Source organism: Streptomyces doebereineriae (assembly GCF_031845645.1).
GTDB lineage: Bacteria > Actinomycetota > Actinomycetes > Streptomycetales > Streptomycetaceae > Streptomyces > Streptomyces canus.
Window position 1 is genome coordinate 112511 of record NZ_JAVREZ010000023.1, and the last position, 41713, is coordinate 154223.

Annotated in this window: 41 protein-coding genes (1 of these 41 only partly in view); 19 read left to right on the top strand and 22 right to left on the bottom strand. The window is 71.1% G+C overall.

Annotation, left to right across the window (positions count from 1 at the left end; genetic code table 11):
• Window positions 1–127, top strand: the end of a protein-coding gene (locus RNB18_RS43005; RefSeq protein ID WP_394817766.1) for a bifunctional glycosyltransferase 87/phosphatase PAP2 family protein. Its footprint begins 1922 nt before the window's first position; only the last 127 of its 2049 coding nucleotides appear in the window; the start codon falls outside the window, past its left edge; it ends in the stop codon at window positions 125–127.
• Here the strand turns inward: RNB18_RS43005 and RNB18_RS43010 are convergent.
• Window positions 114–1352 carry a cytochrome P450 gene (locus RNB18_RS43010; RefSeq protein WP_311719572.1) on the bottom strand — a complete coding sequence of 413 codons (1239 nt, stop codon included), beginning with the start codon at window positions 1350–1352 and terminating at the stop codon, window positions 114–116. The two genes, RNB18_RS43005 and RNB18_RS43010, sit on opposite strands and share 14 nt — an antisense overlap.
• Before the next feature lie 241 nt (window positions 1353–1593).
• Between RNB18_RS43010 and RNB18_RS43015 the strand changes: the two genes are divergently transcribed.
• On the top strand, window positions 1594–2763 hold the full coding sequence (locus RNB18_RS43015; protein ID WP_280857282.1) for a steroid 3-ketoacyl-CoA thiolase: 1170 nt from the start codon (window positions 1594–1596) through the stop codon (window positions 2761–2763).
• Window positions 2764–2796: 33 nt separating this feature from the next.
• Here the strand turns inward: RNB18_RS43015 and RNB18_RS43020 are convergent, their stop codons facing one another.
• Window positions 2797–3318, bottom strand: coding sequence for a hypothetical protein (locus tag RNB18_RS43020; protein ID WP_311719573.1), 522 nt, complete (start codon window positions 3316–3318; stop codon window positions 2797–2799).
• Between the two features lie 98 nt (window positions 3319–3416).
• Between RNB18_RS43020 and RNB18_RS43025 the strand changes: the two genes are divergently transcribed.
• Both RNB18_RS43025 and RNB18_RS43030 read left to right on the top strand, forming a co-directional pair.
• A complete protein-coding gene (locus RNB18_RS43025) occupies window positions 3417–3920 on the top strand; it encodes a hypothetical protein (protein WP_311719574.1) in 504 nt (167 codons plus the stop codon).
• 1 nt (window position 3921) lies between these two features.
• Entirely contained in the window at window positions 3922–4386 is a 465-nt protein-coding gene (locus RNB18_RS43030; protein ID WP_311719575.1) for a pyridoxamine 5'-phosphate oxidase family protein, read from the top strand.
• Between the two features lie 259 nt (window positions 4387–4645).
• Here RNB18_RS43030 and RNB18_RS43035 read toward each other — a convergent pair whose 3' ends face one another.
• Together RNB18_RS43035 and RNB18_RS43040 are read right to left on the bottom strand one after the other, a co-directional pair.
• Window positions 4646–5005, bottom strand: coding sequence for a hypothetical protein (locus RNB18_RS43035; RefSeq protein ID WP_311719576.1), 360 nt, complete (start codon window positions 5003–5005; stop codon window positions 4646–4648).
• Between the two features lie 403 nt (window positions 5006–5408).
• Window positions 5409–7652 carry a helix-turn-helix domain-containing protein gene (locus tag RNB18_RS43040; RefSeq protein WP_311719577.1) on the bottom strand — a complete coding sequence of 748 codons (2244 nt, stop codon included), beginning with the start codon at window positions 7650–7652 and terminating at the stop codon, window positions 5409–5411.
• Between the two features lie 106 nt (window positions 7653–7758).
• Between RNB18_RS43040 and RNB18_RS43045 the strand changes: the two genes are divergently transcribed.
• Entirely contained in the window at window positions 7759–8592 is an 834-nt protein-coding gene (locus RNB18_RS43045) for an alpha/beta fold hydrolase (RefSeq protein WP_280857277.1), read from the top strand.
• A gap of 18 nt (window positions 8593–8610) precedes the next feature.
• Here RNB18_RS43045 and RNB18_RS43050 read toward each other — a convergent pair whose 3' ends face one another.
• Entirely contained in the window at window positions 8611–9309 is a 699-nt protein-coding gene (locus tag RNB18_RS43050; protein WP_311719578.1) for a YoaK family protein, read from the bottom strand.
• A 103-nt stretch (window positions 9310–9412) separates the two neighbouring features.
• Here RNB18_RS43050 and RNB18_RS43055 point away from each other — a divergent pair, with 103 nt between their 5' ends.
• A complete protein-coding gene (locus RNB18_RS43055) occupies window positions 9413–10663 on the top strand; it encodes an alpha/beta hydrolase family protein (protein WP_311719579.1) in 1251 nt (416 codons plus the stop codon).
• 13 nt (window positions 10664–10676) lie between these two features.
• On the opposite strand, the gene RNB18_RS43060 is transcribed toward RNB18_RS43055, so the two are convergent.
• The 7 genes from RNB18_RS43060 to RNB18_RS43090 form a co-directional block, all read right to left on the bottom strand.
• Window positions 10677–11096, bottom strand: a complete 420-nt coding sequence (locus RNB18_RS43060) for an aggregation-promoting factor C-terminal-like domain-containing protein (protein WP_311719580.1) — start codon at window positions 11094–11096, stop codon at window positions 10677–10679.
• A 285-nt stretch (window positions 11097–11381) separates the two neighbouring features.
• Window positions 11382–12191: an ECF transporter S component gene (locus RNB18_RS43065; protein ID WP_311719581.1), complete on the bottom strand. Its 810-nt coding sequence runs from the start codon at window positions 12189–12191 to the stop codon at window positions 11382–11384.
• Complete coding sequence (locus RNB18_RS43070; protein WP_311719582.1) at window positions 12188–13924, bottom strand: ABC transporter ATP-binding protein; 1737 nt, start codon at window positions 13922–13924, stop codon at window positions 12188–12190. Before RNB18_RS43070 ends, RNB18_RS43065 begins: the two co-directional genes overlap by 4 nt.
• Window positions 13921–15012, bottom strand: coding sequence for an energy-coupling factor transporter transmembrane component T (locus RNB18_RS43075; protein WP_311719583.1), 1092 nt, complete (start codon window positions 15010–15012; stop codon window positions 13921–13923). The genes RNB18_RS43070 and RNB18_RS43075 overlap by 4 nt, the downstream gene beginning before the upstream one ends.
• Complete coding sequence (locus RNB18_RS43080) at window positions 15002–15631, bottom strand: SCO2322 family protein (RefSeq protein WP_311719584.1); 630 nt, start codon at window positions 15629–15631, stop codon at window positions 15002–15004. The genes RNB18_RS43075 and RNB18_RS43080 overlap by 11 nt, the downstream gene beginning before the upstream one ends.
• Window positions 15628–16803 carry a prenyltransferase/squalene oxidase repeat-containing protein gene (locus tag RNB18_RS43085; RefSeq protein ID WP_311719585.1) on the bottom strand — a complete coding sequence of 392 codons (1176 nt, stop codon included), beginning with the start codon at window positions 16801–16803 and terminating at the stop codon, window positions 15628–15630. The genes RNB18_RS43080 and RNB18_RS43085 overlap by 4 nt, the downstream gene beginning before the upstream one ends.
• Before the next feature lie 242 nt (window positions 16804–17045).
• Window positions 17046–18071, bottom strand: coding sequence for an MBL fold metallo-hydrolase (locus RNB18_RS43090; RefSeq protein ID WP_311719586.1), 1026 nt, complete (start codon window positions 18069–18071; stop codon window positions 17046–17048).
• Between the two features lie 168 nt (window positions 18072–18239).
• Between RNB18_RS43090 and RNB18_RS43095 the strand changes: the two genes are divergently transcribed.
• From RNB18_RS43095 to RNB18_RS43105, 3 genes are all read left to right on the top strand, one after another.
• Window positions 18240–19697, top strand: a complete 1458-nt coding sequence (locus tag RNB18_RS43095) for an aldehyde dehydrogenase (RefSeq protein WP_311719587.1) — start codon at window positions 18240–18242, stop codon at window positions 19695–19697.
• Between the two features lie 6 nt (window positions 19698–19703).
• On the top strand, window positions 19704–19937 hold the full coding sequence (locus RNB18_RS43100; RefSeq protein WP_280857266.1) for a ferredoxin: 234 nt from the start codon (window positions 19704–19706) through the stop codon (window positions 19935–19937).
• A 294-nt stretch (window positions 19938–20231) separates the two neighbouring features.
• On the top strand, window positions 20232–21095 hold the full coding sequence (locus RNB18_RS43105) for a tetratricopeptide repeat protein (protein ID WP_311719589.1): 864 nt from the start codon (window positions 20232–20234) through the stop codon (window positions 21093–21095).
• Window positions 21096–21119: 24 nt separating this feature from the next.
• Here RNB18_RS43105 and RNB18_RS43110 read toward each other — a convergent pair whose 3' ends face one another.
• Complete coding sequence (locus tag RNB18_RS43110) at window positions 21120–21800, bottom strand: TetR family transcriptional regulator (protein ID WP_057615144.1); 681 nt, start codon at window positions 21798–21800, stop codon at window positions 21120–21122.
• A gap of 161 nt (window positions 21801–21961) precedes the next feature.
• On the opposite strand from RNB18_RS43110, the gene RNB18_RS43115 reads away from it, so the two are divergent.
• From RNB18_RS43115 to RNB18_RS43125, 3 genes are read left to right on the top strand one after another with little or no spacing between them, the layout of a single operon-like run.
• Complete coding sequence (locus tag RNB18_RS43115) at window positions 21962–23362, top strand: glycosyltransferase family 4 protein (protein ID WP_311719590.1); 1401 nt, start codon at window positions 21962–21964, stop codon at window positions 23360–23362.
• Complete coding sequence (locus RNB18_RS43120) at window positions 23356–24090, top strand: class I SAM-dependent methyltransferase (protein WP_311719591.1); 735 nt, start codon at window positions 23356–23358, stop codon at window positions 24088–24090. Before RNB18_RS43115 ends, RNB18_RS43120 begins: the two co-directional genes overlap by 7 nt.
• Window positions 24087–25157, top strand: a complete 1071-nt coding sequence (locus tag RNB18_RS43125) for a prenyltransferase/squalene oxidase repeat-containing protein (RefSeq protein WP_311719592.1) — start codon at window positions 24087–24089, stop codon at window positions 25155–25157. Before RNB18_RS43120 ends, RNB18_RS43125 begins: the two co-directional genes overlap by 4 nt.
• Before the next feature lie 15 nt (window positions 25158–25172).
• Here RNB18_RS43125 and RNB18_RS43130 read toward each other — a convergent pair whose 3' ends face one another.
• The 6 genes from RNB18_RS43130 to RNB18_RS43155 all read right to left on the bottom strand — a co-directional run bounded on the left by RNB18_RS43130 (window position 25173) and on the right by RNB18_RS43155 (window position 31332).
• On the bottom strand, window positions 25173–25466 hold the full coding sequence (locus RNB18_RS43130; protein ID WP_057615136.1) for a hypothetical protein: 294 nt from the start codon (window positions 25464–25466) through the stop codon (window positions 25173–25175).
• A 40-nt stretch (window positions 25467–25506) separates the two neighbouring features.
• Window positions 25507–26517, bottom strand: coding sequence for an LLM class F420-dependent oxidoreductase (locus RNB18_RS43135; RefSeq protein WP_311719594.1), 1011 nt, complete (start codon window positions 26515–26517; stop codon window positions 25507–25509).
• Window positions 26518–26621: 104 nt separating this feature from the next.
• Window positions 26622–27461 (bottom strand): DUF5336 domain-containing protein, encoded by an 840-nt coding sequence (locus tag RNB18_RS43140; RefSeq protein ID WP_311719595.1) that lies wholly within the window; start codon window positions 27459–27461, stop codon window positions 26622–26624.
• Window positions 27462–27532: 71 nt separating this feature from the next.
• Window positions 27533–28450, bottom strand: coding sequence for an N-acetylmuramoyl-L-alanine amidase (locus RNB18_RS43145; protein ID WP_311719596.1), 918 nt, complete (start codon window positions 28448–28450; stop codon window positions 27533–27535).
• 22 nt (window positions 28451–28472) lie between these two features.
• Entirely contained in the window at window positions 28473–29126 is a 654-nt protein-coding gene (locus tag RNB18_RS43150; RefSeq protein WP_311719606.1) for a class I SAM-dependent methyltransferase, read from the bottom strand.
• 472 nt (window positions 29127–29598) lie between these two features.
• A complete protein-coding gene (locus tag RNB18_RS43155) occupies window positions 29599–31332 on the bottom strand; it encodes an MFS transporter (RefSeq protein ID WP_057615126.1) in 1734 nt (577 codons plus the stop codon).
• 136 nt (window positions 31333–31468) lie between these two features.
• Between RNB18_RS43155 and RNB18_RS43160 the strand changes: the two genes are divergently transcribed.
• The 4 genes from RNB18_RS43160 (at window position 31469) to RNB18_RS43175 (ending at window position 35800) form a co-directional block, all read left to right on the top strand.
• Window positions 31469–32902, top strand: coding sequence for an MFS transporter (locus RNB18_RS43160; RefSeq protein ID WP_311719597.1), 1434 nt, complete (start codon window positions 31469–31471; stop codon window positions 32900–32902).
• Window positions 32903–32953: 51 nt separating this feature from the next.
• Window positions 32954–33493: a SigE family RNA polymerase sigma factor gene (locus RNB18_RS43165; protein ID WP_059205766.1), complete on the top strand. Its 540-nt coding sequence runs from the start codon at window positions 32954–32956 to the stop codon at window positions 33491–33493.
• The gene (locus RNB18_RS43170) at window positions 33493–34293 is read left to right on the top strand and encodes a hypothetical protein (RefSeq protein ID WP_311719598.1); all 801 of its coding nucleotides are present in this window, start codon (window positions 33493–33495) and stop codon (window positions 34291–34293) included. Before RNB18_RS43165 ends, RNB18_RS43170 begins: the two co-directional genes overlap by 1 nt.
• 277 nt (window positions 34294–34570) lie before the next feature.
• Window positions 34571–35800, top strand: coding sequence for an RNA-guided endonuclease InsQ/TnpB family protein (locus RNB18_RS43175; protein WP_311719599.1), 1230 nt, complete (start codon window positions 34571–34573; stop codon window positions 35798–35800).
• Window positions 35801–35834: 34 nt separating this feature from the next.
• On the opposite strand, the gene RNB18_RS43180 is transcribed toward RNB18_RS43175, so the two are convergent.
• Window positions 35835–36467: a response regulator transcription factor gene (locus RNB18_RS43180; RefSeq protein ID WP_311719607.1), complete on the bottom strand. Its 633-nt coding sequence runs from the start codon at window positions 36465–36467 to the stop codon at window positions 35835–35837.
• A 205-nt stretch (window positions 36468–36672) separates the two neighbouring features.
• Entirely contained in the window at window positions 36673–38028 is a 1356-nt protein-coding gene (locus RNB18_RS43185; RefSeq protein ID WP_311719600.1) for a sensor histidine kinase, read from the bottom strand.
• A gap of 285 nt (window positions 38029–38313) precedes the next feature.
• Here RNB18_RS43185 and RNB18_RS43190 point away from each other — a divergent pair, with 285 nt between their 5' ends.
• Genes RNB18_RS43190 through RNB18_RS43200 form a run of 3 tightly spaced genes read left to right on the top strand, consistent with a single transcriptional unit; the run spans window position 38314 to window position 41250 of the window.
• A complete protein-coding gene (locus RNB18_RS43190; RefSeq protein WP_311719601.1) occupies window positions 38314–39189 on the top strand; it encodes a MaoC/PaaZ C-terminal domain-containing protein in 876 nt (291 codons plus the stop codon).
• Window positions 39190–39220: 31 nt separating this feature from the next.
• Window positions 39221–40297 (top strand): Zn-dependent alcohol dehydrogenase, encoded by a 1077-nt coding sequence (locus RNB18_RS43195; RefSeq protein WP_311719602.1) that lies wholly within the window; start codon window positions 39221–39223, stop codon window positions 40295–40297.
• A gap of 8 nt (window positions 40298–40305) precedes the next feature.
• Window positions 40306–41250 (top strand): 3-oxoacyl-ACP reductase, encoded by a 945-nt coding sequence (locus tag RNB18_RS43200; RefSeq protein WP_311719603.1) that lies wholly within the window; start codon window positions 40306–40308, stop codon window positions 41248–41250.
• A gap of 73 nt (window positions 41251–41323) precedes the next feature.
• On the opposite strand, the gene RNB18_RS43205 is transcribed toward RNB18_RS43200, so the two are convergent.
• The gene (locus RNB18_RS43205) at window positions 41324–41476 is read right to left on the bottom strand and encodes a hypothetical protein (protein WP_086724430.1); all 153 of its coding nucleotides are present in this window, start codon (window positions 41474–41476) and stop codon (window positions 41324–41326) included.
• Window positions 41477–41713: the final 237 nt, after the last annotated feature.

Sequence of the window (41713 nt, forward strand, 5' to 3'; positions counted from 1 at the left end):
GTCGTATGTGTTCCAGGGGCCGCGGGCTCGGGTGCTGGCCGTGGCGGCGCGGCGTGATGAAGAACGGGCCGACGGCCTCGTGGAGCCGTCGGCCCGGGGCGCCGGGACAAGGGTCAACCCAGGGTGACCTGAAGCTCCTTGACGCCGTTGATCCATGCCGAGCGCAGGCGGCGTGGGTCGCCGGCCGCGCGGAGGTTCGGCATGGCGTCGGCGATGGCGTTGAAGATCAGGTCGATCTCCAGGACCGCCAGGGACTTGCCGAGGCAGTAGTGCGGGCCTCCGCCGCCGAAGCCGAGGTGGGGGTTGGGGTCGCGGGTGATGTCGAAGACGTCCGGGTTCTCGAAGACCTCGGGGTCGTGGTTGGCGGCGGCGTAGAAGATGCCCACGCGGTCGCCCTTCTTGATCTGCTTGCCGCCCAGCTCCGTGTCCTGGGTGGCCGTGCGCTGGAAGGAGTTGACCGGCGTGGCCCAGCGGACGATCTCCTCCGCCGTCGTCGAGGGGCGCTCGGCCTTGTAGAGCTCCCACTGGTCGGGGTGGGTGAGGAAGGCGTGCATACCGTGGGTGATGGCGTTGCGGGTCGTCTCGTTGCCCGCGACCGCCAGCATCAGCACGAAGAAGCCGAACTCGTCGGAGTTCAGGTTGCCTTCGTCCTCCGCCGCCACCAGGGTCGTGACGATGTCCTTCGCCGGGCACTGCTTTCGGTCGGCCGCCATGTTCATCGCGTAGGCGATGACCTCCATGGCCGACTCCTGGCCGACCTCCTCGCTGATCGCGTACTCCGGATCGTCGTACGAGATCATCTTGTTGGACCAGTCGAAGATCTTCGCCCGGTCGTCCTGCGGGATGCCGATGAGCTCGGCGATGGCCTGGAGGGGCAGTTCGCAGGCGACCTGGGTGACGAAGTCGAAGGAGGCGCCGGGCAGGGCGCGCGCGGTGTCGACGATCGACTGGGCGCGGTTGCGGAGGCGTTCCTCCAGGGCGCGGATGGCCCTCGGGGTGAAGACGCGCTGGACGATTCCGCGGACGCGGGTGTGCTCGGGCGGGTCCATGTTGAGCAGGATCAGCCGTTGTGCGTCTATCGCGTCGCGATCGATGCGTTCGTTGAAGCGGATGATCGCCGTGTTGAGGTACGACGAGAAGATCTCCGGGTGGGTGGAGACGTACTTGACGTCCGCGTGCCGGGTGACCGCCCAGTACCCCTCGTCCTGGAAGCCGGCGACGTTCCCCGGCTGGGGGATCCAGCGCACCGGTTCGGCCCGGCGCAGTTCGGCGAACTCCGGCAGCGGTACGCGACTTTGCAGCAGGTCGGGGTCGGTGAAGTCGAACCCGTCGGGAAGCGCTGGACACGACATCGGCAACTCACTCCAGCCGTTCGACAGCTTTCTGACGGCCCATCAGGAACAGAGCTGCCGTGAAGGTAATAACGGGTTCTACAAGTGGCAAGGGGCATGGAGCCCTCAATTGTGTGCACGACCCTTGCGGTGGTGGGCGGCTCGTCAGCAGACTGCAAAGCAGCGCGAAGTAGAACACGTACTAGTTATGCGTGTTCTACGGAAGTTCCATGGATCCGTTCGGAGGAGAGGACCCGCACCCATGGCCGCCGAACCCGTGATCGTCGAAGCCGTCCGCACTCCCATCGGCAGGCGCGGCGGCGCGCTCGCCAATCTGCATCCCGCCTACCTGCTGGGCGAGACCTACCGTGAACTCCTCGGCCGCACCGGCATCCCCGCCGACGCGGTGGAACAGATCGTCGGCGGCACGGTCACCCACGCCGGCGAACAGTCCATGAACCCCGCGCGCACCGCCTGGCTGACCGTCGGGCTGCCGTACGAGACGGCGGCGACGACGGTCGACTGCCAGTGCGGCTCGTCCCAGCAGGCCTCCCACATGGTCGCCAACATGGTCGCGGCCGGGGTCATCGACGTCGGCATCAGCTGCGGTGTCGAGGCGATGTCCCGGGTGCCGCTGGGGTCGGGGTCGAAGCACGGGCCCGGGAAGCCGTTCCCGGACGAGTGGAACGTCGACCTGCCGAACCAGTTCGAGGCGGCCGAACGCATCGCACGCCACCGGGGGTTGACCCGCGAGAACGTCGACTCGCTCGGTCTGGTCTCGCAGGAGCGGGCGGCCGTCGCCTGGTCCGAGGAGCGCTTCAAGCGGGAGACGTTCGCGGTCCAGGTGCCGACCACCGAGGACGAACAGCGCGCCGGGCAGGGCATGTGGCGTCTGGTCGACCGGGACGAAGGGCTGCGCGACACGTCCATGGAGGCGCTGGCGGGCCTCAAGCCGGTCATGCCGACGGCGATCCACACGGCGGGCAACTCCTCCCAGATCAGCGACGGCGCGGCGGCGATCATGTGGGCGTCGAAGCGGATGGCGCGGGCGCTGAAGCTGAAGCCGCGGGCCCGGATCGTGGCACAGGCGCTGGTCGGGGCCGACCCGCACTTCCACCTCGACGGACCGATCGACGCGACCCGTGCGGTGCTCGGCAAGGCGGGCATGTCCCTGAAGGACATCGACCTCGTCGAGATCAACGAGGCCTTCGCGTCCGTGGTGCTCAGCTGGGCCCAGGTCTTCGAGCAGGACCTGGAGAAGGTCAACGTCAACGGCGGCGCGATAGCGCTCGGGCACCCGGTGGGAGCCACCGGGGCCCGGCTCATCACGACGGCGCTTCACGAACTGGAGCGCGCGGACAAGGAGTTCGCGCTGATCACGATGTGTGCGGGGGGCGGACTGGCCACCGGCACGATCATTCAGCGGTTGTAAATGACGAGGTGACGAAGGTTGCGGGCGGGGACCCTAACGCGGGGAGGGACTCGGCGGCTTGGTGCATGTCGACATGGCGCTCAGCGCGAGGGCGCCGGCGGCCGAAGAGTGCTGATCCGCCGTCTCGCCCAGAAGGGGGCCGACACCTGTGATGGCCTCCCAGGCGCCCGACTCCAGGAAGGTGGCGCCGTCGGTATCCACCTCGCCGCGCAGGCGCCATCCGCGCTCCTTGAGGCGGTTGACCACGCGCAGCAGGTCCTTCTCGCCGGGCTCGGTCCGGGAGAAGGCGGTGGAATCCGCCACGCACTCACGGTTCATGGGGTCTTTGACCACGGTCAACCCCAGGTCGAAGGACTTGGTGGCATAGCGGAAATCGCTGATCACCTCGTCCCGGGTCTTTGCTCCCGGGGACGGCGAGGCCGCGAGTCCGGCGGTGGCGGAGGCCTCGGATCGCGACCGCGGTGCGGCAGCCGGGTCCGAGCTCTCCTGACAGGCCGTGGCGAGCAGTGCGGCCGTCACGACCACCGCGGTCCGGGCATGCCGGAATACGTTCAAGGCTTCCCCCCAAGGAATGACCCGGCGCCGGGAGCCAGGCAGCACCACATCCTGCCATGGACATGATTCTGTGTTCGGGGAGTCGGTGGCCCGCGCCGATGAGTTCGTACCGCTGGCGCCGTCCTTACTCGCAGGAGGTGTTCGCGATGGGCGCGACGGTACGGCAGGAAGCTCTGGAGCGGCTGCGGGTTCTGGTCGGGGAGTGGGTGGTGGAGGCGGAGTTTCCCGGGCAGGCGGTGGGGGCCGGGCGGAGTGTGTTCGAGTGGGCGCTGGACGGGCAGTTCCTGGTGCAGCGGACCGAGGCGCCGAACCCCGCGCCGGACAGTACGTCGATCGTGTCGATCGAGCCGGAGACGGGGGCGTACACGCAGCACTACTTCGACGCGCGGGGGGTCGTACGCCTATACGCGATGAGCTTCGACGGCGAGGTGTGGCAGCTGCTGCGTGAGGAGGAGGACTTCTCCCCGCTGTCCTTCCGGCAGCGTTTCACCGGGCGGCTGAGCGCGGACGGCGACAGCATCCACGGCGTGTGGGAGCAGTCGAAGGACGGGTCGGCGCAGTGGGAGACGGACTTCGCACTGACGTACCGGAGGAGCCGCTGACATGAGGCCTACGGCGGAGAACGCGCGCGGGATCGTCGACGCGAGCCGGTACCTGGTGCTGGCCACGGCGGACGCGGAGGGGCGGCCCTGGTGTACGCCGGTCTACTTCGCGCATGTGGGGTGCCGGGAGTTCTTCTGGGTGTCCTCGCCGGAGGCGGTTCATTCGCGGAACATCGCGGTGCGGCCCGAGGTGGGGATCGCGGTCTTCGACTCGTCGGTGGAGATCGGCACCGGACAGGGTGTGTACATGTCCGCCGTCGCGGCCGAACTCGTGGACGGGGCGGCTTCGACGAGCGCGCTGGAGGTCTTCTCCCGGCGGTCGCTGGGGCACGGCGGTCGGGTCTGGACCCTCGACGACGTACGGGGCGACTCCGGGCTGCGGCTCTACCGGGCGGTGGCCGAGGCGCACTCGATGCTGGCGAAGGACGGGCGCCCGGATCACCGGGTGGCGGTGGATCCGGGCTGAGGGTGTCGCGGGCTGCACGCGGGGTTCGGGAGCGCGGTCCATCGTGGCGGCGGACGCGGGACGGGATCGCGCGAGGAGGGGTAGGGGTTTCGACACTGAGCGGATGGATATCAAGCCGAATCCGCTGGATTGAAACGACGTCACGTGAAGAGGCGAGCGATTAGCGTCGCTGCACAGACACCCAAAGGGCCCGCAACCATGTAGGTCGCGGGCCCTGGTTGAAGGGCATCCGGCACGAGGACGGAACGGCGCCTTGTGATCAGGCCGCGTCCGCGTCTGTGTCCGGCGATTCTTCCTGCGCCGGTTCCCCGCGCCCAACCGTCAAGGACCAGTGAACAGCGGTCGGTGCCGTAACTGACACAGTGCCGCTGCGCTCCACGCCAGTCACCATCACCTGGTTGTACGTGGTGCTCACCTCATTCGCCACACATTCCAGCGGGAAAGAGACGTGGACGGAAGGAGCTTCCACCTTCAACTTCCCGCCACCCTGGCAGCGCACGGCGACGATCAGCGCCTGCCCCTTCTTTCCTGCACGGAATTCCATACTGGCATTTCCGCTGATCGCCTGCTGACGCCCGGCAAGAACTTCATCCGGGTCGAGCTCAGGCGGCTTCTGCACCGAGGGTTGTCCGTTGCTGGGAGTGCCAGCACCGGTCTCCGGAATCGCGTCGGCAGACCTGGTGGACTTGGCTGAGCCTTCGGAATCGGGCTGGCCCGATGCGCAGGAGGCGACCGGGAGTAGTGCCACAGCGCAGGCAAGACTCAAGCCTGCGAGGGTCCGGCGAGACATTCTCATTCCTCCCAGAGGTACCAGCCCACGCGGCGGGGCGTGTAGATCGTATGAAGATCCTGAGGTAGATCTGAGCTTCCTCCGTGAAGGCGAAGGAAGTGCATGCCTGGCAACGGCCGAGCAGACATTGACGTGCCGGAAAGATCGGCTACGAACGGGCGCGAGCGAATCCACCCTTCAGCTCGCCGCCGGCGGCTCGCCATTCGGCGGAGGCCGGCGCGGGGTCGCCGATCTACCCGAGGGCCTCGATCGTCTCCGCCGTCTCCGCCGCGGACGCCGTGTCGCCGGCCGCTGTGAACAGTTCGTGGGCCCGGGTGAGGTGTGCGCGGGCCTCGGGGAGTTCGCCGCAGTGGCGCAGGGCTGTGGCGAGGCCGGTGAGGGCCTGGGCCTGGAAGCGGTCGAGGTCGCCGCGGGCCAGGGGTGTGGTGACGGTGCGGTAGGCCGCCACCGCCTCGGGCCATCGTTCGAGGGCCAGCAGGTCATTCGCGATCTCGTGGCGGAGCAGGGCCTGGACGAACTCGGTCAGGCCGGGGACATCCCCGGCGGAGGTGTCGAGCAGGGCCCGGTGGAGGGCCAGCGCCTCCTCGGCACGGCCGGATTCGCGCAGCGCCTTGCCGAGGACCCGCTGGGAGACCGCCTTCCCGGTGTTGTCGCCGACGGCCTCGAAGAGCCGGATGGCCTTCGCGGCGGCCTCCGCGGCCTCCGCGGGCCGCCCCAGGCTCAGACGGGCCCCGGTGATGTACGACCACGCCCAGGCCTGCTGGCCCTCGTCGCCGGTCTCGATCGCCAACTCCAGTGCCCTGCGGGCGAGTTGTTCGGCCTGTTCGTACTGGTACGCCCCGACCCCGTGGGCCCAGGCGAGGCAGTTGAGCTGGTGGGCCTCGGCCGCCCGGTCCCCAAGGGCGGCCGCGGACCGGGCACCGTACGAGAAGAGGGTCCGCCACTCGGGCCACTGGGTCCAGCGGTCGGAGAACCAGTACAGGGTGCGTGAGGTGTGCAGGATCTCCGCGTGCCGGCCCGCCTCGGACATCAGGGGCAGGGCACCCGCCCAGTTGGAGCGTTCGGCGGTGAGCCACTCCTCCGCAGCCGCGGCGGACTCCGAGATGGAGGCGGCGGGTTCGCCCGCCCACGGCTCCGGCGCACCCGGCGCCTCGAACAGACGGCCCGCCGCCGAGGCCGACCTCAACAACCAGTCCGCCATGCGCAGTTGGACCTCCCGGGCCACCGACTCGGGCTCCTCGCCGTCGAGTCGCTCGCGCGCGAAGAGCCGTACGAGATCATGGAGGGCGTACCGGCCGGGTGCGGTCTCCTCCAGCAGGCCCCGGTCGACCAGGAGGTCGAGAACGTCCCCGGTGGTGAGCGGGTCCTCACCGGTCAGGACGGCGGCGAGGTCGGGGCCGGTGTCATGGCCGGGGATGAGCGAGAGCCGGCGCAGCAGCAGCCGGTGCGGTTCGGTGAGTTGGCCGTAGGAGAGGGCGAGAGCGCCGCGTACGGCGAGGTCGCCCGCCACCAGGCCGCTCAACCGGCGTTCCTCGTCCGCGAGTTGGCTCACCAGGCGGGCCGGGGTCCAGCTCGGGCGGCTGGAGAGGCGGTTGCCGACGATGCGCAGGGCCAGCGGCAGGTGTCCGCACAGCTCGGTCAGCCGGGTGATCGCCTCGGACTGTCCGTCGGTGCGCGGGGCGCCGAGGATCCGCTCCAGGAGGGTCGCCGACTCCCCGCCGCTGAGCCCGCCGAGCCTGATCCGCCGTACGCCTTCGAGACCGGCCAGCGGCCGTCTGCTGGTGACCAGCACGAAACTCCCCTCGGCGTCCGGCAGCAGCGGCCTGGTCTGGGTCTCGTCTGCCGCGTCGTCGAGGACGACCAGGGCACGGCGGGTGGCGAGAGCGGCCCGGTAGGCGGCCTCGCGGGCGGCGGGGTCGACCGGGATCCGCTCCGGCGGAAGACCGAGCGCCGTCAGCAGGAGGACCAGCGCCTCGTCGGCCGGCAGCGGGGAGTCGCTCATGCCGTGCAGCTGGACGCAGACACAGCCGTCCGGGAAGGAGCCGGACAGGCGTCGTAGCGCTTCCGCGGCGAGCGTGGTCTTGCCCTGTCCGCCCGGCGCGAAGAGCACCACGGCACGCGTATGCGTGCCGGTGGCCAGGGACTCCAGCTCCGCCAGCTCCGGCTCCCGGCCGGTGAAGTCCGGGACGGTCCGGAGAAGATACGGCGGTGTCGGCGCCCCGCCGCGCTCCCGGCCGGCGTCGGCCAGCCGCTGCAAGCGCTCGCGCTGCTCGTCGTCGAGCCCGAGCGCCGCGGCGAGGGCGTCGACGGTACGGCGCTGCGGCCCGCGGCTGCGACCGCGCTCCATGTCGCCGAGCGCGCGGACGCTGACTCCGGAGGCCTCGGATAGCTCTTCCAAGGTCAGCCGGGCGGCCCGGCGCAGGGAGCGGAGGGTGCCGCCGAAGGGGGTCGCGAGGGAGGAAGTGTGACTGGTCATCATGACAATTAGAACAAGCGCTCGCTACTTCCGCCTGTGTTTCTGCCTGGCGCGAACCAGCCGCCCCTGGTGAGCTGGGAGCTCCGCTACGAGAGGACCAACCGACATGCCGTACATCGCCGTTGGCGAAGAGAACAGCGCGCCGATCGAGCTCTACTACGAGGACCACGGCACCGGACAGCCCGTCGTCCTGATCCACGGCTACCCGCTCGACGGCCACTCCTGGGAGAAGCAGGTCCCCGTCCTGCTGGAGGCCGGCCACCGCGTCATCACCTACGACCGCCGCGGCTTCGGCCGTTCCTCGCAGCCGACCACGGGCTACGACTACGACACCTTCGCCGCCGACCTCGACAAGGTGCTCACCAGCCTGGACCTGACCGACGCGGTCCTCGTCGGCTTCTCGATGGGCACCGGTGAAGTGGGCCGCTACCTGGGCACGTACGGCTCGGGGCGGGTCGCCAAGGCCGTCTTCCTGGCCTCGCTCGAGCCCTTCCTGCTCAAGACCGACGACAACCCGACCGGCGTGGACCAGGCGGTGTTCGACGGGATCCTGGACGCGGTCACCAAGGACCGGTACGCCTACTTCGACGCGTTCTACCAGGACTTCTACAACCTGGACGAGACGCTGGGCAGCCGGATCAGCGAGGCGGCCGTGCGCAACAGCTGGAACGTCGCCGCGGGCTCCTCGGCGCACGCCTCGGTGGCCTGCGTACCGACCTGGATCACCGACTTCCGGGCCGACGTGGCGAAGATAGACGTACCGTCGCTGATCGTGCACGGCACCGGTGACCGCATCCTGCCGATCGACTCGACCGGGCGGCCCTTCCACGCGCTGCTCCCCTCCGCCGAGTACGTCGAGATCGAGGGCGCGCCCCACGGTCTGCTGTGGACGTACGCGGAGGAGGTCAACGCGGCGCTGCTGTCCTTCCTGGCCAAGTAGCTCCTGGAGAAGAGGGGCTCACTCGCGCCCCGAGGCGACCACCGCCAGCACCGCCACCAGCCCCGCCGAGATCGCCAGCGGAATCCCGAGGCCGTGATGGAGCACCAGCCACGCGCCCAGCGTGGCCCCGGCGACCATCGCGATCACGGACGCCGTACGGCGGGGCGAGCGGGTGCCGTGGCCGCCGCCGGCCCGGGAGTCGGCGGCGAGGCCGGTCAGCGTCATGGTCAGCACGGTCGTCGTCAGGTCAGGGACGCCGAGTTTGCGGACCGTGGCGTTGCGCAGGCCCATGGCGAAGGCCGTGACGGCGATGAGGGTGTAGGCGGTGGCCGTGGCGCCGGGCGCGGCGAAGGCGACCGCCGCCGAGATCCCCAGCAGCACCGCCTCGGCGGCGAGCGTGAGCCGGACCCAGGTACGCCGGGAACCACCGCCGAGCCGTACGGCGCCCCGGCCGCCCGTCATCGCGCCCACGACGAAGGACCCCAGCGAGGTCAGCGTGTGCGCCACCGAGAAGCCGGGCGCCCCGGCGGCGGCGAACCCGAGCACGACCACGTTGCCGGTCATGTTCGCGGTGAAGACGTGCTCCAGGCCCAGATAGCTGACCGCGTCGATCAGTCCGCTGACCACCGTCAGCCCCAACAGCACAACCACCAGGCGCAGTCCGCGCGCCTCGGGATCGCCGGCCGTCCTCGGGTCGGTGCTGCTCTGTTCGCTCATCGAGTCTCCGGGCGGCCGGACGGGCAGGGTGCACTCAAGTCCACCACGGATGCGGGGGACTCTCGGATGTCGGCATGACCTGCGCGTCCCTAGCGTCGAGCACATGAGTGATGAGACGCGCACATCCCATGGAACACAGGCGAGTTGGCGCACGCGGCGGGGACTCGCCGGAGCGGCGGCCCTGCTGCTCGCCGCGCTCGCCGCGGCTCCGGTGGCAGCTGCCACCGGTGAGCAGGCGCACCGGACGGGGCGCGGGGACCTGGTCTCGGTCACCCCGGTCGCAGACCGGGACACGGGGGCCGTCCGGGCGTTCCTGGACGGGCGGGGCGTCGCCACCGACTCCGTGCGGTACGGCGTACGGGCATACCGGCTGACGTACCGGACCGTCGACCCGCAGGGTGCACCCACCACCGCGACCGGACTACTGACGCTCCCCAAGGGCGGCGGTCACCGCCTCGACCTGGTCTCCGACACCCACGGCACGATGGTCCACCGCGACTACGCGCCCTCGGCGAGCGAGGACTTCGGGCGGGTGCCGTCGTACCTCAACGCGAGCGCGGGCCGTGCCGTGGCCGCCCCCGACTACCTCGGCCTCGGCAGGGGCCCGGGCCGGCATCCGTACATGGACACCGTCTCGTCGGTGACCGCGTCCCTCGACATGCTGCGCGCCGCCCGGACGGCCGCGGACCGGCTCGCGCGTCCGCTCACCGGGGACGTGTACGTGACGGGCTTCTCGCAGGGCGGCCAGGTCGCGATGGCGCTCGGCAAGGCGCTGGGCGGGGGCGCCGACCGGCATTTCCGGCTGAAGGCGCTGGCGCCGGTCAGCGGCCCGTACGACGGCGAGGGCCAGGAGATGCCCGCGCTGTTCGACGGCCGGGTCAACGACATCAGCGGGGTCCTCTACCTCTCCTACTGGCTGGTCGCGCAGAACCGTCTGCACCCCCTCTACAAGGACCCGTCCGAGGTCTTCCGCGCACCGTACGCGAGCCGGGTCGAGGGCCTCTTCGACGGACGCCATGAGGAGGAGGACGTCGTCGGAGGACTCGCGCCCTCGGTGAAGCAATTGCTCACGCCCGCCTTCTACGAGCGTCTGCGGCATCCGTCCGGCGCCGTGCTGGACGCGATACGCGCCGCCGACCACACCTGCGACTGGAAGCCCGAGGTGCCGGTGCGGCTGTACGCCGGTGCCGGCGACACCGACGTGCCCATCGGCAACACCCGGACATGCGCCCGCACCCTCGCAGGTCAGGGAGCGAGGGTGCGGGTGGTCGATCAGGGAGCCGTGGATCACTTCGGCTCCCTCGCCGTGTCGGCACCGCAGGTGGTGCGGTTCTTCGACGGCGTCCGGGGGTGATGCGCGCGGCGGCTCAGTACCAGCCGTTGGCCTGCCAGAAGGACCAGGCGGCGGTCGGGCTGCCGTAGCGGGAGTTCATGTAGTCCAGGCCCCACTTGATCTGGGTCTTGGCGTTGGTCTTCCAGTCCGAGCCGGCGGCGGCCATCTTCGAACCGGGCAGGGCCTGGACCAGGCCGTAGGCGCCGGAGGAGGAGTTCATGGCGTCGACGTCCCAGCCGCTCTCGTGCTCGACGATCTTGCTGAACGCGGCGTACTGCGCGGCGTTCGGGATCATCTTGTGCGCGATGGCCTTGGCCTGGGAGGACGAGTTCGTGGTGGCCGCCTGAGCCGGCGCCGCGGTCAGGACCAGGCCGGCGGTGGCGGCGGCCAACGCGACGGTGGTGATGGCCTTCTTCGGAGAAGAGATGCGGCGGGCGATACGGGAGACGGACACGGAGAACCTTTTCTTCGGGGACGTGGGTGCCGCTCGCAGACCCGTGGGACGTGCGTCGGCGCCGAGGCCCGTGGGCTTGTCGGCGCCGTGCGACGTGGTCCAGAGAAACAGGCTCGAAAGGCGTCCGCAATGCCCCCTTTTACTAGTGGTGGTCGAATCGCCGGGAAAGGGTGTCCGTGTGATCCGGCTCTCAAAACGCAGGTCAGAGGGGGTATGGGGTGGGCGTTATGTCTGAAATGCTCCTACTGTTCCCATTAGTAGGTGAGCTGCGTCATGTGGGGTGCTTCACCGCTCGGATGCCTCGAATGTGACCTGGGCCTCGAAGGCGGCGCGCCGGGTGGCCCGGCGGAGCGCCCTGAGGAGGGCCGGACCGAGGGTGAGCGTCAGGACGACGGTCACCAGGGCCCGGCCGAGGTCCCAGCCGAGGGACGTGGCCAGGCAGTACGTGACGAAACGGGCCAGGTTGGCGGGGACGCCGGCGTGCGGGTCGAAGGCGATGTTCGAGGCGAGGGCGCCCATGAAGGGCCAGCCGGCCATGTTCATGGCAGTGCCATAGGCGAACGCGGCGAGGAAGCCGTATACCGCGAGGAGGCGGACCTCGGCGCGTCCCCTGGTCCGCTCGGGGCCCGGCAGCAGGCCCGCACCCATCGTGAACCAGCCCATCGCCAGCATCTGGAACGGCATCCACGGGCCCACCCCGCCCGTGAGCAGGGCGGACGCGAACATCGTGACGTTGCCGAGCACGAAGCCGAAGCCGGGGCCGAGAACCCGGCCGCTGAGCACCATCAGGAAGAACATCGGCTCGATGCCGGCCGTACCCGCGCCGATCGGTCTGAGTGCGGCGCCGGTCGCGGCGAGTACCCCGAGCATGGCCACGGCCTTGGGGCCAAGGCCCGACTCCGCGATCGCCGCCGCGACCACCGCGACGAGGAGGACGAGGAGTCCGGCGAAGAGCCAGGGGGCGTCCTGGGTGTGGGTGCCGACCCGGGAGGTGGGCGGAGCGAGGAAGGGCCAGCCGAAGGCGACGACGCCCACGGCGCTGACCAGGGCGAGGGTGAGCAGGGAGCGGGGGCCGAGGCGTACGGCTCTCGTCATGGCAGGGCCTTCCTCACCTGGGCCACCGTGAGCCACCGCTGGGGGGCGAGGATCTTGCTGACCTGCGGCGCGAAGGAGGGGGAGGCCGTGATGACGTCCGCCGCCGGGCCGTCGGCGATCACCTCGCCCTCGGCCAGCAGGATCACCCGGTGGGCGAGCTCGGCGGCGAGTTCCACGTCGTGGGTGGCCAGCATGATCGCGTGGCCGGTGGCGGCGAGTTCCCTCAGCAGATCGACGAGGCGGGCCTTCGCGGCGTAGTCCAGGCCGCGGGTCGGCTCGTCGAGGAGCAGGAGGGGCGGGCGGGCGGCCAGGACCACGGCGAGGGCGAGGGCGAGCCGCTGTCCTTCGGAGAGATCACGGGGGTGGGTGTCGTCGGTCACTCCGGGGAGGAGGTCGTCGACCAGTGCGCGGCAGGTGCCGGATGCCGCGCCGGCGTCCTGGTCGGCGGCCCGGCATTCGGCGGCGACCGTGTCGGCGTAGAGGAGGTCCCGGGGTTCCTGGGGGACGAGGCCCACGCGGCGGACGAGGTCCCGCGGGGTGGTGCGGTGCGGCTGGGCGCCGCCGACGTGGACGGTTCCGGCGGCGGGTTCCACGAGGCCGACCAGGGTGTTGAGGAGCGTCGACTTTCCGGCGCCGTTGCGGCCCATGAGGGCGATGGTCTCGCCGGGGCGGACGGTGAGGTCGATGTGGTCCAGGGCCTGGATGCGGGCGCGGCGGACGGAGAGGTCGTGGACCTCGGCGAGGTGGGAGGTGATGGGTGCGGGTGAGGCGGGCCGCTTACGGAACGCCCGCCTTCGGCGGGGCGCTCCGTGGTTCCCACCCGCACCACCCGTACAACTTTCGTCGTCGGGTGCAGGTGGCCCCTGTGGGGCGGTCTCGCCGTTGGCGGCTGCGGGTGCGTTGTCCGTAGGTGTTCGCTCGGACAGCCGCTTTCTTAGGTCTCCCGCCCTGCGCCGCGCGTCCCGCACCGTCAGCGGCAACGGAGCCCAGCCCGCCAGTCGGCCCAGGTCCACCACCGGCGGATACACCGGGGATACGGCCATCATCTCGGCCGGGGTGCCGAAGACCGGTGCTTCCCCGGGGGCGGGCAGGAGGGCGACCTGGTCGGCGTACTGGATGACGCGTTCCAGGCGGTGTTCGGCCATGAGGACCGTGGTGCCCAGATCGTGGACCAGGCGTTGGAGGACGGCGAGGACCTCCTCCGCCGCCGCGGGGTCCAGGGCCGACGTCGGTTCGTCCAGGACCAGGACCCGGGGGTGCGGGGTGAGGACCGAGCCGATCGCCACGCGTTGCTGCTGACCCCCGGAGAGGGTGGCCAGGGGGCGGTCACGCAGGGACGCCAGGCCCAGCAGGTCCAGGGTCTCCTCCACCCGGCGGCGCATCACCGTCGGCGACAGGCCCAACGACTCCATGCCGTAGGCGAATTCGTCCTCCACGGTGTCCGTCACGAAGTGGGACAGCGGATCCTGGCCCACCGTGCCGACCACGTCGGCCAGTTCGCGTGGCTTGTGGGTACGGGTGTCGCGGCCGGCCACCGTGACCCGGCCGCGCAGGGTGCCGCCGGTGAAGTGCGGGACGAGCCCGCTGACCGCGCCGAGGATCGTGGACTTTCCGACCCCCGACGGGCCCACGAGCAGCACGAGTTCACCCTCCGGCACCTGGAAGTCGACGCCCTGGACGGTGGGTTCGGCTGCCCCGTCGTACGTCACGGAGACATCCTCGAAGCGGATCACGACGACGGCTCCTTGGGCGTGGGGGCGAGGAAGGCCGGCAGCAGGCCGAGCAGGACGGCCGCGGCCGGCAGGAGAGGCAGGGTGGGCGCGACGAGCGGCACCACGCCCGGGTGCAGGGCCGCCGGATCGGTGGCGCCCGCGAGGAACATCGCCGCCGCCACAGCCGCGCCGGAACCGGCGACCAGGAAGGACCGGACGTCCCAGCGGTCCGGGCGATAACGGGTGCGCGGGGTGCGGCGGCCGCCCAGACGCAGACCCGAGAGGGCGGCGGTCAGGCCGGCGAGCAGGACGGGGATGCCGTACGTGCCGCCTTCGGCGGTGAGCAGTCCGTACGTTCCCGCGCAGACACCGAGCAGGCCGCCGAGGGTGAGCGCGGTGGTCGTACGGCGGACTCCGGGCGGGACCTCGGCCGTACGGCCGTAGCCGCGGGCGTCCATCGCCGCGGCCAGGGCGACCGAGCGCTCCAACGCGCCCTCCAGCACCGGGAGTCCGACCTGGAGGAGACCGCGGATCCCGGTGTCCGGGCGGCCCCGGAGGCGGCGGGCGGAGCGGAGGCGCTGGACGTCGGCGATGAGATGGGGGGCGAAGGTCAGGGCCACCACCACGGCGACGCCGAGTTCGTAGAGGGCGCCGGGGAGGGACTTGAGGAGGCGGTGCGGGTTGGCGAGGGCGTTCGCCGCGCCCACGCAGATGAGGAGGGTGGCCAGTTTCAGGCCGTCGTAGAGGGCGAAGACGAGGGACTCCGCGGTGACCCTGCCGCCCAGCCGGATGCCCTGCGCCCAGTCGGGGAGCGGGAGTTCGGGGAGGGTGACGAGCACGTGCGTGCCGGGAATGGGGGAGCCCAGGGTGATCGCGAAGAGGAGACGGACGAGGAGGACGGCGAGGGCGAGTTTGACGAAGGCGGCGTAGGAGTGGGACCAGGGTGTGGTCCGGCCGCAGGTCGCCACCACGTACGCGGAGGTGGTGATGAGGAGGGCGAGGAGGAGGGGGTTGGTGGTGCGGGTGGCCGCTATCCCGAGGGAGAGGGACCACAGCCACCAGGCGCCGGGGTGCAGGGGCGCGGATTGAACGGGTGAGCTAGGCGGCATTCCTGCGCCGCCTCGTTTGCCACACCGCCGCCGCTCCCAGGAGGGCGATCGCCGCCAGGCCCGCGTACAGGCCCACGGACGGGCCGCCGTCCGAGCGGCTCTGCTCCGGGCCCGTCTTCTTCCCCGTCACCTGCTCCCCGCACCCCGTCTCCGGATACCCCGCGATCGCGCACAGCAGGGCGTTGGTGTTGTAGCGGAGCGGCTTGGCGGCCGTTGCCAGGGCCTCCGCCGTCGTCGCGTCGCGGGGTACCACCGCGCACGCGGTGCGCCGGGCCGGGGGCGTCTCACCGGACGGTGCGTCCGAAGCCGTACCGAAGTCGAGGACCAACGCCACGCGCTTACGGCCGTCCCGTGCCGCCGTGTCCCCGCAGATCGCCGCGAACGACGCCGTCCCGCGGGGCGTGTCCGCGTCCGTCGAGTCCTCGCTCACCGCGAACCGGAAGCCCTGGACGTCGCCGTCGGAGGGAACCGCCGTCGAGGGGCCCTCGGTGGCGTAGGTCCAGGTCGAGCCGGTGCGGTCCCAGAAGGACCAGTAGCGGTACCCGGCGGCTTGGGCCGGGCTCGCGGTGGCCAGGAGGAGGCCCGCCAGGAGGGAGAGGACAAGTGCCCGCCGGGTCACGGCTGCTTCCTCTTGTTGCGGCTGCTGAGCAGGAAGCCGATGCCCGCGCCGGCGGCGAGACCCGCGCCGACCATCCACCACACGGAGGTGCCGGAGTCGTCCTGGGACGCGGTGACCGGCGCCGGGCCCGTCGCGGTCAGCTGCTCGACCAGGTCCGTGCCGCCGAAGTCGCTCGGGTCGGCGCCACCCGCCTCGGCGGCGAGGATCAGCTGGGCGTATGCCGCCGGGCCGTTCTGCTCGGCCCACTTCGTGGAGTTCCGCTCCAGCCACGCCAGGGGCTCGCGCGCGGCCACGGGACCGCCCTGGACGGCGAGTGCGACGACCGCGTCCGCCGTGTTGCCGTAGTCGGGCTGATCCTCGGCGCCGGGGAGGACGGACTTCAGGTAGCCGCCCTTCGCGACCGCCTTGGCGAGGAAGGAGGCTCCGTTGGCCGCGGCCCGCGCAGGGGTGAGGTGCGGTGCGTCGGCGCAGGTGCTCTCTCCCCCGGTGTCGGCCCTCGCCGTCAAGAGGCTCGTTCCGCGCGCGGCGACGACAGCCGCCGCCGTTGCGCCCGCGTTGGCCCTGAGCTTGCCCTTCTTGTCCGGCTGGTAGGCGAAGGCGCCCCCGTCGGCGCACGGCAGGGACAGCTTCAGCAGGGCGTCGTAGGGCGACTTCGCGCCGTTGCGGATCGTCGAGACCGGGGTGTGCTGGGTCGTGAGTGCGCCGATGACAACTGACGTCGAGTTGGCGTCGCTGGCCCCGCCGGGGGTGTAGCCCCAGCCGCCGTCCTTGTTCTGGACGGACTTCAGCCAGGTCACCGCCTTCGTGACCGCGGTGCCGTGCCCGCCGACCGCGGACAGGGCCTGCGCGGCGGCGGCCGTGCTGTTGGTGTCGACCATCAGCTTGGCGTCGCAGGCCTTGGCCGCGTTCGCGCGGAACGCCGGGAACGCCCCGCTCTCGCACTGCTGCCCGGCCAGCCAGTCGACGGCCGCGGCGGCGGGCTCCGCGTGCACCCGGTACAGGGCGATGAGCGCGAGCGACTGCCGCCAGACCCCGTCGTACGTGGGGTCGCCGCTGCCGTACAGCCCCGAGGGCAGGGACGGCGACGGAGACGGCGAGGCGGCGACGGCGGGTGTGGCCGTGCCGATGGCGACGGTGGCGGCCAGGACCGCGGCGCTGCGGCGGACGTTCATGATCGGCGGATGCCCTTCTCCCTGCGGAGAGCCGGACAGCGCGGGAGGACCCCGGGCGGCTCGGCTCCGTATACCTCGACGGTGCCGCGCACCGGCCGGTCTCCCAGGCCCTTGGGGCACTGGGGAAGGGGAAGCGCCGGAATTGCACCGGCTTCCCCCCGTACGGCATGTGATGACGACCTGGCTACTCTACTCGCCCGTAGGAAAGCGACTGAGAGCCGCCCAGGGGGCCTCGGTCCGGGCTAGACGGCCACGTACGTCACCGGATCGCTCCCCGTCACCGCCTCCGCGCGGCCCAGCTTCACCAGCCGCCGCAGATGCGCCTCGGCCTCCGAGACCGCGATGTTCCGTGATCCGTAGGGGATCTGGTCCCAGGGCCGGTTCCACTCCATGCGCTCGGCGAGCTGCCAGGGGGTGAGGGGCTCGGCGAGGAGGGAGCGCAGGTCGGTGAGGCGTTCCTCGTGGTGGGCGAGCAACTGCCCTACGCGGGCGCTCGCGTCGGTGAAGACGTGCTGGTGGGCGGGGAGGACCTCGGCGGGGGCGAGCCGCCCGACGCGTTCCAGGGAGTCGAGGTAGTCGCCGAGGGGGTCGGTGACGGTGGCGTCGTCGGGGTCCTCGTACAGGCCGATGTGCGGGGTGATCTCGGGGAGCAGATGGTCGCCGGAGAACAGCCGTCCGTGGCCCGGCAGTCCGGCGGGGTGTTCCTCCTCCAGGTGCAGGCAGACATGGCCGGGCGTGTGGCCCGGGGTCCAGATGGCGCGGAGCCTGCGGCCGGGGAGGTCGAGGAGTTCGCCGGGGACGATCTCGCGGTCGGGCAACGCGGGGGAGAACCCGGGCAGTTCGCGGCGCCGCGCGGTGCGCAGCGGGGCCACGTGGTCCTCGGGGGCGCCGGCGGCCTCCAGCTTGGCCGTCATATAGGTGAACCAGCGCTCGGCACGGGTCTCACGGGTCCGACGCACGATCGCGGAGTCCGCGGCGTGCATCGCGATCCAGGCCCCGGACGCCTCCCGCACCTTGCCGGAGAGGCCGTGGTGGTCGGGGTGGTGGTGGGTGACGACCACGCCGTGGATCTCGCCCACGCCGGTCCCGCACGCGGTCAGCCCCTCGGCGAGGGTGTCCCAGGAGTCCGGGTCGTCCCAGCCGGTGTCGACCAGCACCGGTCCCCGGTCGGTCTCGACGACGTACACGAGCGTGTGGCCGAGCGGATTGTCGGGGATGGGCACCTGAACGGACCGGACGCCGCCACCATGGTCGTACACCTGCGCCATGAGCTCCCCAATCACCGCGTTCCCGTCACTATAACTAGAACGAGTTTCGACGGTAGCCCGAGGTCACCAACAGTCGCGGTGTGCGGGCCGTGGACTCCTCCCAGTAGAACTGGTATCAGTTCCGTATCTGATGGATCGTCAGTAAGCCGCCCCGGGGAGGCAGTCGCCATGACCGAGCTCGTGGAACACGGACAGCTGTTCATCGGCGGGGAGTTGACCGACCCCCTGGGCAAGGACGTCATCGAGGTGATCTCCCCGCACACCCAGGAGGTCATCGGACGGGTCCCGCACGCCTCGCGCGCGGACGTGGACGCGGCGGTCGCCGCCGCACGCACCGCCTTCGACGAGGGACCCTGGCCGCGGATGTCGCTCGACGAGCGCATCGAGGTCGTCACCAGGATCAAGGACGCCATCGCGGTCCGGCACGAGGAGATCGCCCGCGTGATCTCCTCCGAGAACGGCTCCCCGTACTCCTGGAGCGTCCTCGCCCAGGCACTCGGCGCGATGATGGTCTGGGACTCGGCGATCACGGTCGCACGCAGCTTCACGTACGAGGAGACACGCGACGGAGTCCTCGGCCGCATCCTCGTGCGCCGTGAGCCGGTCGGGGTCGTGGCGGCCGTGGTGCCCTGGAACGTCCCGCAGTTCGTCGCCGCCGCCAAGCTCGCGCCCGCGCTGCTCACCGGCTGCACGGTGGTGCTCAAGCCGTCGCCCGAGTCGCCGCTGGACGCGTACATCCTGGCCGAGATCACCAAGGAGGCCGGGCTGCCGGAGGGCGTCCTGTCCATCCTCCCGGCCGACCGGGAGGTGAGCGAGTACCTGGTCGGGCACCCGGGGATCGACAAGGTCTCCTTCACCGGCTCGGTGGGCGCGGGCAAGCGCGTGATGGAGGTCGCCGCCCGCAATCTCACGCGTGTGACCCTGGAGTTGGGCGGCAAGTCGGCGGCCGTGGTCCTCCCGGACGCGGACGTCGAGGCGGCCGTCGCCGGGATCGTCCCGTCCGCCTGGATGAACAACGGACAGGCCTGCGTGGCCCAGACCCGCATCCTGCTGCCCCGCTCCCGCTACGACGAGTTCGCCGAGGCCCTTGCCGCGGCGGCGAGTGCACTGGTCGTCGGCGACCCGCTCGACCCGGCCACCCAGGTCGGCCCGCTGGTCGCCGAACGCCAGCAGCGCCGCAACCTCGACTACATCCGCATCGGCCAGGAGGAGGGCGCCAAGATCCTCACCGGCGGCGGGCGTCCGGCGGGCCTGGACCGCGGCTGGTACGTCGAGCCGACGCTCTTCGGCGACGTCGACAACTCGATGCGGATCGCGCGCGAGGAGATCTTCGGGCCGGTGATCTGTCTCCTTCCCTACGGTGACGAGTCCGAGGCGGTGAAGATCGCCAACGACTCCGACTACGGCCTGTCGGGCAGCGTGTGGACGGCCGACGTCGAGCGCGGCATCGAGGTCGCGCGGCAGGTCCGTACCGGCACCTACAACGTCAACACCTTCAGCCTCGACATGCTCGGCCCCTTCGGCGGCTACAAGAGCTCCGGCCTGGGAAGGGAGTTCGGCCCGGAGGGCTTCGGCGAGTACCTGGAGCACAAGATGATCCATCTGCCGGCCGGCTGGGAGGGGTGAGCGGCGATGGGAGACCGCTGGCACGTCGAGGTCGACCGCTCCCTGTGCATCGGCTCCGCGCAGTGCGTGCACACCGCCCCCGACGGCTTCCGCCTGGACACCGCCCGCCAGTCCCACCCCGCCGACCCGGAGAGCGACGCCAACGAGAAGATCCTGGCGGCAGCGGAGAACTGCCCGGTGGAGGCCATCATGATCACGCTGCTGGGGAGCGGGGAGCCGGTGTTCCCGCCGGAGGAGTAGGGGCCGAGAAAATCATGGTTTGAGAGGGTTCATTCCCGGACGAGAGTTCTACTCTGGACATAGGCCTACGAGGCGAGTGAGGGAGTCCGACCGAAGTAGCCGACTCGGGCGAGAAGCGCAGGCTTCCGCCAGGGCCGACGTCGACGGTAGGGCTGAGAGGCCGAAGAGCAGCGGGAAGGCTCGACGGCGACCCCCAGAACCTGATCCGGACCATGCCGGCGAAGGGAACCCGTCTCGTAGGTCCTCTCGTGCGATGGCGTACTCTCCTGCGGTCGTCGTGGGAGTGAGGTGGGCGTGCGGAAGTCCGAGGCCAAAGAGCTGATCAAGCAGGCACGTGACGCCTGGGACGCCGAGGAGTGGCTGCGCGCCGCCGAGCTGTACGAGCGGGTGCTCGCGCACTTCCCGGACCTGAAGGCCAGCGCCGTGTGGTGGTACGACGCCGCGCTCGCCCACAAGTTCCTGCGGAACTGGGCCAAGGCCTACGAGCTGGGCCGGGAGGCCGCGGCCCGCTCCCCGCGCGGCGAGGGCGACCCGGCGTACTGGAACCTCGGCATCGCGGCCACGATCCAGCGGGACTGGGCGACGGCACGCGACGCGTGGAGCGGCTTCGGCATCGAACTCCCCGACGGGGAAGGGCAGATCGACGCCCGCCTCGGGTACGCCTGTGTGCGCCTCGACACCGGCGGCGAGCGCGAGGTCGTCTGGATCGAGCGGCTGTGCCCGACCCGCGGCCGGGTCGTCAGCGTGCCCGTCACGGGCGGGCGGCGCTACGGCGAGATCGTCGTCCACGACGGCGAACCGAAGGGCGAGCGGGTCGTCGAGGGCTCGCCGTACCCCGTCTTCGACGAACTCCTGCTCTTCGAGGCGTCCGAACTGCCCACCCTGGAGGTCACGGTGGCGGCCGGCGAGGCGGCCGACCTGGAGGCACTCCTGGAACTGTTCACCGACCACGGCTTCGGCGCCGAGCCGGCGAGCAGCGTCCGCATGCTGTGCGCCTGCTGCAGCGAGGGCACCCACGAACAGGAGCGCGCCGTCGACGCCGGCGCCCAGCCGGTCTCCCTCGCGGCCCCCGAGGGTGAGGCCCGGCGGCTGCTGGAGCGGTGGGCGGGACAGGCGGCGATGGGACGGAGCTGGAGCGGACTGGTGGCCGTCGGCTAGGGCCGGGGTACTGGGGCCGGGGCGCTAGGACCGCGGTTCCGTGAGGTCGATCAGGCGGCACACCGTCTCGATGTCGATCTTCACCTGGGCGATGGAGGCCCGCCCCGAGAGCCAGGTGATCAGGGCCGAGTGCCAGGTGTGCTCGATGACGCGGACCGCGGAGAGCTGCTCGGGCGTCGGATCCTCGAGCCCCATGGCGTCCAGGATGATCAGCGTGGTCTGGTGGGAGACCTGGTCGACCTCCGGGCTCACACTGCGGTCCGCGAAGGTCAGCGCCCGGACCATCGCGTCCGCCAGGTGCGGCTCGCGCTGGAGCGCCCGGAAGGCCCGCATCAGGGTCTCCGCGACCCGCTCGGCCGCGGTCTCGCCCTGCGGCGGCTTCTTGCGGAGCGTGCCGTGCATGTGTTCCAGCTGGTCCTGCATGGTGGCGACCAGCAGATGGATCTTGGAGGGGAAGTAGCGGTAGAGGGTGCCGAGCGCCACCTGCGAGGACTCCGCGACCTCCCGCATCTGCACCGCGTCGAACCCGCCGCGGCTCGCCAGCTGCGCGCTCGCGTGCAGGATGCGGCGGCGCCGCGCCTCCTGCCGCTCGGTCAGCGGCGGGGCGTCGGGTCGCGCGATGCCGGCTTCCACTCTGGCGGGCTTGGCCACCTTGTCCACCTTGGCTTCCGTGACAGTCCGTGAGGATGTGTGATCACTCAGCATGCCAGGGTGCCGGCCGTGGCGTGAATCACCCGATCCACCGCTCACAGGACCCCTACCTGCCGGTAGATTCAGAGCCTCCTGAACGATCAAGTCTGAAACTTGTTCTAGATTACCTTCTCGTCGTAATCTCGCGGGACAATGCAGGCAGAAGGGGGCTCAGAGTGACCGCTGAGGCCAGTCAGGCAGGGGCCTTTGACGGCCCGGCCGCCGACGGCGAGCGACCGCTCCGTATCGCGCTCCTCACCTACAAAGGGAACCCGTTCTGCGGGGGCCAGGGTGTCTACGTACGCCACCTCTCCCGCGAACTGGCCCGCCTCGGCCACCGCGTCGAGGTCATCGGCTCCCAGCCGTACCCCGTACTCGATCCGGGCTACGACGGCCTGAGCCTGACCGAGCTGCCCAGCCTGGACCTCTACCGCTCCCCGGACCCCTTCCGCACGCCGAAACGCGACGAGTACCGCGACTGGATAGACGCCCTGGAAGTCGCCACGATGTGGACCGGCGGCTTCCCCGAGCCGCTCACCTTCTCCCTGCGGGCCCGACGCCATCTCCGGGCCCGCAGCGGTGAGTTCGACGTGGTCCACGACAACCAGACCCTCGGCTACGGCCTGTTGGGCGATGTCGGCGCTCCGCTGGTGACCACCATCCACCACCCCATCACCGTGGACCGGCAGTTGGAGCTGGACGCGGCCGAGGGCCGGTGGCAGCGAATGTCCAAGCGCCGCTGGTACGCCTTCACCCGTATGCAGAAGCGCGTGGCCCGCCGCCTGCCGTCCGTGCTCACCGTCTCCGGCACCTCCCGCCAGGAGATCGTCGACCACCTGGGCGTGCGCGGCGACCGTATCCACGTCGTCCACATCGGCGCCGACACCGACCAGTTCTCGCCGGATCCGTCGGTGCGCGTGGTGCCGGGCCGGATCGTCACGACCTCCAGCGCGGACGTCCCCCTCAAGGGCCTCGTCTTCCTCGTCGAGGCGCTGGCGAAGGTCCGCACCGAACACCCCGGGGCGCACCTGATAGTTGTCGGCAAGCGGCCGGCCGAGGGCCCGGTCGCCCAGGCCATGGAGCGCTACGGCCTCGAAGGCGCCGTCGACTTCGTCAAGGGCATCTCGGACGCCGAACTGGTCGACCTCGTCCGCTCGGCGGAGGTCGCCTGCGTGCCCTCGCTCTACGAGGGCTTCTCACTCCCCGCGGCAGAGGCGATGGCGACGGGCACCCCGCTGGTCGCCACGACGGGCGGCGCGATCCCCGAGGTCGCGGGGCGCGACGGCGAGACCTGCCTGGCGGTACCGCCGGGGGACCCTGGCGCACTGGCGACCGCCCTGAGCCGTCTCCTGGGCGACCCGGACCTGAGGGCGCGACTCGGCCGGGCCGGACGTGAGCGGGTACTGGCGAAGTTCACCTGGGCGAAGGCCGCGGAGGGCACGGTGTCCCGCTACCGCGAGGCGATCGCCGGCTCCGCCACCACGCTTCCCGGCCGCTCCGCGGCCTCTCAGGGTGTCGAGTTCGCACCCCCGACCACAGACACCGGTGTCTATCCCGAAAGCAGGGCCACGTGCTGACCGTCGACTTCTCCCGGTTCCCGCTCGCGCCGGGCGACCGCGTCCTGGACCTCGGCTGCGGGGCCGGCCGGCACGCGTTCGAGTGCTACCGGCGCGGCGCGCAGGTCGTGGCGCTGGACCAGAACGCCGAGGAGATCCGCGAGGTCAAGAAGTGGTTCACGGCGATGAAGGAGGCGGGTGAGGCACCGGAAGGGGCCACCGCCACCGCGATGGAGGGCGACGCCCTGGCCCTCCCCTTCCCCGACGAGTCCTTCGACGTCGTGATCATCTCCGAGGTGATGGAACACATCCCGGACGACAAGGGCGTACTCGCCGAGATGGTACGGGTGTTGAGGCCCGGCGGGCGGATCGCCATCACTGTCCCGCGCTACGGCCCCGAAAAGGTCTGCTGGGCGCTGTCCGACGCCTACCACGAGGTCGAGGGCGGCCACATCCGCATCTACAAGGCGGACGAACTGCTCGCGAAGATCCGCGAGGCCGGCCTCAAGCCGTACGGCACCCACCACGCGCACGCCCTGCACTCCCCGTACTGGTGGCTCAAGTGCGCGTTCGGCGTCGACAACGACAAGGCGCTGCCGGTGCAGGCGTACCACAAGCTGCTGGTCTGGGACATCATGAAGAAGCCGCTGGCCACCCGGGTCGCCGAGCAGGCACTGAACCCGCTGATCGGCAAGAGTTTCGTGGCGTACGCGACCAAGCCGCACCTTCCGCGGGTGGCCACCTCGTGACCACTCCCCGGACAGAACACCTCGTCCTGCCCGGGGTCCTCACCGCCGAGCAGGCCGCCGCGACCGTCGCCGGGATCCTGGCCGTGCAGCGGGAGGACGGGGCGATCCCGTGGTTCCGCGGTCACCACCTCGACCCGTGGGACCACACCGAGGCCGCGATGGCGCTGGACGCGGCGGGCGAGCACGAGGCGGCCGAGCGGGCCTACGAATGGCTCGCACGGCATCAGAACGAGGACGGTTCCTGGTACGCGGCGTACCAGGACGGGGACTGCGCGCAGATCACCGACCGGGGCCGCGAGACGAACTTCGTCGCCTACATAGCCGTAGGGGTGTGGCACCACTATCTGTCCACGGGCGACGACATGTTCCTCGACCGGATGTGGCCGACGGTGTACGCGGCGATGGAGTTCGTACTGGAACTCCAGCAGCCGGGCGGGCAGATCGGGTGGAAGCGGGAGGACGACGGCAGGGATCTCACCGACGGGCTGCTCACCGGATCCTCCTCGATCCACCACGCGCTGCGGTGCGCCCTCGCGATCGCCGAACAGCGTGAAGAGGCCCAGCCGGACTGGGAGTTGGCGGTCGGGGCACTGCGGCACGCGATCCGCCGGCACCCCGAACGCTTCCTCGACAAGGACCGCTACTCGATGGACTGGTACTACCCGGTCCTGGGCGGGGCGCTGACCGGCGCGGAGGCCAAGTCCCGTATCGAGGAGGGCTGGGACCGGTTCGTCGTGCCCGCTCTCGGAGTGCGCTGCGTCGTCCCCAACCCGTGGGTCACGGGCGGGGAGTCGGCCGAACTCGCACTGGCCCTGTGGGCGACGGGCGAGTCCGACCGGGCGCTGGAGATTCTCCAGTCGATCCAGCATCTGCGGGACCCGGAGAGCGGGCTGTACTGGACCGGCTACGTGTTCGAGGACGGAGCGGTGTGGCCGCGGGAGCTGACCACGTGGACGGCGGGATCGCTGCTGCTGGCCGTCGCCGCGCTGGGCGGCCATGAGGCCACCTGCACGGTGTTCGGGGGGGAGCGCCTGCCGCTGGGCCTCGACCCGGACTGCTGCGCCTGAGCGCTCGGTCGGGTCTCAGTGACGGTGGGCGCGGTTGGCGATGGCGTGGCCCACGAACAGGTAGACGACCGCTGCCAGGCCGTAGCCCGCGACGACCCGGGCCCAGGCCTCGTCGAACGTGAAGAGGTCGTAGGACCAGCCGGCGAGCCAGCGAGCGGCGTCGTGGATGAACTGCACGAAGTCGTTCGCACGGTTGGCGTCCAGCAGGTACATCAGGATCCACAGGCCCAGAATGAGGGCCATGATGTCGGCGACGATCGCTATGACCGTGCCGGCTGAGTTGGCACCACGGCGAGATTCAGTGGACATGGTGTTCGAATGGCCCCGAATTCCCGGACGAAACCTGGCCTCATGCGTTGAGCTCCGCCAGCACCCGCAGCGACTCCCGGTCCGGGGCCAGCGCCAGCAGGTCCGTCACCGGGCCCTTGCGCCACGACTCCAGCCGCTCGGCGATGCGTTCGCGCGGTCCGACCAGGGAGATCTCGTCGGCGAAGGCGTCCGGCACGGCGAGCACGGCCTCCTCGCGGCGGCCTTCGAGGAACAGTCGCTGGATCCTGCGAGCCTGCTCCTCATATCCCATACGGGCCATCAGGTCGGCGTGGAAGTTGCGGGCCGCGTGGCCCATTCCGCCGATGTAGAAGCCCAGCATCGTCTTGACCGGCAGCAGTCCTTCGGCCACGTCGTCGCAGACCCGCACCTGCGCCATGGGGGCGACGAGGAAACCCTCCGGAGCCTCGGCGAGCGAGGTCTCGTAGACCTCGGGCCGGTTCGGAGACCAGTACAACGGCAGCCAGCCGTCGGCGATCCGGGTCGTCTGAGCGATGTTCTTCGGCCCCTCGGCGCCCAGCAGGACCGGCAGTTCGGCGCGCAGGGGATGGGTGATCGGCTTGAGCGCCTTGCCGAGCCCGGTGCCGTCCGGGCCCCGGTAGGGATGGGAGTGGAAGCGGCCGTCCAACTCGACCGGCGCCTGCCTCCGGAGGACCTGCCGTACGACGTCGACGTACTCCCGGGTCGCGGTCAGCGGCGACTTGGGGAACGGGCGGCCGTACCAGCCCTCGACGACCTGCGGCCCGGACAGCCCGAGGCCCAGCATGACCCGCCCACCGGAGAGATGGTCCAGGGTGAGGGCGTGCATGGCGGTCGTGGTGGGGGAGCGGGCGGCCATCTGGGCAACGGCCGTACCCAGCCTGATCGTCGACGTCTGAGCCGCGATCCAGGTGAGCGGTGTGAACACGTCCGACCCCCACGACTCGGCCGTCCACACCGAGTGATAGCCGAGCCGCTCGGCCTCCTGGGCCAGCGGCACATGGCGGGGGTCGGGGCCGCGGCCCCAGTAGCCGAGCGCAAGACCGAGTCGCACGACGCCTCCTGACGGTATGTCAGATCTTCGGGAGCGCTCGCGAATGTACGGCAACGGCCCCCCGCCCGGAAGGGGCGAGGGGCCGTCCTACGACCTTGAAGGGCTCAGCCGCGCTGGATGCCGCTCGTGTCCTGCAGCACACCACGACGGCCGTCCTGCGTCTGGGCGACCAGACCCGGACCGCGCTGCTCGACGGCCAGGTACCAGGTGCCCGGCGCGAGTTCGGCGATCGGCGTCGGCGAACCGTCCTCCGCGAACAGCGGGCGCGGCACCGGCACGGCGAACCAGAACGGCGAGAACTCCGCGGCGGGCGGCTGCGGGGCCTGCGCCTGCGGCTGGGGCTGCGCGCCGAACGGCTGCCCCGGCTGCGGCTGACCGCCGTAGGGCTGACCCTGCGGGCCGGGCTGCTGCCCCGGCTGCTGGGCACCCGGGTAGCCGTAACCACCGGGCGGCTGGGCGCCGTAGGGCTGCGGCTGGGGCGGCTTGGGGGCCGGGACGAGGCCGGCCTGGAGCGCGGGGACGAGCGGGGTGGCGACGGCGGCCGCGGCCATGACCAGGGTGGCGACGAGAGCGAGGATCAGGCCGATACCGGCGCTGACCGTGTCCGCACTGGAGCCGTAGTCCGCGGCGCTCAGCGGGTCGAACACGTTCCCCAGCGCGCTCCAGGCGGCGAACACCGTGAACGCGACGCCGACTTGGCCGAGGTCGAGCCCCGCCACCTTGGGGACCTGCGGCAGGCCGCGCGACACAACGACGAGTGCGGCGCCGATGATGCCCGCGAGGACAACCCCCATCACGACCGGGCCGCTCGCCCAGGCGCTGGGCAGGTCGGCGTCGTCGGGGGCTCCGTCGACCGAGTAGAGATCAAGGAAGGACGCGATGAACAGCAACACCGCTGCACCGATCACCACGCCGTCGCCTCGAGTGAGGGAGCGGATATTCACTTCAAGTCCTTCGTAGGTCGTCTCGTCGTCGGTAGACCCTATCGTCCGCCCGGGCGGAGCGTATGTCGGGATCAGCGCGCAGATCGTTGCCCGTGCAGGAAACTCACGATTCCTTCAGAGATTCCCTGTGCGGCCTTCTGCCGCCAGGCCCCGCTCGTGAGCAGGGCAGCGTCCTTGCTGTCGCGCATGTTGCCGCATTCGATGAACACCTTGGGAACCTTTGAGAGATTGAGGCCGCCCAGGTCGGTGCGGGTGTCCAGTCCGGTGCCGTCGCCGATGTAGTTGGAGGGGGCGGTGCCCGTCGCGCGTCCGAAGTCGTGCGCGATGCGCTCGCCGAGTCGGGCGGAGGGGGCGACGATCCGGCGGGTGTCGGCGATGCCCTGGTGGACGCGGCCCGGAAGGATCACGTGGTAGCCGCGCTGCCCGGCGCTCGCGCCGTCCGCGTGGATCGACACCACCGCGTCGGCCTTCGCGTTGTTGCCGATCCTGGCCCGCTCGTCCACACAGGGGCCGTAGGGCCGGTCGCCGTCCTGGGTCAGTTTCACCGTCGCGCCCCGCTTCTCCAGCAGCGTGCGCAGCCGGTGGGCCACGTCGAGGGTGAACTTCGCCTCCGCGTAACCGGCGTTGGTCGACGTCCCCGTCGTGTCGCACTCCTTGCGGTTCGTACCGATGTCCACCTTGCGGTTGATCTCGGCCGTGTGCCGGAAGTTGGTGAGGTTGTGTCCGGGGTCGATGACGACGACCTTGCCCCGGAGCGAGCCGAGCGGCTTCTTGTCCTCGGCGGTGGTGGAGGAGACGGCCGGTGGAGCGCTCGCCCGCGGACTCGCCGCGGCCGTCGTCCCGCCGCCGTCGGCGGCCCCGCTCACCCCCGCGTACACCAGCCACCCGAGCAGCGCGCCCGGCACGAGCACGGCGAGGGCGAGGGTCAGCGGCCGGCGCCGGGGGCGGCGGGGCTGGGGGGAATCGAATTCAGGGCCTGCGTACGACACGTCTGCGACTCTAACCGCGCTCTCAGATCCCCGCCCGCACCCGCCGCAACACCCGCAGCGAGTCGGTCGCCGAGACCTCGGTGAAGGCGCCGGAGGCGAGGGCCCGGAGGTAGACCCGGTAGGGCGCCTGCCCGGTGAACTCGTCCTCCGGCTCGGGGAACACGTCGTGGATGACGAGCAGCCCGCCCTCGGCCACGTGGGGGACCCAGCCCTCGTAGTCGGCGTTGGCGTGCTCGTCGGTGTGGCCGCCGTCGATGAAGACCAGACCGAGAGGGGAGCCCCAGACCTTCGCGATCTGGGGAGAACGACCGACCAGGGCGACCACATGCTCCTCCAGCCCGGCCCGGTGCAGGGTCCTGCGGAAGGTGGGCAGCGTGTCCATCAACCCGAGCTCGGCATCCACCGTCTCCGGATCGTGGTACTCCCACCCCGGCTGCTGCTCCTCGCTACCGCGATGGTGATCGACGGTCAGCGCGGTGATTCCGGCCTCCCGGGCGGCATCGGCCAGCAGAATCGCGGACCGGCCACAGTATGTACCGACCTCCAGCAGCGGCAGCCCCAGCCGCCCGGCGTCCAGAGCGGCTTCATGGAGGGCCAGCCCCTCACCCAGGGGCATGAACCCCTTGGCGGCCTCGAAGGCGGCGAGGATCTCGGGCTTGGGTGCGGCCGCGGCCATGCGGTTCCTCTCGGTCGTACGTGTGGGCAGGCGTCGTACGACCGCGATGCCGCCGTACGCCCCTCCGGACGCACCATGCTGCCGCACCCTTCGGCGGCTGGGGGACAGGGGGTGGGGAACGTGCTGCTGGTCGCCGGGTGGGACGGGCTGGAGGGGCGTGCTTATTCCGGTGGCTGTCCGCGCCAGGTTGGCAGGCGGCTGACGCGTACGCCGAGGCCGCGTTCACGGCCGTCGACAGGACGTGGTGGTGTACGTCGGGCTGGTCCGGACTCGGCCGCTGTAGGTCGTCGTCCTGGCACCGGGCGCCGGGCGGGTTCGTGGGGGCCGGGGCCGAGGCTCGGCGTCGTGGCCGTTTCCGAGGGCGCTGCCGAGTGCGGCTGTGGGTTGTTCGGTCCTACGGCCTTCCGGGCGCCCCCGACGCAACACATCCCCGCCCTGGGGTGGGCGGGGATGTGTACCGGCTTCGTGTCGGTCAGGCCGTGACCGTCTCGCCCGGCAGGGCCAGGTCGAGGTCGATCGCGCGGTCGTCGCCCGCGTGGGTGGCCGAGGAGGCCAGGGGGCCGTGGCCGGTGGCGCGGGCGGCGAGGACGTAGGCGCCCTGGGCGGGGACGGTGAGGACGTACGTGCCGTCGTCACCGGACAGGGTCGCCCCCGCCTGCCGCCCCCGCCGGTCGATCAACGTGACCTTGGCCCGGGGGACCGGCGTGCCCGCGGCGTCCAGGACGCGACCACGGAAGCCACGCAGCACCTCGTCGGCCCGCTCGATCACCGCGTCCTCCTCGCTGCTCGCACGCAGCTGCGGCGCCCGGTTCGGCTTCGGCAGGAACAGGGCCATCAGCAGCCCGACCGCCACCGCGCCGGTCGCGATCAGAAAGGACACCCGGAACCCGTGCATGGTCGGTATCGCGACGCCCCCGACGTTGTTCGCCGTGTTCGCCAGCACCATGCCGATCACGGCGCTCGACACGGACGTACCGATGGAGCGCATCAGCGTGTTGAGCCCGTTCGCCGCCCCCGTCTCCGAGGCCGGGACCGCGCCCACGATCAGCGCGGGCAGGGAGGAGTAGGCGAGCCCGATGCCCGCGCCGAGGACCACCGCGATGACGAGGCTCTGCCAGGCCGCGCTCATGAGGCCCAGCCCGGCGCCGTAGCCGATCGCGATGATCAGCATGCCGAGGATGAGGGTGAACTTGGGGCCGTACTTCGCCGACAGCCGGGCGTAGACGGGCGCCGTGACCATCATCGTCAGGCCCAGCGGGGCGACCAGCAGGCCCGCGACGACCATCGACTGACCGAGGCCGTACCCGGTCGCCTTCGGGAGCTGGAGCAGCTGGGGAAGGACGAGGGAGACGACGTAGAACGAGACGCCCACCATGATCGACGCCAGGTTGGTGAAGAGGACCGCCGGGCGGGCCGTGGTGCGCAGGTCGACCAGGGGGGCCTTCACCCGCAGTTCCATGACGCCCCACAGGAGGAGGACGACGGCCGACGCGGCGAACAGGCCGAGCGTGGTGCCGGAGGACCAGCCCCAGTCGCTGCCCTTGGTGATCGGCAGGAGGAAGAGGACCAGGCCGGCGGAGAGGCCGATCGCGCCCAGGACGTCGAAGGTGCCCTCGGCGCGCGCCGGGGACTCGGGGACGACGAGGAGGGTGAGGACGATGGCGAGCGCGCCGATGCCCGCGGCGCCGTAGAAGAGGGCGTGCCAGTCGGCGTGCTGGGCGATCAGTGCCGCGAGGGGCAGGGCCAGGCCGCCGCCGACGCCGATCGAGGAGCTCATCAGGGCCATGGCCGAGCCGAGCTTCTCGCGGGGCAGCATGTCCCGCATGAGGCCGATGCCGAGGGGGATCGCGCCCATCGCGAAGCCCTGGAGGGTGCGGCCGGCGATCATCGTGAGCAGGTCGCTGGTGAGAGCGCTGACCAGGGCGCCCACGACCATCACCGCGAGGCTGAGGATCAGCATGCGGCGCTTGCCGTACAGGTCGCCGAGGCGGCCCATGATCGGGGTGGCGACGGCGCCCGAGAGCAGGGTGGACGTCAGGACCCAGGTGGCGTTGGCGGGCGCGGTGTCCAGCAGCTGCGGCAGGTCCTTGATGACCGGGACGAGCAGGGTCTGCATCACCGCGACCACGATGCCCGCGAAGGCGAGCACCGGGACGACAGCGCCGGACGCTCTCCGGGTGGGCTGGTCGGTCGGCGTGTGCGTCATGTGTGCGAGGCCTCCGGGCCTGGAAGATCGGGTTACGTGTGGCTTGAACTACGTATGCATGGGCAACTATTCCGATGCTTCGGCGTACTAACGATTTCTTTATATTCTCTTGGGGAAGCGGAGCCGGGTTGAGAGCATGACGGCCATGCTCGAAGCCGCTGAAGTCGCCCGAAGACCCCGCCCTCCCCGGTCGGCGCCGCCCGCCTGGCTGGTGGTGGCGCTGGCGTGCGCGGGCCAGTTCCTGGTCGTGCTCGACGTGTCCGTCGTCAATGTGGCGCTGCCGTCCATGCGCGCCGACCTGGGGATGAGCGAGTCCGGCCTGCAGTGGGTCGTGAACGCCTACTCCATCGCCTTCGCCGGGTTCATGCTCCTCGGCGGCCGAGCGGGTGACCTCTACGGCCGCAAGCGGATGTTCCTGGTCGGCCTCGGCCTGTTCACGGCGGCCTCGCTGGCCGGCGGGCTGGCACAGGGAGACGCCGAGCTGCTGATCGCGCGGGCCGTGCAGGGGCTGGGCGCGGCGGTGCTGGCGCCCGCGACGCTGACCATCGTCACGTCGGCCGTCCCGGAGGGGGCCGCACGGGCCCGGGCCATCGCCACCTGGACGGCCGTCGGCGCGGGTGGCGGCGCCGCGGGCGGATTCGTCGGCGGACTCCTGGTGGACACCCTGTCCTGGCGCTGGGTGCTGCTGATCAACGTGCCCGTCGGCGCGCTGGTCCTCCTGGGCTCGCTGCTGTGGCTGATCGAGAGCCGCAGCGGGGACGGGCGGCGCCTCGACCTGCCGGGAGCGCTGCTGGTCACCGGGGGACTGGCGGTATTGGCGTACGGCATCTCGCAGACCGAGGCCGAGGGGTGGACGGCGGCGGCCACCCTGCTCCCGTTGGCCGCCGGACTCGCGCTGGTAGGCGGCTTTCTCCTCGTCGAGTCCCGTACGGCCGCCCCGCTGATGCCCCTCGGGCTGCTGAGGGTGCGGGCGGTGGCGTCGGCGAACGCGGCGATGTTCCTGAGCGGCTCCGCGATGTTCTCGATGTGGTACTTCATGACGCTCTACGCCCAGAACGTCCTCGGCTACTCACCCCTGGCCGCCGGAGCCGCACTGATCCCGACCTCACTGGCGATCGTGGTCGGCTCGAAACTCGCCCCGCGCTTCATGCGCCGGCTCGGGGCGCGGTGGGTGGCGGTGCTCGGCACGACGGTCGCGGTCGCCGGGTTCGCCTGGCAGTCGACGATGACCGCGGACGGCGCCTATGTGACCGCGATCATGTGCCCCGGGATCCTGATGATGCTGGGCGCCGGCCTAGCGGTGACCCCGCTCGCCTCGCTGGCCATCTCCGGGGCGGCGCCGGGGGAGGCCGGGCTGGTGTCGGGACTGGTCAACACCTCGCGCACGATGGGCGGCTCAATGGGGCTCGCCGTCCTGTCGACGCTGGCGGCGGCGCGGACGGGGGGTGTGGCGTCGCCGGAGGCGCTGACGGAGGGGTACGCGCTGGCGTTCCGGGTGGGGACGGTGGTGCTGCTCTGCGGGGTGGCGTTGATGCTGGCGTGGCTGCCGAGAAAGATCTCCGCGAACTGAGGCAACGGTCCGGGCGGCTCATGGACTCCTTCAGACATCTAGGAGGTGCCCATGGGGGATCGGAAACAGGCTCGGGACGAGGAGTTCCAGAGCTTTGTCATCGGCCGCTGGCCACGGCTGATGCGGACGGCATTTCTCCTCACGGGGGAGCAGCACGCCGCGGAGGACCTGGTCCAGTCGACGCTCGAACAGGCCTATGTGGCCTGGCGCAGGGTCGGCTCGGCGGACGATCCGGAGGCGTATGTACGGCGCGTGATGATCAACGCGCACGCACGCAAGCACCGCAGGAAGCTCAGGGAGTTCCTGGCGCGGGGGGACGACTCGGGCCTGGTGCGCGAGATCGCCGACACCGGTGACCGCATCGCCCAGGCCGACGACCGCAGCGCCCTGCTGACGGCGCTGGCCCAACTGCCGCCACGGCAGCGGGAGGCGGTGGTCCTGCGGTACTGGGAGGACCTGACCGAGACACAGACGGCCGAGGCGATGGGCTGCTCGGTCGGCTCGGTGAAGAGCAACGCGGCCAAGGGGATCGCGAAACTTCGCGCCATACCCGGACTGGCCGACATGGCGACCCAGGGAGGGCGGAAGTGATGAGCACGGACCGGGAGACGAGCCACGACATGAGCGACAGCGACATCGCCCTCCTGCTGGCCGACGCCGCCGACGAGGTGGAGATCGGCATAGCCCCCTACCAGGCGGTGCTCCGCGGTGGCCGCAGGCGCCGGGCCCGCCGCTGGGCGGTGGCCGCGGCCACGGCACTGGTGCTCGCGGGCTCCTCGGCGACCCTCGCGGTGGCGGGTCTGCCGGGCGGGGACGGGGGCCAGGTGGCGACCCAGCCGCCCGGCCCGGCCGACGCCGACCCGTCCAGGGTCCTGCAGACCACCCTGGCCACCGGCACCGACCGGGGCACCAAGTGGCGGGTCCTGATCAACGTGTGGTCGGCCCCGCGCGACGAGAAGCAGGCCGAGGCCCAGCGCGCCGCCATGGCCCTGCGCGGTGAGACCCCGCCGGATGCTCACGATGCCTCCGACCTCGTCGGCAAGATCACGTACTTCGTGTACCGCGGCTACGGCGGCAAGTCGACGAAGGTCATGGAGAACACGGTCCCCAAGACGGACAGGCTCACCGGCACGGACCTGATGTCCGGCTCTCTCCCCCTCGAACCCGGCGGCACGAAGGACGTCCGTCTCGTCATCGGCTACGTCGCCAAGACCGCCCAGCGCGTCAACTGCACCTGGACCAACGAGACCGCGACGGCGGTGGAGAAGGCCGGCTCCGAGACCGGCACCGACGTCCCGGCGATCCGGTCGGCGGCGGGCTCCAACTACAACTGGTTCGTGTGCCTGGCACCGAAGGGCACCGAGTACCAGACGGCGGAGGTGATCGAGTAGGGAACCGCCGGGCTCACCTGATTCTTGCGAGGATGCCCCGGCGTTCACGCCGGGGAGGAATCGCATCCCGTGGATGGCGACGCGGAGCGTCGCCGTGTCCGGTCTCTTGGGGGGCGCGGAGCGCCCGCGAAGCCGCTGACGGAGACGGAGAGCGAACGGGTGTGCCCGTGTTCGCTGGTGGGGGTGGCTTCGCCGTAGTGGGGTACGGGTGTGCGCGTGTCGCACGTACGGTCTCTTCAGGGAAGCTGGGGCGATCGGGCGGGGTGTGGGGGGTGTCGTGTCGGGGGTGAAGGAGGGCGGGGCCGTCGGGCATGCCCGGTGGACGTTCCGGCTGCGTGTGTCGTCGACCGCTGAGCGTGCGCTGCTGGCGGAGTGGGACCGGTGCCGGTGGGTCTGGAACGAGTGCGTCGCCAAGTCCCAGCAGACCGACCTGTGGAAGAAGAACCGCCCCGAAGACGCCGACCAGGCGACGTGCGGTCCGGCCCGGCTCGACACGATGCTGACCGAAGCCCGCGCGAAGACGCCGTGGCTGCGTGAGGGGTCGTCGGTTCCCCAGCAGCAGATCATCCGGGACTTCGGCAAGTCCCGCGCGAAGGCGCACAAGGACATCCGCGAACGTCTGCCGCAGTATCGCCGGGCCGGGATGCCGAAGTACAAGAGAAAGCGTGAGGCCGACCCGAGCCTGAACTACACCAAGCGCGGCTTCCGGCTGAAGGACGGCCGTCTGCACCTCGCAGGCAACATCGCCCTGACGGTCGTGTGGTCGCGGGATCTTCCCGCCGAACCTTCCTCGGTGCGTGTGTACCGTGACACCCTCGGGCAGTGGTACGCCTCGTTCGTCGTGCCCGCCGAAGTCCAGCCGCTGCCCCGGACCGGCCAGGTGATCGGGATCGACTGGGGTGTCAGGGAGACCGCGACCACCACCAGCGACACCCACGACCTCCCGCATGCCCAGTACGGGAAGAAAGCTCAGGCGAAGCTGTCGCGGTACGACCGAACGATGGCCCGCCGCAAACCCGCCACAGGACAGGCAGCCTCCAAGGGCTACCGCGAGGCGAAGAAGCTGCGGGCCAAGGCGTACAAGAAGGTGTCCCGGCAGCGGCAGGACACCGGCCGCAAGTGGGCCAAGCGCGTGGTGGGCGACCACGACGCCATCGCCGTGGAGGACTTCCGGCCGAAGTTCCTCGCGAAGTCGACCATGGCGAGGAAGGCCGCCGATGCCGCCATCGGTGCCACCAAGAAGGCCCTGTTGGAGATGGCCCGCAAGCACGGCAGGATCGTGCACCTGGTCCATCCCGCGCACACCACGATGGACTGCGCCCAGTGCGGAGCGAGAACCAAGCACGCACTACCGCTGTCCGAACGAACCTATGCCTGCGCCGCGTGCGGAACCGTCTCGCCCAGAGACAAGAACTCCGCCCGCGTGATGCTGGTCCGGGCTGGTCTCAACCCGGCTGGTGCTGATGGCGCAAGACCCGGCGGGACGCTGTTCCGCCAGGCAGCCTGAGCCAGGAATCCCCCTCGTTTACGAGGGGGAGGATTCAAAGCCACCCCTGCTGCCGGGCCGCCCGTACGGCCTCCATCCGGTTGCGGGTGCCCGTCTTGCCGATGGCGGAGGAGAGGTAGTTGCGGACGGTGGACTCGGAGAGGCGGAGCTTGCCCGCGATGTCGGCGACCGTCGCGCCGTCCGTGGAGGCCTTGAGGACGTCGCACTCGCGGGCGGTGAGGGGGTTCGGGCCGGCGCTCAGGGCGGCCGCGGCGAGGGCGGGGTCGATCACGGTCTCGCCGGTCAGCACCCGGCGGATCGAGACCGCCAACTCCTCCACGGGACCGTCCTTGACGAGGAAACCGGCGGCACCCGCCTCCATGGCCCGGCGGAGGTAGCCGGGGCGTCCGAAGGTGGTCAGGATCAGCACCCGGCAGTCCGGCGCCTGGTCGCGCAGTTCGGCGGCGGCGTCCAGACCGCTCATCCCCGGCAGTTCGATGTCGAGCAGCGCCACGTCGGGGCGGTGGACGAGCGCCGCGTCCACGATCGCGTCCCCGGCCGCGACCTGGGCCACGACCTCGATGTCCGGCTCCATCCCGAGCAGCAGCGCGAGCGCCCCGCGCATCATGCCCTGGTCCTCGGCGAGCAGCACGCGGATGGACTTGGCGGCCCGGTGCTCCCGGGGCATCTCGTTCACGGCCCAAGAGTAGGGCGCGTCGGCGGGGGCGGTGGGGGTGTGACGTCGTTGCGCCGGAGCGTACGGCTCACCGTCCTCCTCGCCGACGGGTCGCCGCCCGAGCCGCCCGCCGCGCCGCTCGTCTCCCGCTCCCGCGTCGCAGCCGCGGTCTCCGCCGCATCCTTGAACACTGAAGAGTGGACGGCCCCGTACGGCGTCACCCGGCCACCTCGCCGATCCGGGCTCCGCGCACCGCACCCGCCGGCTCCCCGGACGGCTCCGGCGCCACCGACTCGACCGGCAGCTCGGCCCGCACCACGAATCCGCCCCGTGGCCCCGGGCCTGCCTCCAACGCCCCACCGGCCGCGGCCAGCCGCTCGGCGAGCCCCTTGAGACCGGTGCCGCCGACGACCGGGATCGACACCGTGCCGGCGTTATCAACCCCGCACTCGCCCCCGGCCGGCGCCGTGCCCGTCGCCGTCCCCCGGCCGTCGTCCCAGACCCGCAGCCGTACCCGTTCCGCCGAGCCCTGCACGGAGATCTCGCAGCGCTCTGCCCCGCTGTGCCGTACCGCGTTGGTGACCGCCTCGCGGACCACCCAGCCCAGCAGGGCCTCGGTCTGGGCGGCGAGCGGGTGGCCGGAGCGGTGGACGACCGGCTCGATGCCCGCGGCGCGCAGGGCCGAGGCGGCCAGGTCGAGGTCCGCGCTGAGGCTGCCCTCGCGGTAGCCGGTCACCGCCTCGCGGATCTCGGTGAGTGCCTGGCGGCCGACCGACTCGATGTCGGAGATCTGGACGAGCGCGGCGTCCAGATCGCGGGGGGCGAGGCGCCGGGCCGCCTCCGACTTCACGACGATCACCGACAGCGTGTGCCCGAGCAGGTCGTGCAGGTCCCGGGAGAACCGCAGCCGCTCCTCCTCGACCGCGCGCCGGGCCAGTTCCTCGCGGGCCTCCCGCAACTGCCGTACCGCCTCGGAGAGGGACATGATCGCGGCCGTGACCATCGTGGAGATCCAGGTGGCGTACGCGGTGTCGAGTCCGCCCCAGCCGTCGCGGAAGACGGAGGCCGCGCCGGCGACCACGGTCACCACCGCGCCCACCCACCGCAGGTGCGGCAGCCGCACGACCGCGCCCGTCGCGAGCCCGAACAGGGGGAAGAACAGTAGCCAGTTGCCGCCGTACGTCATCGCCAGACCGCAGGTGACCAGGCCCATCAGCACCAGCGCCACCCGGGTGGAGACCGCGTCCCGGGTCTCCTTGTGGAACGCGCGGAAGGCGACGTAGATGTAGAGCGAGTTGAACGTGAGCAGCCCCAGGCCGCCGATCCACGGGTTGGAGGCCTCGCCCTGGAAGAGGTTGGAGAAGGCGCCCATCCCCAACAGCAGCCAGGGCAGCAGACCGAACCCGCTGCCCAGGCCCGCCTTCGTGTGGACCTCCCCGGCCTTCTCTGCGGCCTTGTACTCGGCGTTGAGGCGCTTCTTGTTCGCCTCGTAGTACCGCTGGTGCTTCCGCGCCTCGCGGACCTTCTCGCGGATCTCGTCCACGCGGCACGAGAGCTTGTCCCCTGTTGTCATACCGACGACGCTACGTCTCGCGGAATCCGCCCGGCAGATGTGCGTGTACGGATTTGGGCAGTACAAATGTCACGGTGCCGGAACCCCGGGCGAGACCCGCCTGACGACCCACCTGACACTCCGTCAGGAGTCTTCACAACTGCGGTGGGCTCGGCTATACAGAGGGCGCCGGACTGGAACGCGTTCTAGATCGGCCCGCGACGACCTCGGTGCGGCCGACGGTGCGGACGGCCGTACCGAGGTCTTGACTCCGCCACGGTCGGATCCGCCACTGTCAGGAGCCGTATGCCCATCGACGCAGCCAAGGCCCTCGCCGCCGAGCCCCGGACCGGCGAGATCTCCTGGAACTCCAAGGACGTCCAGCTCTACCACCTCGGCATCGGGGCGGGCTCGCACCCTGACAAACCCAGCCCCGCCACCGATCCCGACGAGCTGCGCTACACCCTCGAATCCCGGCTGCACGTCCTGCCGAGCTTCGCCACGGTGGCCGGCTCGGGGTCGCCGGGAGTGATCAGCGGTCTGTCCATGCCCGGCATCGACGTCGATCTCGCCAAGGTCCTGCACGGCGGGCAGTCCCTGACCATCCACCGTCCCCTCCCCGCCCAGGGCACCGCGACCGCCACGAACCGCATCGCCGCCGTGTACGACAAGGGCAAGGCGGCCGTCCTGGTCATGCGGACCGACGTCGCGGACGCCGAGGGCCCGTTGTGGACCAACGACGCCCAGATCTTCGTACGGGGAGAGGGCGGCTGGGGTGGCGACCGAGGCCCCTCCGCCCGCCTCGACCCCCCGGCCGGCGAGCCCGACCGGACCGTGCAGCGCCCCATCCGCGAGGACCAGGCCCTGCTCTACCGCCTCTCCGGGGACTGGAACCCGCTGCACGCCGACCCGGAGTTCGCCAAGGTCGCCGGGTTCGAACGGCCCATCCTGCACGGGCTGTGCACCTACGGCATGACGCTGAAGGCGGTCGTCGACACGCTGCTCGGCGGGGACGTGACCCGGGTGCGGTCGTACGTCACCCGGTTCGCCGGGGTCGTGTACCCGGGGGAGACCCTGCGGATCCGCATGTGGCACACGCCGCAATCCACCCGGGTCGCCGTCGGCGCGGTCGAGCGGGACGACGCGCCCGTCCTCGCCGACACCATCGTCGAACACTCCTGAACCCAGAACGCCGTACGAGGGGAGCCGCACCATGCGCGCAGCCGTACTGCACGAGATCGGCCAGGAAAAACTCGAAGTCCTCGATGACGTCGAGGCGGTGGGCTTCGGGCCCGGCAGGGTACGGATCAGGGTCCGGGCCACCGGACTGTGCCACTCGGACCTGTCCGCCATGGCCGGGGTCCTCCCGCAGCCGGCGCCCTTCGTCCCCGGGCACGAAGGCGCGGGCGAGATCCTCGAAGTCGGGGAAGGCGTCAGCCACTTGAAGCCCGGCGACCGGGTCGTGGTGTGCTGGCTGCCCGCCTGCGGGGCCTGTCCCGCCTGCAAGCGCGGCCAGACCGAGCTGTGCCTGGCCGGGTTCATGAACGCGGGCACGCCCAACTTCCGGCGCCCCGGCGGCGATGTGTTCGGCTTCGCGGGCACCGGCACCTTCACCGAGGAGGTCGTCGTCGACGCGGGCTGCGCGGTGCCGATCCCCGACGACGTGCCCTTCGACATCGCGGCACTGATCGGCTGCGGCGTCACCACCGGACTCGGCGCCGCGCTCAACACCGCGGACGTGGAGGCCGGTTCGTCGGTCGCCGTCATCGGATGCGGCGGCGTCGGCATCTCCGCCATCCAGGGGGCCCGCCTCAAGGGCGCCGCCGAGATCGTCGCCGTCGACCCGGTCGCCTCGCGCCGCGAGGCCGCCCTCGAGTTCGGCGCCACCCGGGCCGTCTCCCCGGACGAACTGGCCGACGCCAAGCAGCAGGTGACCGCGGGCGAGGGCTTCGACTACGTCTTCGAGGTCGTCGGCAAGTCGGCGACCGCCAGGACGGCGTACGAGACCACCCGGCGCGGCGGCACCCTCGTCGTCGTCGGCGCGGGCGCCATGGACGACTTCCTCCAGCTCAACATGTTCGAGCTGTTCTTCGACGAGAAGCGCATCCTGCCGTCCATGTACGGCGGTGGGGACGTCCTGCGCTCCTACGAGCGGACCATCGCCCTGTGGCGGGCCGGCCGCGTCGACCTGGACCGTCTGATCACCCACCGGGTACCGCTGAGCGAGATCAACGAGGCGCTCGACCAGATGCGCACGGGGGCCTCGCTCCGTACGTGCATCGAGATCTGAGGGCCGCGATGACCGAGCCACTGCCCCTCGAAGGGCTCACGGCGATCGTCACCGGCGCCGGCCGGGGGCTGGGCCGGGCCGAGGCGCTGGAGCTGGCCCGGCTCGGCGCGGCCGTGGTCGTCAACGACTACGGACAGCCGGGCCGGGACGGTTCCGGCGAGGCCTCCGCGGGCCCCGCCGAGCAGGTCGCCGACGAGATCCGGGCCGCGGGCGGACAGGCCGTCGCCCACACCGGCGACGTTGCCGACCACCAACAGGCCGCCCGGCTGGTCGAGTTGGCGGTCGACGAGTTCGGCAAGCTGGACATCCTCGTCAACAACGCCGGCATCCTGCGCGACCGCATGGTCTTCTCCATGACCGAGGGCGAGTGGGACGCGGTGATCCGGGTCCACCTCAAGGGCCACTTCAACACGACCCGGTTCGCGGCCGCCCACTGGCGGGAGCGGTCCAAGGCGGCGGGCGGGCCGGTGTACGGCCGTATCGTGAACACCTCCTCGGAGGCGTTCCTCGCCGGGTCCGCCGGACAGCCCAACTACGCGGCCGCCAAAGGCGGAATCGTCGGGCTCACCACGTCGACGGCCCTCGCGCTCGCCAAGTACGGCGTGACGGCCAACGCCATCTGCCCGCGCGCCCGCACCCGGATGACCGAGGACGTCTTCGCCGGCCTCGAGCAGCCCGAGTCGGGCCTCGACCCCCTCGCCCCCGAGCATGTCGCCCCGCTCGTCGGCTACTTGGCCTCACCGGCGGCCGAGCGCGTCAACGGCCAGCTGATGGTCGTCCACGGCGGGATGGTCGTGGTCGTCGAACGGCCGCGGGTGCAGGCCAAGTTCGACAGCAAGCAGGACACCTTCACCTACGACGAACTGGACGCCCTGCTCACCCCGCACTATGCGCGGCGACCGTCGGAGGAGACGTTCGCGGCGGCCGAAGTGCTGGGACTCAAGAGGGAGTGAAGGGAGTAGGGGGAATGGACGCGCAACGGCCCGCTCCTCGAACAAGGAGCGGGCCGTGTGTCGTCGTCTGCCCTCAGGCCGCGGCCTCGGTCTGCTCGACCGACTTGCGGTGACGGCCACGCGGGGCCGTCTCGCTGTCCTGGACCGAGACCGGACCCCGGTGCTTACCGTGGCCCGTGGACTCCTGGACGTCTGCAGTCGACTGGTTCGTGCTGGCGTCGCTCATGGAAGAAATTCACCCCGTCAACATGATCTTTCTTTACAGCGGGGCGAGTTTAACCGGCGCACCACGGGCCGAATCCAGGCGGCCGGGCCAACCGGCACTACTTCGTTACAAGATTGCCCAACGGGGCTTGCTGCAAGGGCACAGGACGTGCCACGACAGGCTCCGGAGGACCCGATTCGGGCGACGGCACGGCCGTACCGCCGCCGCCCTCCGGGTCCTCCGGAGCCTGTCGTGGCA

Bases quoted from the DNA above. Each gene is read 5' to 3' on its own strand.
- RNB18_RS43010 (WP_311719572.1), bottom strand. From the start codon at position 1,352: ATGTCGTGTCCAGCGCTTCCCGACGGGTTCGACTTCACCGACCCCGAC.
- RNB18_RS43015 (WP_280857282.1), top strand. From the start codon at position 1,594: ATGGCCGCCGAACCCGTGATCGTCGAAGCCGTCCGCACTCCCATCGGC.
- RNB18_RS43025 (WP_311719574.1), top strand. From the start codon at position 3,417: ATGAGTTCGTACCGCTGGCGCCGTCCTTACTCGCAGGAGGTGTTCGCG.
- RNB18_RS43030 (WP_311719575.1), top strand. From the start codon at position 3,922: ATGAGGCCTACGGCGGAGAACGCGCGCGGGATCGTCGACGCGAGCCGG.
- RNB18_RS43040 (WP_311719577.1), bottom strand. From the start codon at position 7,652: ATGACCAGTCACACTTCCTCCCTCGCGACCCCCTTCGGCGGCACCCTC.
- RNB18_RS43045 (WP_280857277.1), top strand. From the start codon at position 7,759: ATGCCGTACATCGCCGTTGGCGAAGAGAACAGCGCGCCGATCGAGCTC.
- RNB18_RS43050 (WP_311719578.1), bottom strand. From the start codon at position 9,309: ATGAGCGAACAGAGCAGCACCGACCCGAGGACGGCCGGCGATCCCGAG.
- RNB18_RS43055 (WP_311719579.1), top strand. From the start codon at position 9,413: ATGAGTGATGAGACGCGCACATCCCATGGAACACAGGCGAGTTGGCGC.
- RNB18_RS43065 (WP_311719581.1), bottom strand. From the start codon at position 12,191: ATGACGAGAGCCGTACGCCTCGGCCCCCGCTCCCTGCTCACCCTCGCC.
- RNB18_RS43075 (WP_311719583.1), bottom strand. From the start codon at position 15,012: ATGCCGCCTAGCTCACCCGTTCAATCCGCGCCCCTGCACCCCGGCGCC.
- RNB18_RS43085 (WP_311719585.1), bottom strand. From the start codon at position 16,803: ATGAACGTCCGCCGCAGCGCCGCGGTCCTGGCCGCCACCGTCGCCATC.
- RNB18_RS43090 (WP_311719586.1), bottom strand. From the start codon at position 18,071: ATGGCGCAGGTGTACGACCATGGTGGCGGCGTCCGGTCCGTTCAGGTG.
- RNB18_RS43095 (WP_311719587.1), top strand. From the start codon at position 18,240: ATGACCGAGCTCGTGGAACACGGACAGCTGTTCATCGGCGGGGAGTTG.
- RNB18_RS43100 (WP_280857266.1), top strand. From the start codon at position 19,704: ATGGGAGACCGCTGGCACGTCGAGGTCGACCGCTCCCTGTGCATCGGC.
- RNB18_RS43110 (WP_057615144.1), bottom strand. From the start codon at position 21,800: ATGCTGAGTGATCACACATCCTCACGGACTGTCACGGAAGCCAAGGTG.
- RNB18_RS43130 (WP_057615136.1), bottom strand. From the start codon at position 25,466: ATGTCCACTGAATCTCGCCGTGGTGCCAACTCAGCCGGCACGGTCATA.
- RNB18_RS43150 (WP_311719606.1), bottom strand. From the start codon at position 29,126: ATGGCCGCGGCCGCACCCAAGCCCGAGATCCTCGCCGCCTTCGAGGCC.
- RNB18_RS43155 (WP_057615126.1), bottom strand. From the start codon at position 31,332: ATGACGCACACGCCGACCGACCAGCCCACCCGGAGAGCGTCCGGCGCT.
- RNB18_RS43160 (WP_311719597.1), top strand. From the start codon at position 31,469: ATGACGGCCATGCTCGAAGCCGCTGAAGTCGCCCGAAGACCCCGCCCT.
- RNB18_RS43165 (WP_059205766.1), top strand. From the start codon at position 32,954: ATGGGGGATCGGAAACAGGCTCGGGACGAGGAGTTCCAGAGCTTTGTC.
- RNB18_RS43170 (WP_311719598.1), top strand. From the start codon at position 33,493: ATGAGCACGGACCGGGAGACGAGCCACGACATGAGCGACAGCGACATC.
- RNB18_RS43180 (WP_311719607.1), bottom strand. From the start codon at position 36,467: ATGCCCCGGGAGCACCGGGCCGCCAAGTCCATCCGCGTGCTGCTCGCC.
- RNB18_RS43185 (WP_311719600.1), bottom strand. From the start codon at position 38,028: ATGACAACAGGGGACAAGCTCTCGTGCCGCGTGGACGAGATCCGCGAG.
- RNB18_RS43190 (WP_311719601.1), top strand. From the start codon at position 38,314: ATGCCCATCGACGCAGCCAAGGCCCTCGCCGCCGAGCCCCGGACCGGC.
- RNB18_RS43195 (WP_311719602.1), top strand. From the start codon at position 39,221: ATGCGCGCAGCCGTACTGCACGAGATCGGCCAGGAAAAACTCGAAGTC.
- RNB18_RS43200 (WP_311719603.1), top strand. From the start codon at position 40,306: ATGACCGAGCCACTGCCCCTCGAAGGGCTCACGGCGATCGTCACCGGC.
- RNB18_RS43205 (WP_086724430.1), bottom strand. From the start codon at position 41,476: ATGAGCGACGCCAGCACGAACCAGTCGACTGCAGACGTCCAGGAGTCC.